General features: G+C 71.5%; 58 protein-coding genes and 1 pseudogene (1 of these 59 cut by a window edge). 35 read left to right on the forward strand and 24 right to left on the reverse strand.

Features of this window, described 5'->3' with window-relative positions; genetic code table 11:
- Positions 1-142 precede the first annotated feature (142 nt).
- Positions 143-469 carry a ferredoxin gene (gene fdxA / locus ABZU46_RS12935; RefSeq protein WP_007464872.1) on the reverse strand — a complete coding sequence of 109 codons (327 nt, stop codon included), beginning with the start codon at positions 467-469 and terminating at the stop codon, positions 143-145.
- A 79-nt stretch (positions 470-548) separates the two neighbouring features.
- On the opposite strand from fdxA, the gene ABZU46_RS12940 reads away from it, so the two are divergent.
- Positions 549-1,526: a GNAT family N-acetyltransferase gene (locus tag ABZU46_RS12940; RefSeq protein WP_354857022.1), complete on the forward strand. Its 978-nt coding sequence runs from the start codon at positions 549-551 to the stop codon at positions 1,524-1,526.
- A 28-nt stretch (positions 1,527-1,554) separates the two neighbouring features.
- Here the strand turns inward: ABZU46_RS12940 and ABZU46_RS12945 are convergent, their stop codons facing one another.
- The 3 genes from ABZU46_RS12945 to mshB form a co-directional block, all read right to left on the reverse strand.
- Positions 1,555-2,019: a hypothetical protein gene (locus ABZU46_RS12945; protein ID WP_354857024.1), complete on the reverse strand. Its 465-nt coding sequence runs from the start codon at positions 2,017-2,019 to the stop codon at positions 1,555-1,557.
- 80 nt (positions 2,020-2,099) lie between these two features.
- Entirely contained in the window at positions 2,100-2,537 is a 438-nt protein-coding gene (locus tag ABZU46_RS12950; RefSeq protein ID WP_354857025.1) for a hypothetical protein, read from the reverse strand.
- Positions 2,538-2,554: 17 nt separating this feature from the next.
- The gene (gene mshB / locus ABZU46_RS12955) at positions 2,555-3,481 is read right to left on the reverse strand and encodes an N-acetyl-1-D-myo-inositol-2-amino-2-deoxy-alpha-D-glucopyranoside deacetylase (protein WP_354857026.1); all 927 of its coding nucleotides are present in this window, start codon (positions 3,479-3,481) and stop codon (positions 2,555-2,557) included.
- A gap of 87 nt (positions 3,482-3,568) precedes the next feature.
- On the opposite strand from mshB, the gene ABZU46_RS12960 reads away from it, so the two are divergent.
- The 4 genes and pseudogenes from ABZU46_RS12960 (at position 3,569) to ABZU46_RS12975 (ending at position 8,232) form a co-directional block, all read left to right on the forward strand.
- On the forward strand, positions 3,569-5,713 hold the full coding sequence (locus ABZU46_RS12960; RefSeq protein ID WP_354857028.1) for a prolyl oligopeptidase family serine peptidase: 2,145 nt from the start codon (positions 3,569-3,571) through the stop codon (positions 5,711-5,713).
- 126 nt (positions 5,714-5,839) lie between these two features.
- A complete protein-coding gene (locus ABZU46_RS12965) occupies positions 5,840-6,760 on the forward strand; it encodes an alpha/beta hydrolase (RefSeq protein WP_354857030.1) in 921 nt (306 codons plus the stop codon).
- 550 nt (positions 6,761-7,310) lie between these two features.
- Positions 7,311-7,763 carry an ATP-binding protein gene (locus tag ABZU46_RS12970; protein ID WP_354857032.1) on the forward strand — a complete coding sequence of 151 codons (453 nt, stop codon included), beginning with the start codon at positions 7,311-7,313 and terminating at the stop codon, positions 7,761-7,763.
- Positions 7,754-8,232 (forward strand): annotated as a pseudogene (locus tag ABZU46_RS12975) (response regulator transcription factor). Before ABZU46_RS12970 ends, ABZU46_RS12975 begins: the two are co-directional and overlap by 10 nt.
- 201 nt (positions 8,233-8,433) lie before the next feature.
- Here ABZU46_RS12975 and ABZU46_RS12980 read toward each other — a convergent pair.
- From ABZU46_RS12980 to ABZU46_RS12995, 4 genes are read right to left on the reverse strand one after another with little or no spacing between them, the layout of a single operon-like run.
- Positions 8,434-8,877, reverse strand: coding sequence for a hypothetical protein (locus ABZU46_RS12980; protein ID WP_354857034.1), 444 nt, complete (start codon positions 8,875-8,877; stop codon positions 8,434-8,436).
- Positions 8,865-9,086: a hypothetical protein gene (locus ABZU46_RS12985; protein WP_354857036.1), complete on the reverse strand. Its 222-nt coding sequence runs from the start codon at positions 9,084-9,086 to the stop codon at positions 8,865-8,867. Before ABZU46_RS12985 ends, ABZU46_RS12980 begins: the two co-directional genes overlap by 13 nt.
- Positions 9,087-9,116: 30 nt before the next feature.
- Positions 9,117-9,500, reverse strand: coding sequence for a helix-turn-helix domain-containing protein (locus ABZU46_RS12990; protein WP_354857037.1), 384 nt, complete (start codon positions 9,498-9,500; stop codon positions 9,117-9,119).
- Complete coding sequence (locus tag ABZU46_RS12995) at positions 9,490-9,654, reverse strand: hypothetical protein (protein ID WP_354857039.1); 165 nt, start codon at positions 9,652-9,654, stop codon at positions 9,490-9,492. Before ABZU46_RS12995 ends, ABZU46_RS12990 begins: the two co-directional genes overlap by 11 nt.
- A gap of 143 nt (positions 9,655-9,797) precedes the next feature.
- On the opposite strand from ABZU46_RS12995, the gene ABZU46_RS13000 reads away from it, so the two are divergent.
- Together ABZU46_RS13000 and ABZU46_RS13005 are read left to right on the forward strand one after the other, a co-directional pair.
- On the forward strand, positions 9,798-10,550 hold the full coding sequence (locus ABZU46_RS13000) for an XRE family transcriptional regulator (RefSeq protein ID WP_354857134.1): 753 nt from the start codon (positions 9,798-9,800) through the stop codon (positions 10,548-10,550).
- A gap of 79 nt (positions 10,551-10,629) precedes the next feature.
- Positions 10,630-11,097, forward strand: a complete 468-nt coding sequence (locus ABZU46_RS13005) for a nuclear transport factor 2 family protein (RefSeq protein WP_354857040.1) — start codon at positions 10,630-10,632, stop codon at positions 11,095-11,097.
- 154 nt (positions 11,098-11,251) lie between these two features.
- Here the strand turns inward: ABZU46_RS13005 and ABZU46_RS13010 are convergent, their stop codons facing one another.
- The 5 genes from ABZU46_RS13010 to ABZU46_RS13030 all read right to left on the reverse strand — a co-directional run bounded on the left by ABZU46_RS13010 (position 11,252) and on the right by ABZU46_RS13030 (position 17,204).
- Positions 11,252-12,994 carry an ABC transporter substrate-binding protein gene (locus ABZU46_RS13010; protein ID WP_354857042.1) on the reverse strand — a complete coding sequence of 581 codons (1,743 nt, stop codon included), beginning with the start codon at positions 12,992-12,994 and terminating at the stop codon, positions 11,252-11,254.
- 146 nt (positions 12,995-13,140) lie between these two features.
- A complete protein-coding gene (locus ABZU46_RS13015; protein ID WP_354857043.1) occupies positions 13,141-14,127 on the reverse strand; it encodes an ABC transporter permease in 987 nt (328 codons plus the stop codon).
- Between the two features lie 10 nt (positions 14,128-14,137).
- Complete coding sequence (locus tag ABZU46_RS13020) at positions 14,138-15,145, reverse strand: ABC transporter permease (RefSeq protein ID WP_354857045.1); 1,008 nt, start codon at positions 15,143-15,145, stop codon at positions 14,138-14,140.
- Positions 15,142-16,152: a dipeptide ABC transporter ATP-binding protein gene (locus ABZU46_RS13025; protein WP_354857048.1), complete on the reverse strand. Its 1,011-nt coding sequence runs from the start codon at positions 16,150-16,152 to the stop codon at positions 15,142-15,144. Before ABZU46_RS13025 ends, ABZU46_RS13020 begins: the two co-directional genes overlap by 4 nt.
- The gene (locus tag ABZU46_RS13030) at positions 16,149-17,204 is read right to left on the reverse strand and encodes an ABC transporter ATP-binding protein (protein WP_354857136.1); all 1,056 of its coding nucleotides are present in this window, start codon (positions 17,202-17,204) and stop codon (positions 16,149-16,151) included. The genes ABZU46_RS13025 and ABZU46_RS13030 overlap by 4 nt, the downstream gene beginning before the upstream one ends.
- Positions 17,205-17,483: 279 nt before the next feature.
- On the opposite strand from ABZU46_RS13030, the gene ABZU46_RS13035 reads away from it, so the two are divergent.
- The 6 genes from ABZU46_RS13035 (at position 17,484) to ABZU46_RS13060 (ending at position 25,006) form a co-directional block, all read left to right on the forward strand.
- On the forward strand, positions 17,484-18,032 hold the full coding sequence (locus ABZU46_RS13035; RefSeq protein WP_354857050.1) for a Uma2 family endonuclease: 549 nt from the start codon (positions 17,484-17,486) through the stop codon (positions 18,030-18,032).
- Positions 18,033-18,064: 32 nt separating this feature from the next.
- Positions 18,065-19,501 (forward strand): TldD/PmbA family protein, encoded by a 1,437-nt coding sequence (locus ABZU46_RS13040; protein ID WP_354857052.1) that lies wholly within the window; start codon positions 18,065-18,067, stop codon positions 19,499-19,501.
- 40 nt (positions 19,502-19,541) lie between these two features.
- Positions 19,542-20,948 carry a metallopeptidase TldD-related protein gene (locus ABZU46_RS13045; protein WP_354857054.1) on the forward strand — a complete coding sequence of 469 codons (1,407 nt, stop codon included), beginning with the start codon at positions 19,542-19,544 and terminating at the stop codon, positions 20,946-20,948.
- A 246-nt stretch (positions 20,949-21,194) separates the two neighbouring features.
- On the forward strand, positions 21,195-22,001 hold the full coding sequence (locus ABZU46_RS13050; protein ID WP_354857056.1) for a hypothetical protein: 807 nt from the start codon (positions 21,195-21,197) through the stop codon (positions 21,999-22,001).
- Positions 22,002-22,013: 12 nt separating this feature from the next.
- On the forward strand, positions 22,014-23,942 hold the full coding sequence (locus ABZU46_RS13055) for a fumarate reductase/succinate dehydrogenase flavoprotein subunit (RefSeq protein ID WP_354857059.1): 1,929 nt from the start codon (positions 22,014-22,016) through the stop codon (positions 23,940-23,942).
- Positions 23,939-25,006, forward strand: a complete 1,068-nt coding sequence (locus ABZU46_RS13060) for a succinate dehydrogenase/fumarate reductase iron-sulfur subunit (RefSeq protein ID WP_354857062.1) — start codon at positions 23,939-23,941, stop codon at positions 25,004-25,006. The genes ABZU46_RS13055 and ABZU46_RS13060 overlap by 4 nt, the downstream gene beginning before the upstream one ends.
- Before the next feature lie 144 nt (positions 25,007-25,150).
- On the opposite strand, the gene ABZU46_RS13065 is transcribed toward ABZU46_RS13060, so the two are convergent.
- On the reverse strand, positions 25,151-25,591 hold the full coding sequence (locus ABZU46_RS13065; RefSeq protein ID WP_354857064.1) for a (deoxy)nucleoside triphosphate pyrophosphohydrolase: 441 nt from the start codon (positions 25,589-25,591) through the stop codon (positions 25,151-25,153).
- A gap of 183 nt (positions 25,592-25,774) precedes the next feature.
- On the opposite strand from ABZU46_RS13065, the gene ABZU46_RS13070 reads away from it, so the two are divergent.
- The 4 genes from ABZU46_RS13070 (at position 25,775) to ABZU46_RS13085 (ending at position 28,945) form a co-directional block, all read left to right on the forward strand.
- Complete coding sequence (locus tag ABZU46_RS13070) at positions 25,775-26,083, forward strand: 4a-hydroxytetrahydrobiopterin dehydratase (RefSeq protein ID WP_354857066.1); 309 nt, start codon at positions 25,775-25,777, stop codon at positions 26,081-26,083.
- Between the two features lie 44 nt (positions 26,084-26,127).
- The gene (locus tag ABZU46_RS13075; protein ID WP_354857068.1) at positions 26,128-26,490 is read left to right on the forward strand and encodes a PH domain-containing protein; all 363 of its coding nucleotides are present in this window, start codon (positions 26,128-26,130) and stop codon (positions 26,488-26,490) included.
- 223 nt (positions 26,491-26,713) lie between these two features.
- Positions 26,714-27,448, forward strand: a complete 735-nt coding sequence (locus ABZU46_RS13080) for a class I SAM-dependent methyltransferase (protein WP_354857070.1) — start codon at positions 26,714-26,716, stop codon at positions 27,446-27,448.
- A gap of 183 nt (positions 27,449-27,631) precedes the next feature.
- Positions 27,632-28,945, forward strand: coding sequence for an MFS transporter (locus tag ABZU46_RS13085; RefSeq protein ID WP_354857072.1), 1,314 nt, complete (start codon positions 27,632-27,634; stop codon positions 28,943-28,945).
- On the opposite strand, the gene ABZU46_RS13090 is transcribed toward ABZU46_RS13085, so the two are convergent.
- Entirely contained in the window at positions 28,875-29,315 is a 441-nt protein-coding gene (locus ABZU46_RS13090) for an SRPBCC domain-containing protein (protein ID WP_354857074.1), read from the reverse strand. The two genes, ABZU46_RS13085 and ABZU46_RS13090, sit on opposite strands and share 71 nt — an antisense overlap.
- Positions 29,316-29,443: 128 nt before the next feature.
- Here ABZU46_RS13090 and ABZU46_RS13095 point away from each other — a divergent pair, with 128 nt between their 5' ends.
- The gene (locus ABZU46_RS13095) at positions 29,444-29,818 is read left to right on the forward strand and encodes a VOC family protein (protein ID WP_354857077.1); all 375 of its coding nucleotides are present in this window, start codon (positions 29,444-29,446) and stop codon (positions 29,816-29,818) included.
- A gap of 93 nt (positions 29,819-29,911) precedes the next feature.
- Here ABZU46_RS13095 and ABZU46_RS13100 read toward each other — a convergent pair whose 3' ends face one another.
- Together ABZU46_RS13100 and ychF are read right to left on the reverse strand one after the other, a co-directional pair.
- Positions 29,912-30,724, reverse strand: a complete 813-nt coding sequence (locus tag ABZU46_RS13100; RefSeq protein ID WP_354857139.1) for a class I SAM-dependent methyltransferase — start codon at positions 30,722-30,724, stop codon at positions 29,912-29,914.
- A gap of 115 nt (positions 30,725-30,839) precedes the next feature.
- Positions 30,840-31,925: a redox-regulated ATPase YchF gene (gene ychF, locus ABZU46_RS13105; protein ID WP_354857078.1), complete on the reverse strand. Its 1,086-nt coding sequence runs from the start codon at positions 31,923-31,925 to the stop codon at positions 30,840-30,842.
- Between the two features lie 161 nt (positions 31,926-32,086).
- Here ychF and ABZU46_RS13110 point away from each other — a divergent pair, with 161 nt between their 5' ends.
- Genes ABZU46_RS13110 through ABZU46_RS13135 form a run of 6 tightly spaced genes read left to right on the forward strand, consistent with a single transcriptional unit; the run spans position 32,087 to position 34,816 of the window.
- Positions 32,087-32,500, forward strand: a complete 414-nt coding sequence (locus ABZU46_RS13110) for a YbaB/EbfC family nucleoid-associated protein (protein WP_354857081.1) — start codon at positions 32,087-32,089, stop codon at positions 32,498-32,500.
- A gap of 4 nt (positions 32,501-32,504) precedes the next feature.
- Positions 32,505-32,822, forward strand: coding sequence for a hypothetical protein (locus ABZU46_RS13115; RefSeq protein ID WP_354857083.1), 318 nt, complete (start codon positions 32,505-32,507; stop codon positions 32,820-32,822).
- An 8-nt stretch (positions 32,823-32,830) separates the two neighbouring features.
- On the forward strand, positions 32,831-33,322 hold the full coding sequence (locus ABZU46_RS13120; protein ID WP_354857085.1) for a hypothetical protein: 492 nt from the start codon (positions 32,831-32,833) through the stop codon (positions 33,320-33,322).
- Positions 33,319-33,888 carry an exonuclease gene (locus tag ABZU46_RS13125; protein WP_354857087.1) on the forward strand — a complete coding sequence of 190 codons (570 nt, stop codon included), beginning with the start codon at positions 33,319-33,321 and terminating at the stop codon, positions 33,886-33,888. Before ABZU46_RS13120 ends, ABZU46_RS13125 begins: the two co-directional genes overlap by 4 nt.
- Positions 33,885-34,439: a nucleotidyltransferase domain-containing protein gene (locus ABZU46_RS13130; protein WP_354857090.1), complete on the forward strand. Its 555-nt coding sequence runs from the start codon at positions 33,885-33,887 to the stop codon at positions 34,437-34,439. The genes ABZU46_RS13125 and ABZU46_RS13130 overlap by 4 nt, the downstream gene beginning before the upstream one ends.
- A 29-nt stretch (positions 34,440-34,468) precedes the next feature.
- Positions 34,469-34,816 (forward strand): hypothetical protein, encoded by a 348-nt coding sequence (locus ABZU46_RS13135; protein ID WP_354857092.1) that lies wholly within the window; start codon positions 34,469-34,471, stop codon positions 34,814-34,816.
- Between the two features lie 7 nt (positions 34,817-34,823).
- Here the strand turns inward: ABZU46_RS13135 and ABZU46_RS13140 are convergent, their stop codons facing one another.
- Entirely contained in the window at positions 34,824-35,558 is a 735-nt protein-coding gene (locus ABZU46_RS13140) for a peptidase E (RefSeq protein ID WP_354857093.1), read from the reverse strand.
- A gap of 60 nt (positions 35,559-35,618) precedes the next feature.
- Positions 35,619-36,125, reverse strand: coding sequence for a hypothetical protein (locus ABZU46_RS13145; RefSeq protein ID WP_354857095.1), 507 nt, complete (start codon positions 36,123-36,125; stop codon positions 35,619-35,621).
- 140 nt (positions 36,126-36,265) lie between these two features.
- Between ABZU46_RS13145 and ABZU46_RS13150 the strand changes: the two genes are divergently transcribed.
- From ABZU46_RS13150 to valS, 8 genes are all read left to right on the forward strand, one after another.
- Positions 36,266-36,775, forward strand: a complete 510-nt coding sequence (locus ABZU46_RS13150) for a SigE family RNA polymerase sigma factor (protein WP_354857097.1) — start codon at positions 36,266-36,268, stop codon at positions 36,773-36,775.
- Entirely contained in the window at positions 36,772-37,281 is a 510-nt protein-coding gene (locus ABZU46_RS13155; RefSeq protein WP_354857099.1) for a hypothetical protein, read from the forward strand. The genes ABZU46_RS13150 and ABZU46_RS13155 overlap by 4 nt, the downstream gene beginning before the upstream one ends.
- 225 nt (positions 37,282-37,506) lie before the next feature.
- Positions 37,507-38,907: an FAD-dependent oxidoreductase gene (locus tag ABZU46_RS13160; RefSeq protein WP_354857100.1), complete on the forward strand. Its 1,401-nt coding sequence runs from the start codon at positions 37,507-37,509 to the stop codon at positions 38,905-38,907.
- A 100-nt stretch (positions 38,908-39,007) separates the two neighbouring features.
- Positions 39,008-40,480, forward strand: coding sequence for an AlkA N-terminal domain-containing protein (locus ABZU46_RS13165; RefSeq protein WP_354857102.1), 1,473 nt, complete (start codon positions 39,008-39,010; stop codon positions 40,478-40,480).
- On the forward strand, positions 40,477-40,986 hold the full coding sequence (locus ABZU46_RS13170) for a methylated-DNA--[protein]-cysteine S-methyltransferase (protein WP_354857103.1): 510 nt from the start codon (positions 40,477-40,479) through the stop codon (positions 40,984-40,986). Before ABZU46_RS13165 ends, ABZU46_RS13170 begins: the two co-directional genes overlap by 4 nt.
- 37 nt (positions 40,987-41,023) lie before the next feature.
- Positions 41,024-42,904: an ABC transporter ATP-binding protein gene (locus ABZU46_RS13175; protein ID WP_354857105.1), complete on the forward strand. Its 1,881-nt coding sequence runs from the start codon at positions 41,024-41,026 to the stop codon at positions 42,902-42,904.
- Positions 42,901-44,781, forward strand: a complete 1,881-nt coding sequence (locus ABZU46_RS13180; protein ID WP_354857108.1) for an ABC transporter ATP-binding protein — start codon at positions 42,901-42,903, stop codon at positions 44,779-44,781. Before ABZU46_RS13175 ends, ABZU46_RS13180 begins: the two co-directional genes overlap by 4 nt.
- A gap of 56 nt (positions 44,782-44,837) precedes the next feature.
- Positions 44,838-47,402 carry a valine--tRNA ligase gene (gene valS, locus ABZU46_RS13185; RefSeq protein ID WP_354857109.1) on the forward strand — a complete coding sequence of 855 codons (2,565 nt, stop codon included), beginning with the start codon at positions 44,838-44,840 and terminating at the stop codon, positions 47,400-47,402.
- Between the two features lie 51 nt (positions 47,403-47,453).
- Here valS and ABZU46_RS13190 read toward each other — a convergent pair whose 3' ends face one another.
- The 5 genes from ABZU46_RS13190 to ABZU46_RS13210 all read right to left on the reverse strand — a co-directional run bounded on the left by ABZU46_RS13190 (position 47,454) and on the right by ABZU46_RS13210 (position 51,630).
- The gene (locus ABZU46_RS13190; RefSeq protein ID WP_354857111.1) at positions 47,454-48,098 is read right to left on the reverse strand and encodes a hypothetical protein; all 645 of its coding nucleotides are present in this window, start codon (positions 48,096-48,098) and stop codon (positions 47,454-47,456) included.
- A gap of 93 nt (positions 48,099-48,191) precedes the next feature.
- Positions 48,192-48,902, reverse strand: a complete 711-nt coding sequence (locus tag ABZU46_RS13195; RefSeq protein ID WP_354857112.1) for an ABC transporter permease subunit — start codon at positions 48,900-48,902, stop codon at positions 48,192-48,194.
- Positions 48,903-48,906: 4 nt separating this feature from the next.
- A complete protein-coding gene (locus tag ABZU46_RS13200; protein ID WP_354857113.1) occupies positions 48,907-49,818 on the reverse strand; it encodes an ABC transporter ATP-binding protein in 912 nt (303 codons plus the stop codon).
- The gene (locus ABZU46_RS13205) at positions 49,818-50,723 is read right to left on the reverse strand and encodes an ABC transporter permease (RefSeq protein WP_354857116.1); all 906 of its coding nucleotides are present in this window, start codon (positions 50,721-50,723) and stop codon (positions 49,818-49,820) included. Before ABZU46_RS13205 ends, ABZU46_RS13200 begins: the two co-directional genes overlap by 1 nt.
- Entirely contained in the window at positions 50,716-51,630 is a 915-nt protein-coding gene (locus ABZU46_RS13210) for an ABC transporter ATP-binding protein (protein WP_354857119.1), read from the reverse strand. Before ABZU46_RS13210 ends, ABZU46_RS13205 begins: the two co-directional genes overlap by 8 nt.
- 237 nt (positions 51,631-51,867) lie before the next feature.
- On the opposite strand from ABZU46_RS13210, the gene ABZU46_RS13215 reads away from it, so the two are divergent.
- From ABZU46_RS13215 to ABZU46_RS13225, 3 genes are all read left to right on the forward strand, one after another.
- Positions 51,868-53,382, forward strand: a complete 1,515-nt coding sequence (locus tag ABZU46_RS13215) for a glycosyltransferase family 2 protein (protein ID WP_354857121.1) — start codon at positions 51,868-51,870, stop codon at positions 53,380-53,382.
- An 88-nt stretch (positions 53,383-53,470) separates the two neighbouring features.
- On the forward strand, positions 53,471-55,000 hold the full coding sequence (gene cysC, locus ABZU46_RS13220; RefSeq protein ID WP_354857122.1) for an adenylyl-sulfate kinase: 1,530 nt from the start codon (positions 53,471-53,473) through the stop codon (positions 54,998-55,000).
- A 112-nt stretch (positions 55,001-55,112) separates the two neighbouring features.
- Positions 55,113-55,138 carry the start of a DeoR/GlpR family DNA-binding transcription regulator gene (locus ABZU46_RS13225; RefSeq protein WP_354857124.1) on the forward strand. It continues 799 nt past the right edge of the window, so the window shows 26 of its 825 coding nt (coding positions 1-26); the start codon lies at positions 55,113-55,115; its stop codon lies beyond the right edge, outside the window.

Genomic DNA, 55,138 nt, shown 5'->3' on the forward strand with positions numbered 1-55,138 from the left:
AACACCGCCGTACCGGGGTCGCCGGGCGTGCCCTGGTTGTGGTTGATCTGGCCCACGGGTGGCGCCGGCCCCAGGGGGCCCGCGGCGTCCAGGGTGTCCCAGGTGAACTCGGGCAGCCGTGCCGAGACCGGCGCGGGCCGGTTCAGTGGCCCTCGCCGCGCGGCGGCTGCGCGGCGACGAAGGTGGCGTCCTTCTCCACCTTGCCGATCTTCGAGGCGCCCCCGGGCGAGCCCAGGTCCTCGAAGAACTCGTAGTTCGCGCCGGTGTAGTCCTTCCACTGCTCCGGGACGTCGTCCTCGTAGAAGATCGCCTCCACCGGGCAGACAGGCTCACAGGCACCACAGTCGACGCACTCGTCGGGGTGGATGTAGAGCATCCGGTTGCCCTCGTAAATGCAGTCGACCGGGCATTCCTCGATGCATGCCTTGTCGAGCACATCCACGCACGGCTCGGCGATGATGTAGGTCACCGGTCTTCTCCTCCGCAAGACGCGCCGCGATCTCCCGCGACGGTAAGAGCCTAGTATCTCGCCGGGGAGGGGGTCGATCGTGCTCCGACAGCAGGATGTGGGACACCGGATCGTGGTCCGCCGGATTGTGGGGATTCGCGAAGGCCGCCCGCTGTTTTCCGATGCCCTCGGCGAGCTGGTGGAGTTGAGCGAGACTCATCTCACCCTCGCCACGGCGCAGGGCCCGCTGCGGGTACCGGTGGCGCAGGTGCACCGGGCCAAGCGGGTGCCGCCGACCCGCCGGCCGACCGCCGCGGCGGTGGTGGCGCTCGAACGGGCCGCCGACGAGGCCTGGCCGGCGCCGACGCGCGGCCGGCTCGGCGACTGGCTGCTGCGCTCGGCCGAGGGTTGGACCGGCCGGGCCAACTCGGCACTGCCGATCGGCGATCCGGACCGACCGCTGGCGGCCGCGGTGGACGCGGTCGAGCGCTGGTACGCCGACCAGGGCCAGCCCGCGATGATCAACACACCGTTGCCGCTCGCCGCGCCGGTCGGCGCCGAGCTCGACGAGCGCGGCTGGGACAGCCGCCCACCGACACTCGTACAGACCGCGCCGCTGCCCCTGGCGACGCCCGCCCACGGCGTCCCGGCCGCCGAGGCCGGCGGGCCACAGGGCGCGGTCATCGAGGTGACGACCGCGCCGAGCGACGAGTGGCTGGCCATCACCGCCGGCCGCAAGGGCGGCCTGCCGGAGGCCGCACGCCACGTGCTCACCGCCGTGGACCAGGTCCGCTTCGTCCACGCGTACGTCGACGGCACGCTGGTGGCGATCGGGCGGGGCGCGGTGACCGGTCCGGGGCGTTGGTTGGGGCTCAGCCTCATCGAGGTGCTGCCGTCGTCACGTCGGCAGGGGCTGGCCCGGCGCGTGATCGACACGCTGGTCGCGTGGGGCGCCGCGACCGGCGCGACACACGCGTTCCTCCAGGTGGAGCAGCACAACGCTGCGGCGGTGGCGCTCTACCGGACGCTCGGCTTCACCACCCACCACACCTACCTGACCCGGGTGGCCCCGCACTGACCCGCGCCGGGCCCGCGGCGCGGTCCGTTCAGCGGCGGACCACGCGGCGGGGCTTGGCCGCCTTGACCTCGGCGTACCGCTTGAGCTGCTGCGAGCGGTGGTCGAGACCGAGGGCGGTCGCCACCAGGTAACCGATCATGGTCCCGAGGCCGGTGGCGAGCAGGTAGAGCCAGATCTGGGCGAAGAACGTGCCCGCGCCGCCGGCGAACGGGTTGTGGCCCACCAGCAGTGGCCCGACCAGCACGGTCAGGGCCATGGCCACCAGCACCACGACCGCCACGTCGCCCGCCCACGCGGCCAGCGGCCGCACGCGTCCCCAGCGGAAGGCGACCACGGCCAGCGTCAACCCGATCACCACGAACATCGCCAGCGACACCCGGTCGGCCGCCGCGTCGTCACCGTCGAAAGCGAACCGGGTGATCAGCCGGGCGACCACGTTGACCGCGAACAGTCCTCCCGCGAGCACCCCGATGGCCCGCCACCGTCTGTCCATCGCACGACCTCCTGCCGTACTGCCCCGTTTGCGGGGCCGCATCCCTGGCAGGAATATCTACCACTCGTACCTGTGTGGCGTCACCAGCGGCCGAGAGTGGGCGGCGGGGCGAGGATCTGCCGGAAACCCATCACGGCGAACGTCATCGCGCCGGCCACGATCATCGCCAGGCCGACCCAGTTGTCGCCGGCCAGCAGCAGGTCGCCCTCGGTGGTGCGGATGGCCGCCACCGCCATCAGGGCGAACCACGGCACCGCCGGCAGCGCCACCGCCCAGCGACGGCCGACCACCTCGTGCGCGAACCAGCTCAGCACGATGTTGGCGCCGACGGCGAGCAGCGCCGAGACCCCGATGAGCTGCCCGCCGACCCGGAGGGTGGCGAGCAGCAGCTCCAGCACACCGGTCACGACCCCCGCCACCATCACGACGACCGCGCCGGTCAGCCGCAGACCCAGGTCCAGCAGTCGCGGCGGTGGCCCCGCCTCGGGCGGGGTGTCCTGGTCGTTCACGACCGACATCGGCGCGGCGGGGAGCGTCACCGGAGACCGGCCGCCGCGACCGGGGACCGGTCCGCGGGGGCCTCTCCGGGCAGCCCGGCGAAGAGGTCGTCCTCCCAGCCGTACGGGCCGACGCCCGGCCCCTTCGCACCGACCGCGAGGGTGAAGAACTCCACGCCCATGAACTCGCCCCCGAAGTTTCCGGCGATCGAGTAGAGCCAGGAGGTGGCCGGGATCTGGGTGGCGTGCGCCCGCATCGCCGCCTCCTTGGCCGCGTGCTGGTCGGTGCCGTCGATCCGGGCGGCGATCTGGTCGTCCGGGGTGCCGAAGGGCAGCTCGGCCAGATCTTGGATGCCAGCGAACGGATTGTCCGAGGACTCGGCGAAGTGCGCCATGCCGGCCTCCAGCACACTGAGCGGCATGGCCGTCCAGTAGACCTTCGCCGGGGCGCAGCCCTCGGCCGCGGCCAACTCGACGGCGCGCATCGCCACCCGGTGCGCCTGGATGTGGTCGGGGTGGCCGTAGAAGCCGTTCGGGTCGTACGTGATCAGCACCTGGGGGCGTACCTCCCGCATGATCTCCACCAGGTGCCCGGCGGCCTCGTCGAGGTCGGCCTGCCAGAAGGCGCGGGGGTGGTCGTTCGTCGCGAGGCCCATCATTCCCGAGTCGCGGTAGCGGCCGGCGCCGCCGAGGAAACGGTGGTCGCTGACGCCGAGCGCGGCGCAGGCGGCGGCCAGCTCGGCGATCCGGTACCCGCCGAGCTGGTCGGCCTCGGCGGCGGCGAGCTGCGCGAGCGCCGGTACGTGGATCTCGCCCTCCTCGCCGAGGGTGCAGGTCACCAGCGTGACGTGTGCGCCGGCGGCGGCGTAGTGGGCCATGGTCGAGCCGGTGCCGATCGACTCGTCGTCGGGGTGCGCGTGGACCAGCAGCAGGCGGCGGTCGGGCAACGTCGTCACGACGGTCACTCTAACCGGCGGTCCTCCCTCGGGGGTCGCCGACGCGTCCGCCCAGGTCGGCCACATCACGCCCGGCGCGGCTCTACGATTTGGCCTGTGGACTTTCCGGAGCTGGCCGCCCGTACCCGCCGGTTCAGCCACGGCGCGCCGCGCGCTGTCTCCGTGGCCGAAGACGGCTCCCGGGTGATCTTCCTGCGCTCAGCGGGCCCGGAAGATCCGGCGGACGCGCTCTGGCTGCTGGACGTGGCGACCGGCGAGGAACGCCTGGTGGCCGATCCGGCGACCCTGCTGGGCACCGAGGGTGACGTGCGGGCGCTCTCCCCGGGCGAGCGGGCGCTGCGTGAACGGCTGCGGCTCACTGCCGCCGGCATCGGCTCGTACGCGCTGGACGCCGCCGGCCGGGTGGCGGTGTTCGCGCTGGCCGGTCGGCTGTTCCGGGCCGATCTGGTGCACGGTGACGTGGTGGAGGTGGCCGCCGTCGGTCCGGTGCTGGATCCTCGACCGGATCCGACCGGGGAACGCCTGGCGTACGTGACCGACGCGGCCGGTGGAGTGCGCCGGGGTGAGCTGCGCGTCATCGAGGCGGATGGCACGGACACCCTGCTGGCTGGCGAGGACGCCGGGGTGAGCTGGGGTCTGGCCGAGCACATCGCGGCCGAGGAGTTCGGCCGGTACCGGGGCTACTGGTGGGCCCCGGACGGGCGGATGGTGCTCGCCGCCCGGGTGGACGAGTCCCGGCTGGACCGCTGGCACCTGCACGACCCGGCCGAGCCGGCCAGCCCGCCGACGGCCGTCGCGTACCCCCGGGCCGGCGGCCCGAACGCCGAGGTCAGCCTGCACCTGCTGGACCTGGACGACGGCTGGGTCGACGTGCACTGGGACCGGGAGACCTACCCGTACCTGACCGGGGTGAGCTGGGGCGAGGCCAGCCCGCTGATCACCGTGCTGCGCCGCTCGCAGCAGCACGGGCTGGTGCTCGCGGTGGACCCGCGCACCGGTGAGACGCAGGTGCACGCCGAGCTGGCCGATCCGCGCTGGGTGGAGCCAATCGCCGGCACGCCGGCACACCTGCCGGACGGCCGGGTGCTGGTCGGCGGCGAGCTGGCCCACGACGGGTACGACGCCCGCTGCCTGTTCGCCGACGGCACCCTGCTCACTCCCCCGTCGCTGTACGTGCGACGGGTGGTGGGTCGACTGCCGGCCGTCAGCGGTCCCGCCGACCTGCTGGTCGAGGCGAGTGACGGGGAGCCGAGCGAACGGCACCTGTTCCGGGTCCGTACGACCATCGGGGGCGGGGTGGACGCCCGGCGGCTCACCACCGACTCGGGCTGGCACACGGCGGCCGTCGGCGGGGACGTCCTGGTGGTGGGAAGCGCCTCGCTGGACCACGCCGGGGTGCGGTGGACGGTGTCGCGCGGCGGGCAGGAGCTGGCCGAGCTGCGGTCACTGGCCGCCAACCCGCCGTACTCTCCGCTGCCCCTGCTGGAGCGGGTGACCGACCGGCGGCTGCCGGCGGCGGTGCTCTACCCCGACAACCATGTGACGGGCCGGCGGCTGCCGGTGCTGCTGGACATCTACGGCGGTCCGGGACACCAGGAGGTGGTGGCGGCCCGGGCCGCGTGGCTGGAGCGGCAGTGGTGGGCCGACGCCGGGTTCGCGGTGGTCACCATCGACAACCGGGGTACGCCGGGCGTGGCGCCATCGTTCGAGAAGGCGATCCATCGGCGGGTCGCCGACGTGATCCTGGCCGACCAGATCGACGCGCTGACCGCGCTCGCCGGCAAGCACCCGGACCTGGACCTGGGTCGGGTGGGGGTGCGCGGTTGGTCATTCGGCGGGTGGCTGGCCGGGTTGGCGGTGTTGCGCCACCCGGAGCTGTTCAAGTGCGGCATCGCGGGCGCCCCGGTGACCGACTGGGCGCTGTACGACACCGCGTACACCGAGCGTTATCTCGGCCTGCCGGAGGACGGCATGGACGTGTACGCGCACCACTCGCTGATCGAGTTGGCCGCGGAGCCGGTCACCGGCCCGGACCAGGCCCGCCCGTTGCTGTTGGTGCACGGTCTGGCCGACGACAACGTGGTGGCCGCGCACACGCTCCGGCTCTCCGCGGCCCTGCTGAGCACCGGCCGCCCGCACGCCGTGCTGCCGCTGACCGGCGCCACCCACATGGCCGCGAACGGCACCGCCGAGCGGCTGCTTCCGTTGGAACTCGACTTCCTCCGCACCCACCTGCGCTGAGCGGCATTCGGTAAGTGATTTCGGCAGGTGGGGTCCCCTGCCGCATGCCATGCTGGCCGAAGCATGAGCCGACCGGGCGATTCCCCGGGGCGGCACCGCTTTCCCTTATGCCGAAAGGACTCCACCATGGTGGGGATTGCGCAGAAACCGTCGACCGCCGCCGTTCAGGAAGGCGAGTTGCCGGTCACGCACTTTCGTACGGCGACGGTGAACGGGATCGACATCTTCTATCGCGAGGCCGGACCGGCCGACGGCCCCGCGGTCCTGCTGCTGCACGGATTTCCCACGTCGTCCTCGCAGTTCCGCCACCTGATCCCGCTGCTCGCGGACCGGTACCGGGTGATCGCGCCGGACTTCCCGGGTTTTGGCCACAGCGCCAGCCCGGACCGGTCGACGTTCGACTACACCTTCGCCAACTTCGCGGATCTGATGGACGGCCTCCTCGGCCAGCTCGGCGTGGATCGCTACGCGCTCTACTGCTTCGACTACGGGGCGCCGACCGGGTTCCGGCTGGCCCTCAAGGGGCCCGAGCGGGTCGGCGCGCTCATCGTGCAGAACGGCAACGCGTACGAGGAGGGCCTGAGCGATTTCTGGGATCCGATCAAGGCCTACTGGGCGGAGAAGATCGACGAGCGCCGCCAGGCCATCGCCTTCATCCTCGACCCCGACACGGTCAAGTTGCAGTACACGCAGGGGGTGCACGACCTCAGCCGACTCGACCCCGACCAGTGGACCCACGACGCCACCCAGCTCGCCCGCCCCGGCAACGCGGACATCCAACTGGATCTGTTCTACGACTACGGCAGCAACGTCACGCTGTATCCGGAATTCCAAGCCTTCTTCCGCGACCATCAGCCACCGACGCTGATCATCTGGGGCCAGAACGACTCGATCTTCCCACCCGAGGGTGCCCACCCCTATCGGCGCGACCTGCCGTCGGCCGAGTTCCACCTGCTCGACACCGGCCACTTCCTGCTGGAAGACAAGCTCGACGTCGCTGCGCCGATGATCCGCGACTTTCTCGACCGATCCATCGGTCGTTCCTGAACGGGAGCAACGGCGTCGTCATCGACCGGCCTGCGCCGCAGGCCCTTGGGGCTGGGGCCTACGCCGCCGCGGGCCGGGTCCGGTGCGCTGGGCCGCCGCGGTGCTGACGGACGCCAGCGCTTGGAAGGCCCTCGCCTACTGCTTCGCCGGCTGCCCCTGATGGCCGCGGCCGCCTACCTCGGCGGAGTCCTCATCGCCGGCGGGCTGCTGGGCATCACCTATCCCGTGTGGATGCACCGGTTTCCGCAAGACCCGCCCTGGGGCGGTCCCTGGGGTCTGGCCGCGCAGGGGTTGGCCGCGCTGCTGGTGTTTCCGTGGTACTTCCGGATCATCGTGTGGCTGGACCGGCGGTTGGTGGGGGCGCTGCTGGAGCCGGGCCCGGAGCGAGCCCGGATAGCGGCGCTGGAGGCCAGCCGGGCCGCGCTGCGGGCGGACGCCGCAGCGCTGCTGCGGCGGGTGGAGCGGGACCTGCACGACGGTACGCAGGCCCGGCTGGTCGCGCTGGGCGTGGCGCTGTCGCGCATCGAGCGGCGAGCCGGAGCTGCGGACGATGGTGGCGCAGGCCCCGGGCGCGGTGGTGGAGGCGCTTTCCGAGCTGCGGGACATCGTGCGGGGCATTCACCCACCCGCGCTGGACGCTGGCCTCAGCACCGCGATCGAGACCCTGGCCGCGCGCAGCGCGGTGCCCGTCGTCGTGCACGTGGACCTGCCCCAGCGGCCACCGCCCGAGACGGAGTCGGCGCTCTACTTCAGCGCCGCCGAACTGCTCACCAACGTGGCGAAGCACGCTGCGGCCAGCCGGATCCGGCTGGACCTTCGCACGCTGGGTGGCATGCTGCGCGTGACTGTCACCGACGACGGGGGCGGTGGGGCGAGGCCCGGGGGCGAGGGTACGGGTCTGGCCGGGCTGATCCGGCGGGCCGAGTCGCTCGACGGCGCGCTGTGGGTAGACAGTCCGTCGGGTGGGCCGACGACCATCACCGTGGAGTTGCCATGCGAGTAGTGATCGCCGAGGACAACCCGTTACTGCGCGACGGGATCAGGTTGCTGCTGACCGATCACGGAATCACCGTCGTGTCGACGGTGGACAACGGCGACGACCTGCGGGCGGCGGTCAGGGAGCACCGGCCGGACACGGCGGTGGTCGACGTGCGGATGCCACCGACCTTCACCGACGAGGGGTTGCGGGCGGCATTGGCGATCCGTACGACCCACCCGGACATCGGCGTGCTGGTCTTCTCACAGTGGCGGTGGACGCGGGCGTCGCCCGCCTCAGCGAGCGGGAACGAGAGGTCCTGGGGATGTTGGCCGAGGGCCGCTCCAACGCTGCCATCTGCGAGTCGCTCCACCTCGCCCCGCGCAGCGTGGAGAAGCATGTGACAACCATCTTCACCAAGCTGGACCTACCCCAGGCGCGGACCGACCACCGGCGGGTACTCGCCGTGTTGCGCTACCTGAACGCGGGGCGCTGAGGCTTCCCGCACTCTGGCTGGCCCGGCCTGCCGATGTGCTGTTGAGCGGTATACCTCAGAGGTATGAATATGACTCTGAGGTATACCGCTCAATAGGGCACCCGACCCGACGGAGGTGACCGACGGTCACCGCCGACGGCTGACACGTGTGCCATGCCGCTGCTCTGGCCGCCACAGCCGGGACGGTATTGGCCGTCATGCTCACAGCACTCCGAGGTTGATGGCGAGCTGGGTAATCGTGGCTGGGGCGGCTGGGTCGTCCGTCTGGAGGTAGGCGCGCGCCGCGTCGATCAGGTGCGCGGCGCGGTGCTCGACCGGCAGCCACCGCCACCCGTCCCTACCGATCGTCTTCTCGTGCCGGGCGACCGCCTCCGGCCCGTCGCCCAACTCCACGGCGGCGGCGACCCGCGCCACCTCGACGGCCGCCGGCCCGAACGCCGTCCGGTAGTGGTCGTGCCCGTCGCCCACCTGGTCGCCCAGCTCGGCAGCCTCGTCCAGCAGGCGTCCGGCCATCCGGTCGTCACCCGCCCTGGCCGCGATCAGGGCGGCCTGCACGAGCAGCGATCCACGCAGCGACAGTTCTTCCGGCGTGCCAGCGGCGATCTGGGAAGCGGCGGCCAGCATCACCGGCCCTACCCGCGCCACCCCCGCAACACCTGGCCGAGCTGCACCGCCGCGCAGGCCAGCAACACCCGATCACCGGCGGCGGCGGACATCGCCCGGTCAGCGGCCAACCAGGCGAGGCTCCCCTCCCCCAGCTTGACCAGCAACGCCGCCGCCACCCGGTACACCTCCACCACCGCTGCCCGCCCGGCCTCCGGGTGCTGACCGTGGGCGCGGTGAACCTCGGTCACCACCGTGGGCAGCAGCTCGATCAGACGTGGTTACCGGGCGTGCTGGTAGGTCGTCCACGCGTGCCGCACCTCCCGAGCCAGCCGATCGGGCGGCATCACCGCGCGGTCCGCCTGACGACCAAAAGCCATTGGGTACGCGGACAGCGCGGCCCGAATCCGCGCGACGCCTTCGCTGCGCTCGGCAACCTCGGCAGGCTGAACATCACGACCAAGCAGCGCTGCGGGATCGACCCTCAGCACTCCCGCGATCTCCCGGATGGTCGACAGTCGCTCCAGGGAGCGGACCCCGCGCTCGACCTTGTCCACCCAGCTCTTCGACTTTCCCAATCGATCCGCGAACGACTGCTGCGACAACCTGCGCCGCACCCGCAGGTAGGCGACGCGTCGGCCGATCGGCAGCGGGTCACGGCTCACCGCGCCACCGCCGATCCGGCACCGCCCGAGTCGTCTCCTGCACCGGTATCCGCTCAGCCTCGGCCCGCGCGAGCAACCGGCGTTTGGCGTCTTCCCGCTCGGCGGCGTCGATCTGCTCGCCCCGGCTGACCGGCTCGTCGTCAGAACTGGGCATCATCACCTCCGCTGCTGGGCGCACCGGCAGGCCCTGCCGTCGCGTGCCATCCACAGTGACGCCTAACTGTCGTCGGACGCGACGGCACAGGATGCGGCATACCGGTCACATTGACGGCGACATTCAGACGACACGGCGGTATTGTGGCGAACATGAATGCCCCGAACACCGCCCTACGCGCGGTCCGCACCGGGATGCGCATGAGCCAAGACGACTTCGCCCGCGCGCTTCAGGCCGCCGGCCGCCGCGTCGGCGAGCCGAACGACGCCAACAAGAGACTCGTCCAGCGCTGGGAGTCCGGCGCGATCGCCGCACCACGGCCCGTCTATGCCCGCGCCCTGGAGGTCGTCACCGGTCTACCGGTCTCGCTGCTCGGCTTCGCTGCGATACCCGACGGCCATGCAGTCGATGACCAACACGGTGGCCACGATCTGGCCTCGCCCATGTCCAAACTGGCCACGCCAACACCCAAGCCACTCGCAGTCCGCCCGTCGTACGAGGGTGTCTGGCTCAGCCGCTACCAGTTCCATTCCAGCGGCCGGGGAGAATCATTCGCCGGGCAGCACTTCGTGGTCGTGCTCCAGCACGGCGACCGACTGACCGTGCGCAGCCTGCCCGGCTCAGCAGCATCGTCGCTGTCAATGGATCTCACCATCGACGGTGCGGTGGTCACCGGCACCTGGGTGGAGCAGACCGATCCCGCCGGCTACTACCGGGGAGCCCGGTACCACGGCGCAATCCAGCTCCTGGTGGAGCCCACCGGCCGACGGATGGCCGGCAAATGGGTCGGGTTCGGCAAGGACATGGACGTCAACACCGGGCCATGGGAGCTGACTTTCCGGGATGCTTCCACGTCGAAGGCAACGCTCGACCAGTACAACACGTCGCCCGAGTAGGCCCGCCGATGGGAATCGGCCGTCCGGTACGGCCCTCGGTGTGCCGACAGTGAGACCGCCGATTCAAAGGAAGCCCCGCATGAGCAACCCCCGCGAAACTTTCCTACGACTGGTGAACGGCGTCTGCGACGGTCCGTACGAGGACTTGGCCGACTTGTATGCCGAGCAGACCCACGTCACGCACCCGTTCCACCCACTCGACCCGCCGCCGCTACGCAGCCGCGGCGAACTGCACGAGCACTTCACCGCGCCGCCACCGGCCGGCCGGACGCTGAACCGCAATCCGGTCGACATCACGATTCATGACACCGCCGACCCGGAGGTGATCGTCGCCGAGTTCGCCTATCAGGGGCGAGTCGAGGAGACAGGCGAGGCGTTCACCGTGCCATGCGTGTTTGTCATGCGCATCCGCGACGGGCTCATCATCGAGTCGCGGGACTACATCGACCACATCGCCAGCGCGCGGGCCTGGGGTCAACTCGACAGCCTGCTAGTCGCACTTCGCCCGCAGGGAAGCACCACCGTTGACGGCGCCACCCGGCCCTGATGCTCATACGACATCACGCGCACTGATCTGCCCCGCACCTACCAATCGCGATCGGGCGCGGCCGGATCGGATCAGTGAGCCGACCGGCGGAAACGGCGAGGGCCCCCACCCGACGACGCTGTCGGGAGGGGACCCTGCCTGCCTGCGATACGACCTACGGCTTGACGTACGCGTTCACGAACGCCGGGTAGCCGAAGACGCTGGAGATGAAGACCCCGCCGGCCTTGGACCCGTGCACGTTGTAGGCCACGTCGACGAAGAGCGGCACCACGGGCGCGTGCTCCTTCATGATCCGCTCGTCGAGCTTGGCCCACTCCGGGCCCTGGTCGGCGGCGGGCATCGCCTGGATGCGGTCCATCTCGGCGTTGATCGCCGGGTCGTTGAAGTAGGACTGGTTGCTGTTGCCCTCGGCCTTGATAGTGCGGCCGTCGTAGAGCACCGGCAGGATCGACGCCCCGCTCGGCCAGTCCGCCGCCCAGTTACCGATGTACAGGTCCCAGGGGTTGTCCTTCTTCTTGACCTCGTCGAGCTTGGCGTCGTCCGAGATGTTCCGCAGCGTGATTTTGAAGCCGGCGCGCTCCAGGTTGGCCTTGAGCTGGGCGCCCTGCTGCTGCTCGGTCGAGTTGTCGGCGACGCCGAGGACCAGCTCCGGCGTCTTGCCGCCGAGCAGTTCCTTGGCCTTGTCGACGTTGCCGTTGGCGCCCGCCGGGTACGCGTCGTACGCCTTGTAGCCGATGGTGGCCGACGGCATCAGCGTGGTCATCGGCGCGGCGACGGTCTGCCCGCCCATCGCCTTGATGAGGCCCTCGCGGTCGATGGCGTAGTTGAGCGCCTGACGGACCTTCAGGTCGGTGACCCGCTGGTTGTTGATGACGAGCTGGTTGGCGCTCGGCGTGGGCGAGAGGATGGTGCGCGACTTGAGCGTGGCGTCCCCGGCCACCTTGGCGACCAGCGAGGCGGGCACGGTGTTGAAGGCGAGCGCGCTCTGGTCGGCGCCGTTGTCGGCGATCACCCGGTTGTTGGCGGCGTCCGCGGTCGGGCCGAAGGTCCACACGAACCGGTCCGGGTACTGGTGGCGGACCGGGTCGGTCTTCGGGTCCCAGTTGGGGTTGCGGTCCAGGGTGATCTGCACGCCGACCTGGTTCTTGGCGACCTTGTACGGGCCGGACGAGAACGGCTGCTTGTCCAGGTCGACGCCGGTGTCCTTGTCCGCGGGCAGCGGCGCGGTGGTCGGCAGCGAGACCGCGAACGGCAGGTCACAGCGGGGTTTGGCGAACTCGAAGCGCAGCGTCTTTGCGTCCGGCGTGGTGAGGCCGGGCGGCAGCGACGTCTTGTTCTTCTTGAAGTCCCACTTGGTGTCGAACTGCGGGGTGTCGGCCAGCCACTCCTGAATGTAGGTGGGGCCGCCGGAGAGGTCCGGGTCGAAGGAGCGGGCGATGCCGTACGCGATCTCCTTGGAGGTGATCGGCCGGCCGTCCTCGAACTTCACCCCGTCCTTGATGGTGAATTCCCAGACCTTGCAGTCGTTGTTGACGTTCTTGCCCGGCGTCTCGGCCAGGTCACCGACGAGGACGAGGCCGCCCTTGCCGTCGTCCTTCCAGGTGGTCAGGTAGCGCGCGAAGAGCGGGTTGGTCATCAGGCCGGCGAACGAGTACGTCCGCTGCGGGTCCAGGTGGGAGATCGGCGACTCCCGGATGATGGTGAAGGTGCCGCCCTTCGCGGCGCCGCTCACCTCGGCCGCCGGGCCCTGCGAATCCTTCGGGTCGGTCGCGATGACCCCGGACTGCTGCCGTTCGGTGTCCACCGTGGTGCCCTCGCCCGTGTTCTTCGAGCACGCACCCAATGCCACCACCAGAGCGATCGCGCCGCCTGCGGCAGCCACCACGCGTGGTCTCATGAAGTACCCCCTTCACCCATGTGCCGTGCGGTTTCGCCGGGGCGAGAACCGCCGACGTCCCGAGGATCGTAAGGAAGAAAACCTACGAGTTGTGTAACAGTTGTTGATAAATTTCGCCACCAGCCGCGCAGTGGCCACCCATCGGGTCAGCGCAGCCGGACCCGGGGGTCGATGGCCGCGTAGAGCAGGTCCACCAGGACATTCGCCAGCACCACGAAGACGGCCGCGATCAGCACGGTGGCCATGATGGTGGGCAGGTCACCCGAGCGCACCGCGTCCACGGCCGTACGCCCCAGCCCCTGGATGCCGAACGTCGTCTCGGTGATCACCGTGCCGCCCAGCGCCCCGCCCACGTCCAGACCGGCGATGGTCACCACCGGGGTGATCGCCGCGCGCAGCGCGTGCCGCCCGTACACCGTCGGTTTGGCCAGGCCCTTGGCCCGCGCGGTCCGGACGAAGTCCTCCGACAGCGTCTCCAGCATCTGCGCCCGCGACAGCCGGGCGTAGATGGCCGAGAAGAGGAAGGCCAGCGCGACCCAGGCGAGCACCAGCCCACTGGCCCACTTGGCCGGATTGTCGAACAGGGACGTGTAGCTGGGCACCGGCAGCAGCCGCAGGTTGTAGACGAACACCAGCAGCAGCACCGCGCCCACGAAGTAGAGCTGCAACGACGCGCCGGTCAGGGAGAAGCCGATGGCCAGGCGGTCCAGCCAGGTGCCCCGGCGCAGCGCCGAGATCATGCCCAGCCCCACCCCGAGCAGCAGCCAGAGGATCGCCGCGGGGATCACGATGCTCAGCGTCACCGGCAGCACCCGGGCGATGGTGTCCGAGACCGCCTCGTTGGAGACGTACGACCAGCCCAGGCAGGGCGCGTCACACCGGCCGCCCTGGGCGCTGCCCAGATCACGACCGGTGACGATGCCCTTCATGTAACCGGCGTACTGGCTGATCAGCGGGTCGTTGAGGCCCAGGTCGTCACGGACCCGCTCCAGCCGCTCCGGGTTGCAGTTCTTCGGGCACATGCCGGTCACCGGGTCGCGCGGTAGGGCGAAGAACATCAGGAAGGTCAGCACGCTCACCGCGAACAGGGTCAGCGTCGCGGAGAACAGCCGCTTGATCAGAAACCGTGACATGAGTCCACCCCTACCGGGACGACTTCGGGTCGAGCGCGTCCCGCAACGCGTCGCCGAAGAGGTTGAAGGCGAACACCAGCGCGAAGATCGTGATGCCCGGGAAGAACACGTACGCCGGGTCGGTCTGGAGGAAGTCCAGACTGCGGTAGATCATCCGGCCGAAGCTCGGCGTCTCGTCGCTGAGGCCGACGCCGATGAACGACAGCGCGGCCTCGCTGGTGATGAACTGCGGCACGGCGAGGGAGAACGACACCAGGATCGGCGCCCAGATGTTCGGCAGCAGTTGCCGGAAGATGATGTGCCCCAGCCCGGCGCCGCTGGCCTTGGCGGCCTCCACGAACTCTCGTTCGCGCAGCGCGATCACCTGCCCGCGCACCAGGCGGGCCGTGCTGGTCCAACCGAAGATGGCGAACACGGCGATCAGCACGCCCACCCCGAAGGCGGACGACACCTGCCCCCGCTCGCCGTAGAAGCGCAGCGTGATGGTGGGGGTGAGCGCCAGCGCGATGATCAGGAACGGCATCGCGAGCGTCAGGTCGGTGATCCAGTTGATCACCGCGTCAAGCCAGCCGCCGAGGTAACCCGCCAGCGCGCCGAGCACGATGCCGATGGTGGCGGTGATCAGCGCGGCGGCGAACGCGATGAACAACGACGTCCGCAGCCCGTAGATCAACCGGATGAAGATGTCCCGGCCCAATCCTGGCTCCAGCCCGAACCAGTGGTCCCCGGTGACACCGCCGACGTAACCCAGCGGCATGCCGAAGCCGTCCAGCAGGTTCTGGAACTGCTCGCGCGGCCCGATCCCGTAGACCATCTCGATCAGCGGGGCGGAGAGCCCCAAGAGCAGGAAGAACACCAGGAGTACGCCGCTGACCACGGCCGTCCGGTCACGACGCAGCCGCAGCCAGGCGAGCTGCCCGGGCGAACGCCCGACGACGCCCTTGGTCTCGGGCCCGCCCGCGTCCGCGCTGGACTCGATCTCGGCGAGCGCCACACCCTCCACCGGAGACAGGCTCACGACGACACCTCCTCGACGACCTGGGTGATCGACCCCGCCCCTTCGGGGAAGTGACACGCGGTGGCCTGCCGACCGCCGTCGCGCGGCCCCAGCGGCGGCTCCTCGGTGGCGCAGATGTCCTGCGCCTTCCAGCACCGGGTGCGGAAACGGCAGCCCGACGGCGGGTCGAGCGGGGTGGGGACGTCGCCGGTCAGCCGGATCCGGCCCACCGGGCCGAGCTGCGTGACGTCCGGGATGGCCGAGAGCAGAGCCCGGGTGTACGGATGCTGCGGGCGCTCGTAGATGTCCGTCCGGTCGCCGATCTCCACGATCCGCCCCAGGTACATGACCGCTACCCGCTGGCAGAAGTGCCGGACCACGGCCAGGTCGTGCGCGATGAACACGAACGCCAGGCCCAGCTCCCGTTGCAGGTCGCGCAGCAGGTTGACGACCTGCGCCTGGATCGAGACGTCCAGGGCGGACACCGGCTCGTCGGCGACGATCAGCTTGGGCCGCAGGGCCAGCGCGCGGGCGATACCGATGCGCTGGCGCTGGCCGCCGGAGAACTCGTGCGGATACCGGTTGTAGTGCTCCGGGTTCAGCCCGACCAGCTCCAGCAGCTCCTGCACCCGCGCCTTGATCCCGCCCGGCGGTTTGATCCCGTTGACCTGCAACGGCATCGCCACGATCCGGCCCACCGTGTGCCGGGGGTTCAGCGACGCGTACGGGTCCTGGAAGATGATCTGAAGTTCCTGTCGCAGCGGGCGCAGCTCCCGGCGGCCGGCGTGGGTGATGTCCCGCCCGTCGAACTCGATGGTGCCGGCCGTCGGCTCCAGCAGCCGCACCAGCATCCGGCCGGTGGTCGTCTTGCCGCAGCCGGACTCCCCCACCAGGCCGAGCGTCTCGCCGGGGCGTACGTCGAAGTCGAGACCGTCGACCGCCCGCACCAGGCCGGTGCCGCGCAACCCCTGGCGGACCGGGAAGTGCTTGGTCAGTCCGCGCACGCGCAGCAGTGGTTCGTCGGTCATCGGGCCACTCCCACGGATGCCACGTTCTCGGCGTAGATCGCGGCGCGTTCCTCGGCGCTCAGGTGGCAGGCCACCAGGTGACCGTCGGCCCCGGCCGGGCGCAGCTCGGGCACCTCGGTGCGGGACCGGTCGCCGACGCGGTCGTCGTAGCGGCAGCGTGGGTGGAAGGCGCAGCCGGTCGGCAGGTTGATCAGGCTGGGCGGGTTGCCGGGAATGGGCACCAGGTCCGCGTCCGCGTCGCCGTGCAGCGACGGCACGCTGGAGAGCAACCCCCAGGTGTACGGATGCTGCGGCGAGCGGAGCACCTGCTCGACGCTGCCGTGCTCGACGGCCCGCCCGCCGTACATCACCAGCACCTCGTCGGCGACCTGGCCGACGACGCCGAGGTCGTGGGTGATCAGGATGATCGCGGAGTGGAACTCGGCCTGGAGGTCGGCGAGCAGGTCCAGGATCTGCGCCTGCACGGTGACGTCCAGCGCGGTGGTCGGCTCGTCGGCGATCAGCAGCGCGGGGTCGTTGACCAGGGACATCGCGATCATCGCCCGTTGGCGCATCCCGCCGGAGAACTCGTGCGGGTACTGGTCGAAGCGGCGTGCCGGCTGCGGGATGCCGACCCGGTCCAGCATGTCCACCGCGCGCTGGCGGGCCTCGCGCCGGTTGGCCTTCGGGTGGTGCACCCGGTACGCCTCGGCGATCTGCCGACCGACGCTGTAGTACGGGTGCAGCGCGGACAGCGGATCCTGGAAGATCATCGCCATGTCCCGGCCGCGCAGCCGGCGTACCTCCTCGTCGGGCAGGCCGACCAGCTGCCGGCCGCCGACGGAGATCTCGCCGGTGATGGTGGCCCGCTTGGGGTCGTGCAGGCCGAGGATGGCCAGCGACGTGACGCTCTTGCCGGAGCCGGACTCGCCGACGATGCCGAGAGTGCGGCCCCGCTCGACGGCGAACGACACCCCGTCGACCGCGCGCACCACGCCGTCGGAGGTGTCGAACCGGACCCGCAGGTCACTCACCCGCAGGTAGGCGTCCTGGTCGGAGCGCTGTGCCGGCACGGCGGGACGGTCGTCCGGGTCCCCGGACGACGACGGTTCCGAGCTGTCCACGGCCACCTCCCTCAGTGACGAAGAGAACTTACAACAAAGTCCCGAGGGTGAAAATAAGCTACAAAGTCGGCACGTGTCAGCGGGCCCGAGCGTAACGAGTCCGCATCGGCCCCGCATCCCCTGTCACCTCGCCATCCACGCCCGTTCATGGCTCTGATCGCACGTCAAGTGCGATCATTGGGCGAGCAGCCAGCAGAGGATGTCCGTGGCACGAGGTGGAGGTGACCCATGACCGCGGCGGTGTTCGATCACGAAGGTCCGTGGACCGAAGAGGAGTTCCTCGCCCTCGGCGAGACGCAGGATCGCGTCGAACTCTTCGACTGGAGCCTCCACGTGACCCCAGGACCCACCCCACGGCATCAACGAATCTCCCGCAAGCTCGGCAATATCCTGGAAGCAGCCGCGGAGGCAGCCGACCTTGAGCTGTTGGAGGCGGTGAACGTCCGGCTCCGACCAGGTCGAATACCGATTCCTGATCTCGTCGTCACCAACGCAGTCGATCTCGACGAGCCCAACATCGAGTCAGCTGATGTGCGACTGGTCTGCGAGATCATCTCGCCGAGCAACGCCTCCACCGACAAGGTCCTCAAGATGCATTACTACGCCGCAGCGGGCATTGAGTGGTATCTGCTGGTGGAGCAGGGGACGGGTGCCATGCGCCTTTACCAGCGGCAGGGTGGCCACTACGTGGAGAGGGCAACGACGAAGCGCGGCGAGGTTCTGGAACTGACCGAGCCAGTGCGGGCCACTATCCGGCCAGAGGATCTCGTCCCCTGACGGGTGTCGGTCGGCTGGCCTAGGGTCGGTCCATGACCGAGTTCGACGCGGCCACCGCCGCCGTCCAGGCCGCCCTCGACGCGGGAGCGCGGTACGCCGACGCGCGGGTGATGCACCGCCGCTACGAGTCGATGACCGCGCGCAACGGCGACGTGGAGGAGCTGACCCAGGACGAGAGCATCGGGCTGGGCGTCCGGGCGCTGGTCGGCGCGAGTTGGGGCTTTCACGCCGTACCCGATCTGTCCGACGCCGCCGCCCGCGACGCCGGCCGGCGCGCGACCCGGACCGCGATGGCGAGCGCGCGGGTGCCCGGCCCGCCGGTCGACCTGGTCGCGGTCGAGGCGGTCGCGGCGAGCTGGGCCTCGGACTGCCGGATCGACCCGCTCGGGGTGCCCCTGTCGGACAAGGGCGACCTGCTGGTCGGCGCGACCCGCACGATGGCCGAGCACGGCGCGGACCTGGCCGAGGGGCTGTACCAGATCTGGGACACCGCGAAGTGGTTCGTCTCCAGCGAGGGCCACCGGATCGACCAGCGGATCCGCGAGTGCGGCGGCGGCATCTCGGCCACCTCGATCGGTGACGGCGAGACACAGCGGCGCTCCTGGCCCAGCTACCGCGGGCAGTACGGCACCACCGGCTGGGAACTGGTCGAGTCGCTCGACCTGGCCGCACACGCCGCGCAGATCGCCGAGGAGTCCCGGGCGCTGCTGACCGCGCCGCCCTGCCCGGCCGGCGAGACGGATCTGATCCTCGGCGGCGAGCAGTTGGCCCTGCAGATCCACGAGTCGGTCGGGCACGCCATCGAACTGGACCGGATCCTCGGCTGGGAGGCCGCGTTCGCCGGCACGTCCTGGCTGGACCTGGCCCAGCTCGGCTCGCTGCGCTACGGCTCCGAGCTGATGAACATCACGATCGACCCGACGATCCCCGGCGCGCTGGGCAGCTTCGGCTTCGACGACGAGGGCTCACCGGCGGTCAAGCGGGACGCGGTGCGCGACGGTCGCTGGGTGGGAGTGCTCGCCGGCCGGGACTCGGCGGCCATGGCGGGCCTCGACTACGGCGGCAGCGTCCGCGCCGACGGATGGGCCCGGCTGCCGATGGTGCGGATGACCAACGTCGGCCTGGAACCCGGCCCGCACACCCTGGAGGAGATCATCGGGGCCACCGACGACGGCGTGCTGATGGACCTCAACCGGTCCTGGTCGATCGACGACAAGCGGCTCAACTTCCAGTTCGGCTGCGAGGTCGGCTGGGAGATCAAGAAGGGTCGCCGGGGGCGGATGCTGCGCAATCCCACGTATACCGGGATCGGCCCGCTCTTCTGGCGCTCGATGGACATGCTCTCCGGCGAGACGGTGCCCTGGGGGACGCCCAACTGCGGGAAGGGCCAGCCGGGCCAGATCGGGCACACCGGCCATCCGGCCGCGCCGGCCCGCTTCCGCAACGTCCGCGTGGGGGTGTCGGCGTGAACGCCGTGCGAGCCGCGCAGTCGCGACTGAAGGAGCTGCCGTGAGTGGTTCGACGGAGTTGGAGCTGGCCGGGCAGGTCATCGAGCTGGTTCGGCGTCTCGGCGGGCCGGCCGCGCAGGCCGAGGCGGTGGTGACCCGGGCGGACCTGGCGCTGACCCGGTTCGCCAACTCGGCCATCCATCAGAACGTCGCCGAGTCCACCGTCGGCGTCCGGCTGCGGGTGCACGTCGACGGACGGACCGCCGCCGGCAGCGGCAGCGTGGTCACCACCGACGGGTTGGGCGCGCTGGTCGAGCGCACCCTGGCGGCGGCGCGGCTCTGCCCGCCCGACCCGGGTTGGCCGGGGCTGGCCCCGCCGACGCCCACACCGGACGCCCCGCCCGTCGACGAGGCCACCGCCCACGCCGAGCCGGACCAGCGGGCCGACCGGGTCGGCGCGTTCGTGGCCGCCGCCGGGAGCCTCATCACGGCCGGATACTGCCGCACCGCGCACCGCTCGTCGGCGTTCGCCAACTCGGCCGGGCACACCGCGTACGGTCGCTCGGCGGAGGCGGCGATGGACGGCATCGCCCGGCGCGACGGCGCGGACGGGGTGGCCCGACGCTGCGTCGACCGGCTGTCCGACCTCGACGGTGCGGAGCTGGGCGCGCACGCCGCCGCGAAGGCGCAGGCGGCGGCCGACCCGGTCGAGCTGCCGCCGGGGCGCTACGAGGTGGTGTTCGAGCCGGCCGCCGTGGCGGACCTGTTGCAGAACCTCTCCTGGTTCGGCTTCAACGGCAAGCGGTACGCGGAGCGGCAGTCCTTCGCCGAGCCGGGCGCGGCCCAGTTCGACCGACAGGTGACCCTGGTGGATGACCCGCTGGGCGCGTCGGGTCTGCCGTTCGACGCCGAGGGCACCGGCCGGCGGGCGGTGACCCTGGTCGAGGCGGGCACCACGCGGGCGGTCGCGCACGACCGGCGGACGGCCGCCGAGGCGGGCGCGGAGTCCACCGGGCACGCGATCGCGGGCGGCGCCACCTGGGGCCCGATGGCCCGCAACCTGCGGCTCTCTCCCGCGGCGGTGGGCCCGGCCAGCGCGGTGGGCCGGAGCACCACGGGCACGGCGGCCGGCGCGGTGGTGGACACGGACACCGCGGCGCTGGTCGCCGGGGTGCGGCGCGGGCTGCTGGTCTCCGATCTGTGGTACACGCGGGTGCTCGACCCGAAGAGCCTCGTCGTCACCGGGTTGACCCGCAACGGGGTCTGGCTGATCGAGGACGGCACGGTCGTCCGGGCGGTCCGCGACCTGCGGTTCACCGAGTCGTACCCTCGGGCGCTCGGGCCGGGCGCGGTGCTCGGGCTGGGCTCGCGGGCGGTGCGTCAACCGGACCGGGTGGACGGTGCCTGGTGGGCGGCGCCGTCGGTGCGGCTCGCGTCCTGGCACTTCACCGGCGGCGCCTCCGGCTGACGTTTCTCGACGACGCGCCGCAAACCCGCGCGCTGAGGGCTTTTCCGCAGGCCAGACACACGGGACACTCCCTTGCGCGGACGGCTCGCAGAGATCGGCGTAACGTGTGTCACTTAGCTGCGTCGGTCGATCCGGCGTGGTCGTTGGTGTGCGCATGACGTGGCAGCGGGTGCGGGTTCGCCGGTCCGCGTGCCGACCGGAGAGAGACCAGCCCGCCCGTACGGGCCCGTCGAGGAGACGACTCGAATGACTTCAACGGCAACGAGGCCGAGGGGGGCGCGGGCGCGCGCCGCCATCGCGGCGAAGACGTTGCGTACCGACCGATGGTGGTTCGCCCCGCTGATCACCGTGATCGGGCTCAGCGCCTGGGTCGCCTACGCGACGGTCCGGGTCTTCATGCACAAGTGGTACTGGGTGGACCAGTTCCACTACCTGACCCCGTTCTACTCCCCGTGCGTGACGGACCGGTGCGTCGAGGAGGCCTCACACTTCGGCCGGTTCCTGCCCGGCTGGTGGATCATCCCGGACGCGGCGCTGACCCTGCCGTTCCTGCTGCTGTTCCGGCTCACCTGCTACTACTACCGCAAGGCGTACTACCGGTCGTTCTGGCTGTCGCCGCCGGCCTGCGCCGTTCCCGACGGCCACAAGGAGTACGCCGGGGAGACCCGTTTCCCGCTGCTCGGCCAGAACCTGCACCGCTACTTCTTCTACGCCGCCGCGATCATCTCGCTGATCAACACGTGGGACGCGATCCTCGCCTTCCACTCGCCGAAGGGTTTCGGCTTCGGCCTGGGCAACCTCGTCCTGCTGCTCAACGTGGTGATGCTCTGGGCGTACACCATCTCCTGCCACTCCTGCCGGCACATCATCGGCGGGCGGCTCAAGCACTTCTCCAAGCACCCGGTGCGCTACCGGGCCTGGACCTTCGTCTCGGCGTTGAACGTCCGGCACATGCAGCTCGCCTGGATCACCCTCGGCACCCTCGCGCTTACCGACTTCTACGTCATGGCGCTCGCGGCCGGCTGGTTCAACGACCTGCGGTTCATCAACTAAAGGGCCCCTGACATGACCACTACCACTCGCATCGAACGACACCACTACGACGTCGTCGTCATCGGGGCCGGCGGCGCCGGCCTGCGCGCCGCCATCGAGGCCCGGCTCGCCGGCAAGAAGACCGCGATCATCTCCAAGTCGCTGTTCGGCAAGGCGCACACGGTGATGGCCGAGGGCGGCGCCGCCGCCGCGATGGGCAACGTGAACAGCCGGGACAGCTGGCAGGTGCACTTCCGCGACACCATGCGCGGCGGCAAGTTCCTCAACAACTTCCGGATGGCCGAGCTGCACGCGAAGGAGTCGCCGCAGCGGATCTGGGAGCTGGAGACGTACGGCGCGCTCTTCGACCGCACCAAGGACGGCAAGATCTCCCAGCGTAACTTCGGCGGACACGAGTACCCCCGACTGGCGCACGTGGGCGACCGGACGGGCCTGGAGCTGATCCGCACCCTCCAGCAGAAGATCGTCTCGCTCCAGCAGGAGGACAAGCGCGAGTTCGGCTCGTACGACGCCCGGATCAGGGTGTTCTCCGAGACGACCATCACCGAGCTGCTGCTCGACGGCGACCGGGTCGCGGGCGCCTTCGGCTACTACCGCGAGTCCGGCGAGTTCATCCTCTTCGAGGCGCCGGCCGTGGTGCTGGCCACCGGCGGTGTCGGGCGCTCCTACAAGGTCACGTCGAACTCCTGGGAGTACACCGGGGACGGGCACGCCCTGGCGCTGCGCGCCGGGGCGACGCTGATCAACATGGAGTTCCTCCAGTTCCACCCGACCGGCATGGTCTGGCCGCCCTCGGTGAAGGGCATCCTGGTCACCGAGTCGGTCCGCGGCGACGGCGGCGTGCTGAAGAACTCCGAGGGCAAGCGGTTCATGTTCGACTACGTCCCCGACGTCTTCCGCAAGCAGTACGCGGAGACCGAGGAGGAGGCGGACCGCTGGTACACCGACCCGGACAACAACCGGCGCCCGCCGGAGCTGCTGCCCCGCGACGAGGTGGCCCGCGCGATCAACAGTGAGGTCAAGGCCGGTCGGGGCTCCCCCGCCGGCGGTGTCTTCCTGGACATCGCGAGCCGGCGCTCGGCCGACGAGATCCGCCGCCGGCTGCCCTCGATGTACCACCAGTTCAAGGAGCTGGCCGACGTCGACATCACGGCCGAGCCGATGGAGGTCGGGCCGACCTGCCACTACGTGATGGGTGGCGTGGAGGTGGACCCGGACTCGGGCGCCGCCTTCGGCCACGTACGCGGGCTGTTCGCCGCCGGTGAGGTCTCCGGCGGTATGCACGGCTCCAACCGGCTGGGCGGCAACTCCCTGTCCGACCTGCTGGTCTTCGGCAAGCGGGCGGGCGGGCACGCGGCCAGCTACGCCGACGGGCTGGCCGCCCGGCCGAAGGTGGCCGTGGACGCGGTCGAGGCGGCGGTGGAGACCGCCCTGGCGCCGCTGCAACGGGACACCGGCGAGAGCCCGTACACCCTCCAGCAGGACCTCCAGGCGGTCATGGGGGATCTCGTCGGAATCATCCGGCGCGAAGGCGAGCTGGCCGACGCCCTGGTGCGGCTGGCCGAGCTGCGCGAGCGGGTCGCCAAGGTGAGCGCCGCCGGCGGCCGGCGCTACAACCCGGGCTGGCACCTGGCCCTGGACCTGCGCAACATGCTGGTGGTCTCGGAGTGCACCGCGAAGGCGGCGCTGGAGCGGCAGGAGTCGCGCGGCGGGCACACCCGGGAGGACTATCCGGCGATGGAGCCGAAGTGGCGGCAGGTCAACCTGGTCTGCTCGCTGGACGGCGACAGCGTACGGCTGACCCGTAAGCCGCTGCCGACGATGCGGCCGGAGCTGATCAGCCTCTTCGACCGGGCCGAGCTGGCCAAGTACCTCACCGACGAGGAGCTCGCCGACTTCGACGCTTCCGTCGCCGACGCTGGAGAGGCGGACAACCGATGAGCGCGAAGCGTCAGTTCCGGATCTGGCGGGGCGACGAGACCGGCGGCGACCTGCAGGATTACATGGTCGAGGTGAACGAGGGCGAGGTCGTCCTCGACGTCATCCACCGCCTGCAGGCCACCGACGCGCCCGACCTGGCCTGCCGGTGGAACTGCAAGGCCGGCAAGTGCGGCTCCTGCTCGATGGAGATCAACGGCAAGCCGCGACTGGGCTGCATGACCCGGATGTCGACCTTCGGCGACGAGGAGACGGTCACCGTCACGCCGCTGCGGACCTTCCCCGTCATCCGGGACCTGGTCACCGACGTCTCGTTCAACTACGAGAAGGCGCGGGAGACCCCGGCGTTCGCCCCTCCGGCGGACGTCGCCCCGGGCGACTACCGGATGCAGCAGGTCGACGTCGAGCGCTCGCAGGAGTTCCGCAAGTGCATCGAGTGCTTCCTGTGCCAGAACGTCTGCCACGTGATCCGCGACCACGAGGAGAACAAGCAGGCGTTCTCCGGCCCGCGGTACTTCATCCGGGCGGCCGAGCTGGACATGCACCCGCTGGACGCCCGGACCGACCGCAGGGAGTACGCGCAGGCCGAACAGGGCCTCGGTTTCTGCAACATCACCAAGTGCTGCACCGAGGTCTGCCCCGAGCACATCAAGATCACCGACAACGGGATCATCCCCATGAAGGAACGCGTCGTCGACCGCAGGTACGATCCCCTTGTGTGGCTTGGTAGCAAGATCTTCCGTCGGGGCGAGACGCCCCAGACCAGCGTGACCACCGCCCGTCCGGGCTCGGCGAGCCTGCCGGGAACGAGCCGGGGCGGGGGGCACTCGCACGCGGGTGGCTCGCACGACCCGCAGGCTGAGGCGCAGGCGCAGAGCGGCGTCAACTGGCACCGGGAGGTGCCCCACCCCACCGCGCCTGCGGTCGACGACCGGGGCCGGCTGCCGCTGACCGAGCTCACCTTCGACCGGGCCGCCGCGCCGTCGCCGTTCGGCGACGACGTGACCTTCCCGATGCCTCCGGAGCACCTCAACTTCGCGCACCCCGACCAGGACGACAAGCACTGAGCACGACCACCCGAACGGGGGCCCCGGCAATAGCCGGGGCCCCCGTCACATCCCCCCACCCCTAACCCACCCCACCCCGGCCCACCCCGTTGATCATGAAGTTATTGCCCTGCCGACCGGCGTGTCGCGGCAATAACTTCATGATCAACGAGCGAGGAGGCGGGGGCGCAGGGCGGCGACGATCGGTGCGTCGGCGGGGAGCCAGGTGACCGAGTCCAGCTCGTCGGCGGCGAGCCAGCGCAGCGCCTGGTGCTCCAACGCCAGCGGCTCGTCGCCGTGCAGGAGGCGGGCCGCGTACACCTTGAGCACCGAGCGGCCGTGGGCCATCCGGACGTTGCGGCCGACCCGGTCACCGATCTCCACGCGTACGGCCAACTCCTCGGCGCACTCCCGGATCAGCGCCTCGGTCTCCCCCTCCCCCGGCTCGACCTTCCCGCCGGGGAACTCCCACATGCCGGCCACCTCGGGCGGGGCGGAGCGCGCACACGCGAGCACCCGTCCGTCCCGGATGATCGCCGCCCCCACGATCACCTTCAGGTCCCGTCGTTCGGCCTGCCCGCCGCCATTAGCCCGTTCGGTCTGCACGGGCGTCCAGGGTGCCAGATCAATCGGCGGTTTGGGTACCGACGCCGTCCGCTAGTCCAACAGAACACGGAAGTGTGGGCGTGGACACCCTTACCGAGCGACGACAGACTAGAAGGCACCGACAAGACACGGGATGGCGACGATTTGGCCACAAGCCGGCAACGGCGCTTGGGGGGTGCGGTGATGCGCGTGCTGTTCAACAGCCGAGCCAAGCACGACTACCTGTCCGACGCGTTGACCTTGCTAACCGGTTGGACGCGGGAGGGTGAACAGATCCGGCGGACGCTCGTGATCGACGATACCCAACACGCGGCGCTAACTGAACGGGTCAAGGTCGTCGCCGACGCTCTGCACCTGCGTCCCGAGATCAGCCGCCGGTCCGACAGCACCCAGATCCGGGTCGGGCACGGCAACGACGAGCCGCTGACCGAGGGCGAGGTTCTGCTGGCCGCCCGCATCGAGGACGCGTACCGCGCGGTCACCGAGGCCTGACGACCCACCCGACCCACTGGCACCGGTTGCCTAACCTGGGTCGCATGGCGAACATCGCGTACGACCGCAAGGAGCAGGTCCAGCAGATCGAGAGTGGCCTCCTCGACGGCGAGCAGATCATCGCCGTCTACGACGCTGTCGGCACCGGCACCGGGTTCATCGGGCTGACCGACCGCCGCGTGATCATCCAGGACCGCTCGTTCGTCGGGAAGCGGTTCGCGATCACCAGCATCCCGTACTCGAAGATCACCAGCGTGAGCGTGGTCAGCAACAAGTCGTGGGGTGGTTCGTTCTTCTCCACCGGCGCCATCGCCATCCACGTCGGCACGCACACCTACGAGGTGGAGTTCCGTGGCGCGCAGAAGTGCCACCACGTACACAACGTGATCCTGCACCACATCTCCTGACCGCACGTCCCGTCGCGGGCCCGGCTGGCGTAATTGCCTTGCCGGGCCCGCGGCGTCTCTGGTGTCCTCGGTCGACAGCCGCGCGAAAGGAGCAGCCGACATGCCCCACTCGACGAAGTCCCTCCGACCCGACGTCATCCGATCCGAGGAATCGAGACTTCGTGAGCAGGACCGTTCCCCTGGCGCTGCTGGGCGCCACTGATCCCAACCCCGGAGGCCGCTGATGTCGGTCTTCGACGATCCCGGCCTCTTCGGCCGGCTCTGGGCGGCCGGATACGACGACGGCGGCACCAACCCCGACCCGGCCCCCGCCGTGGATTTCCTGGCCGATCTGGCCGACGGCGGCCCGGTCCTCGAACTGGCGATCGGCACCGGCCGCGTCGCGCTGCCCCTTGCCGAACGTGGCCTCAGCGTGCACGGCATCGAGGCGTCCGAGGAGATGCTGGCCCAGATGCGGGCCAAGCCCGGCGGCGACCAGATCCCCGCGGTCGTCGGCGACATGGCCGACGTGGGTGTGCAGGGCCCGTTCCGCCTGGCCTACCTGGTCTTCAACACCCTGTTCAACCTGGTGGACGCCGAGCGGCAGGCGGACTGCTTCCGCAACGTCGCCCGGGTGCTGTCGCCGGGCGGAGCGTTCGTCATCGAGACGTTCGTACCCGACCCGCGCAGCTTCGACGCCGATGAGCAGGTGCAGGTGCGGGAGGTCACCGAGGACTCGGCGACGATCCGACTGCACCGGTACGACCGGCCCGCGCAGCGGTTCATCCGGCAGACCATCACCTTCGACGGTGACGGTGTGCACCTGAAACCGTTCGCCATGCGCTACGCCTGGCCGCACCAGATCGACGAGATGGCGCGGCAGGCGGGGCTCCGGCTCACCGAGCGGTACGCCGACTGGCACCGGCGGCCGTTCAGCGCCGACAGCCCGTTCCACATCTCCGTCTACCGGGCGGAGTAGCGGCAGTTGATCGACTCGGGTTCCGGAATTCCGGGGTGTGCAGGTACGCCTGCCACCCCAACGTCCCGGAGCCCGAGTCGATCACCGTCAGCCACGGACGAGGGCGGGTCGTTCGCTCCGGGCTGATTCTGCTGTCGGCAGTCGTTGCTGGCCGATCCGGCCCACGGCGGGTCGACTGTCTCCATGCCTCGATTCCCGCGTACCTCGCCCTACTGGCCGGTGGTCAGTCATCCCCTGCTGCGGCGCGTGCTGCCCGGGCTGGCCGTGTCCGCCCTCGGCGACGGCATGGCGGTGGTCGCGGTGACCTGGCTCGCCATCCAGCTCGCGCCGCAGGGCCAGCGCGGCCTGTGGATCGCGGTCGCGGTGGCCGCGTACACCCTGCCCAGCGCGGCCGGGACGGTCATCTTCGGTCGGTTGCTGCGCGGGCGCAGCGGCGCTCAGCTCGCCGGCTGGGACGCGATCCTGCGAGCCGCCGCGCTCGCGGCGATCCCGATCGCCCACCTCGCCGGCATGCTCACCATCGGGCTGTACGTCGTCCTGCTCGCCGCTTCCGCGCTGCTGCACTCGTGGGGCTCCGCCGGGCGGTTCACCCTGATCGCCGAGCTGCTGCCGCAGCGCCACCACCTGCCGGCCAACGCGGTGCTCACCACCATCTCCGGGTTCGCCACCATCGTCGGTCCGCCGCTGGCGGGCATCCTGATCGGCTGGGCGGGCCCGGTCTGGGTCATCGCCGTCGACGCCGCGACGTTCGCCGTGCTGGCGCTCACCTATCGCCTCGCCCTTCCCGCCACCGACATGATTCATCGGTACGAGCGCGGCGCCTCTCGTACCGCGGGCTTCGCGGTCATCCGCCGTCAGCCCGCGCTGCTCGGCCTGCTGATGCTGAGCGTCGCGTTCTTCTTCCTCTTCGGCCCGGTGTACGTCGCCATGCCGCTGCACGTCACCGACGACCTGCACGCGTCCGCGACGCTGCTCGGCGCGTACTACACCGCCTTTGGCGTCGGCGGCCTCGTCGGCGGTGTGGTGGCCGGGCACCTTCGCCACTGGCCGCTGCGTGCCACCACGATCGGCATCGTCATCGGGTTCGGCGTCGCCATGCTGCCCCTCGGCCTGGGCGCCCCTATCGGCCTGTCCCTGCCGGCGTTCGCCCTGGCAGGCCTGATCTGGGCGCCGTACATGTCCACGTCGATGGCATTGTTCCAGCGCAGCGCGTCCACCGAGCAGCTCCCCGCGGTGCTCGCCGCGAACGGCGCCGTCCTTGTGCTCGCGGTGCCGCTCGGCACCATGCTGGGCGGGCCCCTGGTGGGGGTTTTCGGCGCGCGCCCGACGCTGCTGCTCTGCGCCGTGGCGATCGTGATCCTCGGCCTGCTGGCTGCCGGGTTCCAGATGGCGCGGCGGGACGGGGCGGGTTCCGTCGCCACCGAGGTCAGTGCCCGTCGCCGATCTGGACGTCCTCCGGCGCCGGCCGGCCGCGCCCCGTCTCCACCAGCTCCTTGAGACTCATCAGGAAGATCGCCCACTTGGTGCTGCACTCGTGCATGAGTTCGGTCGGCTCGCGCCAACCCGCGTGCGTGAAATCAACGATCGTGTACTTCCCACGCTGGCCGAAGCGCCAGTTGACCTCGGTGCCGATCCACTCGTCGGGGCCACCGACGACCCGCCACCGCACCCGTCCGGCCGGGTCCAGCTCGATGATCTCCAGATCGAACCCACCGTCGGCACCGAACCGGACGGTCAACTGCCCGCCGACCTCGCCCTTTCCGGTCGTGTCGATCGACCACCAGCCCGCGACGCCCTCGGGAGTCGCCACCGCTCGGTAGACGTCGCCGAGCGGGGCGACGACGCCGACCTGATGCAGAATGTCCACCACTTCAGACTCCTTCGTCTCAACGATCCGCAACCTTTGGTTGCGTAACCGTACGACGATTGCCGCCCGTCGCGCAACCTTTAGTTGCGCTTCACGATCCGTCGTACCCGAGGCACACAATGCGGTGCATGTCTGAGTCAGCTCCCCAGCGGCACCACACCATCGACTACATCGAGCTCACCGTGACCGACCTCGCCGAGGGCAAGCGCTTCTATGCCGACGCGTTCGGCTGGCAGTTCACCGACTACGGCCCGGGGTACGCGGGCATCCGCAGCCCGCGCGGTGACGCCGCGCCCGAGGTGGGTGGTCTCCGCCTGGACGAGGAGGTGCGGGCGGGCGGCCCGCTGGTACTGCTCTACTCGAGTGACCTGGACCGGTCCGTGCAGGCGGTGAAGGAGGCCGGGGGCCAGCTGGTCAACGGGCCGTACGAGTTCCCCGGAGGCCGCCGGTTCCACTTCACCGACCCGAGCGGCAATGAGTTGGGCGTCTGGGCCGAGCAGTAGCGCGTGCGAGGCCGCCGGTGACTTCGACGGCTTCTCGGTAGCCGAGCAGTCGCGCTGGAGAGCTGACTACTACCGCACATGACCTGCTGACCGTCACCGCCGGCGGGCGCGCAGCACCCCGGTCAGCATCGGCAGGTTGAACTCACCCTCGGCGGTTTCGGGCCTACTGGCGAGGAAGTCGCGGATCCGGCCGAGCGTGGTCTCCCGGTCCGGTTCCGGCATGACCAGCATCCCGGCCCGGGTTGCGAGTGTCGCGGTGAGGGAGTCCGCGGTTCGGCGCTGACCGTGCGGAAACTCGGCCTGCTCCGACGAACCGAACCGGGAGTCCAGCCTGGTGCTCGGAACGACCATGGCAGCGGTCGCCGCGCGCCAACTGGTGAGCGTGTCACGCGGGCCGATCGCCGCACTCCCGCTGACACGTTCGAGCTCGGCGACCCAGTCGATCCGGTCGTCCATGATGTTCCACAGGCCCGCCAGGACGCCCCCGGGTGCGAGGACCCGGGCGATCTCCGGCCCCGCGACGGCCATGTCGAACCAGTGCAGGGCGTTGCCGGCCAGCACGGCGTCGACGGACGCGCCCGGCAACGGGATCGCCTCGGCGCTACCCGGCAGGGCACGAACGGTTGGCCTGGCACGGCGCAGCTCGGTGAGCATCGCCGGGTCGGGTTCGACCGCGACGACGTCCGCGCCAACGGCGACCAACGTGTGGGTCAGCTTGCCGGTGCCGGCACCAAGGTCGAGCACTCGCGGGCCGGGCGCGAACTCAAGCGCCCACCGCACCGCGGCCTGCGCGTAATCCGGGCGATGCTCGGCGTACGCGGACGCGGCCGAGCCGAACGACGAACTGAGCAACGTCCGTTCCCCCACAAGGCACCGTCCCTCTGCCTGTCCGTGCCGGACCCGCATCATCCCTCGGATTTCTGGATGTCGGGGTGTTCCAGCCGTCCGGATACCCCGCTTTCCAGGAATCCGAGTCGATCAGGGCCGCCGTCGACCGCGTCCGCGGAAGGGAGAGCTGGATTCAGACGTTGAAGCGGAACTCCACCACGTCGCCGTCCTGCATGACGTACTCCTTGCCCTCAATGCGGACCTTGCCCGCCGCCTTGGCCGCCGCCATCGATCCGTACTCGACCAGGTCGTGGTAGGAGACCACCTCGGCCTTGATGAAGCCGCGCTGGAAGTCCGAGTGGATGACACCCGCGGCCTCCGGCGCGGTGGCGCCGACCGGGACGGTCCAGGCGCGCGCTTCCTTGGGGCCGGCCGTGAGGTACGTCTGGAGCCCGAGCGTACGGAAGCCGACGCGGACGAGCTGGTTGAGGCCGGGCTCGTTCTGCCCGATCGACTCCAGCAGCTCGCGGGCCTCCTCCTCGGGCAGGTCCACCAGCTCGGATTCGATCTTGGCGTCCATGAAGACGGCCTCGGCGGGGGCGACCAGGGCACGCAGTTCGTCGAGGAACGTCTCGTTGGCCAGCTCGGCCTCGTCGACGTTGAAGACGTACAGGAAGGGCTTGGTGGTGAGCAGGTGCAGCTCGCGCAGGTGCTCCAGCTCGATCTTGGCTGCGCCGGCCCCGGAGTAGAGCGTGGTGCCGCCGTCGAGCACCTCGATCGCGGCCTTCGCGGCGGCGACCGCGGCGGACCGGTCCTTGCGGAGCTTGGCCTCCTTCTCCAACCGGGGCAGCGCCTTGTCCAGGGTCTGCAGGTCGGCGAGGATCAGCTCGGTGTTGATCGTCTCGATGTCGTCGGCCGGGGAGATCTTGCCGTCGACGTGCACCACGTTCGGGTCGGAGAACGCCCGGACCACCTGGCAGATCGCCGAGGCGTCGCGGATGTTGGCCAGGAAGGCGTTGCCCCGGCCCTGCCCCTTGGACGCGCCACGGACCAGGCCGGCGATGTCGACGAACGACACCGGGGCCGGCAGCACCTTCTGCGAGGAGAAGATCTCCGCCAGCTTGCCCAGCCGCTCGTCGGGCAGCCCGACCACGCCGACGTTGGGCTCGATGGTGGCGAACGGGTAGTTCGCCGCCAGCACGTCGTTCTTGGTCAACGCGTTGAAAAGCGTGCTCTTGCCGACGTTGGGCAGGCCGACGATGCCGATGGTGAGACTCACGACGGGCCAGCTTACGCCGGTGCCGGACGCGCCGGTCCAGGCGGCTCCGATTCCACCGGGCCGGACGCTGCCCCGGGTCGCGCATCGGCGGGTACGGCAGGTGGCGTCCCGTTGCTACCCTCTCGATGTCGCGTGCGACGTGAGGGGGCGTTGTGGACCAGGTGACGGAATTCGACCGACTGTTCCAGCAAACCCGACAGGCACTGGCGTCGATGCGTTCGACCGGGCAGGTCCCCGACGATCTGGAGGTCGAGCCGGCACGGGGCACCGGGTCTGCGGCGGGCGGTCAGGTCGAGGTCGTGGCGGTCGGCCAGCATGTCGAGTCGGTGACGGTGGACCCGCGCGCGCTCCGGATGGGCGCCGAGATGCTCGGCGAGCAGATCACCATGGCGGTCAACGCCGCGCTGGACGACCTGCGCCTTGCGGCCGGCGAGGCCGCGGACGCGCCCGCGGTCGACCCGGTGGCGCTGGGCCAGCAGCTCGACGAGTTGCAGAACGAGTCGGTGCGCAGCATGGCGGCGATGACCGATGCGCTCACCGACGCGGTGCGGCGCATCCAGCAGGCAGCGAGGTGATGTCATGCGCGAGGACCTACAGGTGCACCCGCCCGCGCTGCGGCAGGGCGGCGGCCACCTGACGACGGTGGCCGAGCAGCTCGCCGCGCAGTGGGAGGTGCTGCTCGCGCGGACGGCCTCGATGGGCGACATCTTCGGCGACGACGACGTGGGCGGCCTGATCGGCATGTCGTACCAGGTGGCCGAGGAGATCGCGGCGGAGTGCCTCGGGTCGGTCGTCGACGGGCTGCGCGGCTTCGGTGCCGGGTTGGGCCTGATGGCCGACCAGTACGACTCGGTCGAGCAGGACAACGACGCCCAGTTCACGACGATGAGCTGGTAGGCGGGCCGATGGGGATCATGCTGCCCGGCGAGCTCGCCGGCCTGTTGAACGAGCTGGGTTACACCTGGCCCAAGTCGGACGAGACGAAGATGTTCGAGCTGGGCCAGATGTGGATGGAGATGGCCGACTCGCTGCACAACGCGGCGGCGGAGGGTACGGCGGCCGCGCAGCGGGTGCTGACCGGCAACCAGGGCGATGCGTTGACCGCGTTCCAGGAGCGCTGGGAGGCCGACGGTTCGGCGATGTCGGTGCTGCGGGACGGCGGCACCGGCGCACAGATGGTGGCGGCGACGCTGTTCGTGTGCGCGCTGATCGTCCTCGCCCTGAAGATCAACGTGATCGTCCAGCTGATCATCCTGCTGGTGCAGATCATCCAGGCGATCGCGACGGCCGCTCCGACGTTCGGCGCCTCGCTGCTGGAGATCCCCGTCTTCAAGAAGCTCACCGACATCGTCCTGAACATGCTGATCGACCAGGCCATCGGGGTGGTGCTGGGATGACCTCTCCGCTGCCCGAGCTGTACGTCGGCGTCGACGTGGAGGCGGACGGGCCGATCCCCGGGCCGAACAGCATGATCTCGTTGGGCATGGCCGTGGCCGGTCGCCCGGATCTGACGTTCTACACCGAACTGCGTCCCATCTCCGACGAGTTCGTGCCGGCCGCGCTGGCCGTGTCGGGTCTGGACCGGGACCGTCTGCTCCGCGAGGCGCCCACCGCGCCGGAGGCGATGGCAGCGGCGGCGGCCTGGGTCAACGGACTGCGCCGGATCGGCCGCCCGGTCTTCCTCGCCGCTCCCGCTGTCTGGGACGGCATGTTCGTGCACTGGTACTTCGTGCGCTTCGTCGGCCACAGCCCGTTCGGCGCCACCGGTTCCGGCGTCGACCTCCGCAGCTACTGGATGGGGCTGACCGGCAGCGAGTGGGTCCAGACCCGCAAGGGCAAGATCAAGCACGAGCTGGGTCTGCACGACGTACCGCACACCCACCACGCCGGCGAGGACGCCGCCGAACTGGCGCAGGTCTTCGACGCCGTGCTGCGCCGCCGCCAGTCGGGCGGGCTGGAATGACCGGCCGTCGACGGGATCTGCCGGACGGCGCCACGACGGCCGCCCGGGGCATCGTGGCGCAGGCCGCCCGGAGCATGATGCGACGGGCCGACGACGTGGCGGGCGAGACAGCCGAGGCGGCGACCACCCGGGCCGCCCGGCAGATCCCGCAGGGCTTCACCGAACGGCAGTGGACCCGGTTCGCCCGGGGCGCCCGGCAGACCCAACGGCAGGCCGGGCTGCCCGACGGGGACCTGGTCGCCCACGGCAGCCGGGTGAAGGGCACCGCCCGCCCGGACTCCGACATCGACGTGGCGCTCATCGTCGACGACAAGACCTTCTTCGACCTGGCCGAACGCTCCCTGTCCCGGGCTCCGGACGGGACCCGGCTGCGCAAGACGATGCTGCGCCGGATCAACGAGAACGGTCAGCTCGCCAGCTTCGATCTGGGCACCGACTTCACCCACCTGCGTCGTGAGCTCATGGACACGCACGTGCCGCACAAGGTGCAGTTCTCCGTGCTGCGCCGGGGCGGCAAGTTCGACAACGGCCCGTTCCTCCCGCTCGATTGAGCGGTTCCGCATCTGGCAAGGTGGCAGACGTGCAGACGACGTTGCAGTTCCTCATCATGGTCGACGGCCCGCTGACGGCGGCGGAGCTGCTCGACCTGATCCGAACCCGGCTGCCCGACGCGGTGCCCTACCGCCGGGACTCGGTGGACGTCCGGGGCAACCTGCTGGAGATCAACCCCAACGAGGACGCCGACCCGCGGCTCGCCGCCACCGACGAGGACGACTACCTCTACTTCCGGTGGCGGGTGGAGCTGACCCCGATGGACCGGTCAGTCGACGAGTCGCACCAGATCGCCCTCGCCCGGGAGCTGCTGCGATCGATCAAGGGGCCGCAGGTGCGGGCGACCGTGTGCGCCGCGTTCGAGGATCGGGTCTGACCGGCGCTCAACCAAGCAGGCGGGGAGCGATGACCGCCTCCCGCACACTGCCGTCCGCGTTGCGGCTCACCTCGTACGCCGAGACGCCCTCGCGGTCGGCGACCGCCTCGACCAGCCCGGTCCCCCGGTAGACCAGGCCGACGCCGTCGTCAGTGCAGTGGCTGGTCGGCAACGTGCCGTCGCCGACCAGCTCGTGCATCAGCGGTCGGCGCTGGGCCTCGCTGTCGTAGTGCACGCCGTTGCCGTACGGCAGCCAGCCCAACGCCTCGGTGAACCCGCGCAGGCGGGGCCCGAAGCTGTCGGTGGCGCCGCCCACGTGCCAGCAGATCGAGCCGGCCGAGACGCCGGCCAGCACCACGCCGGCCTGCCAGCACTCGTGCAGGATCTCGTCGAGCCGGTGCACCCGCCAGACCGCGACGAGGTTGGCGACGCTGCCGCCGCCGACCCAGATCACGTCCTGGGCGAGCAGGTGGGCGCGGACGTCGTCGACGTTCGGCATCGGGAACAGCGCGAGGTGCGACAGGCGGAACCGGGTCTCGGCGAACGCGCCGTAGACGGCGGCGAACGAGGTGGGCTGGTCACCGACGGCCTGCCCGAGGTAGCAGATCCGCGGCTGCGGACCAGCCTCGGCCAGCTCGGCGGCCAGCTCGAAGACCGGGCTGGGGCGCATGTCGTACGGCCCTCGGTCGCCCCGGGAGAAGCCCATGCTGGTGGCGATGATGGTCGGCTCGCTGGCGGGCATCGGGCGTCCTTCCGTCGGGGCGGTGCGGCGTCCATCCTGCCGCAGCCACGAAGCGGCCGGTCACGCGCCCACGTGCCGGCCGCTGCGCTGGCGGGGCACCTCGACCTCGGGCCAGTGGTCCGCGGGCGGCCGGTCGGCCGGGGGCAGTTGCGCCGCGGCGGCACGGGGCAGGGTGAACCGGTCGGCGGCGGCCGGGCCGGCCGAGAACGACTCGCGCAGCATCCAGCGCACCTCGTCGGCCGTCCAGCCCAACTCGGCCCGCGCGGCGATCTCGCGCACCAACCGCCGACCGACGCGGGTGTCGTCGTCGTAGAAGCGCATGCACCAGTGGTGGGTCCACATCCCGAGTGCGCGCAGGCCCGCATCGTCGAGTGAGCCGACCAACCGGCCACAGGCGGTGTCGGCGAAGACCTGCTCCGCCTCGGCCGCCCGGTCCCGTTCGATGGCGCCGACGGCGGCCGGCGCGACGGCCCGCATCCGGCGGTAGAAGGACTGTGCCACCGCGCGGGGCAGCGGCGGGAACGCGCCCGGTGTCGACGCCGCCGCCCAACCCGCCACGCTCGTCATGTCCCGCATCCCTTCTTCAGTTGGTGGCCGGACGGTACCCGTCACGACCGACACTTCCGGGCCGGAAAAACACAGCGGATCGCGGATAGCGACGATGACCTGGGGCGTCTGTACGGGTGACAACGAAACGGGGGTGGTGGGTGGACGAGGACGAACGCGCTCGGCTGGCCGAGTTCGTCGGCAGCCGGACACCGGCGCTGATGCGGGTCGCGTACCTGCTGACCGGGGACCGCAACGCCGCCGAGGACCTGTTCCAGTCGGCGTTGGTGCGAACCATCCCGAAGTGGGAGACCATCCGGCACGCCGATCCCGAGGGATATCTCCGCGTGGTGATGTACCGCGAGCAGATCAGCTGGTGGCGGCGACTTCGCCGACGGCGGGAGACGCCGCTCAACCCGGCCGACGAGCCGGTCGGCGCCGACCCGAGCGGCGGCTCCGACGTACGGCTGGCGATGCGTGCCGCGCTGCGCCAGCTGCCACCGGCACAGCGGACGGTGGTGGTCCTGCGCTACTACGAGGACCTGCCCGAAGGCCGGGTGGCCGAGCTGCTCGGCTGCTCGGTGGGCACCGTCCGCAGTCGTACGCACCGGGCGGTCCAGCGTCTGCGCGACCTGCTGCCGGAGATCGAGCTGCTGGAGGTACGGCGATGACCGATCCCTTCGAGAGCCTCATCCGATCCACCCTCACCGACCTGGCCGAGGAGGCACCGATCGTGCATGACCAGTTGAACCGAGCGGAACGGCGGTTCCGCAACAGACGCCGCGCCACGGTGACGATGGGGGCGGTGGGGACTCTCGCGGCGATCCTGATCGCGGCTCCGATCGCCCTGGCCGCGAGCGGCTCGGACGGGCCTCCGCCAGCCGTGCCGAGCCCAGCGGGCCCGGCGGCCGTACCCGACCCGTCCGGGGCGCCGCCCGGCGTGCCGAGCCGGCCCGGCCTACCGGCTCCGGTGCCGTCGCCGGCCACCTCCGACGAGCCGGGAGACCCCGGCGTGCCGGGCAGGCCGGACGAGCCCGGCCCCCCGGGTGTGCCGGGTAGGCCGGACGAGCCGGGGCCGACCACGGGTGGTGCGCCGGGCGTTCCGGGGCGACCGGGCTCCCCGACGATCAAGCCGAGCCCGTCCGGGCCGAGCACGGGGCCCAGCCCCGCGAGGTGATCGGGCCCGGTCCGACCGAGGTGATCTCCACGCCTCGGTCGGACCGGCCCGGACGCCCACGTCGGCGGAGATTCCGGTCACTACGACCGAACGCGTGTCACCGCTCCGCGCTCATTGACCACCTACCAATGGTTGGTGGCCGACCCGGGGTTTGCCAACGCCGTCGCCACCGCCCCACTCTTGGGCCATGACCGAGCACGACGGCCGAGCGGCCCAGGGCCAGCGATGACCACCGCCATGGCCCGGGTGCCCGACTCCCTGCGGGGGCAGATCGTCACGCCCGGCGACCGCCGGTACGCGCAGCTTCGCTCGACGTACACGACGACTGCCTCGCCGGCCGCCGTGCTGCTGCCGAAGACCACCGCGCAGGTGATCGACGCGATCCGGTACGCCCGGGAGCAGCGACTGCCGATCGCCGTGCGCAGCGGCGGGCACGGCCTGTCCGGAGCCTCCTCCAACAACGGCGGCGTCGTGATCGACCTGTCCATGCTCAACCGGGTGCGGGTGCTCGACGAACGGGCCGGACTGGTCCGGGTCGAGGCCGGCGCCCGCTGGGCGAACGTCGCGACGGCGCTTGCCCCGTACGGCCTGGTGGTCAGCTCGGGCGACTACGGCGGTGTCGGCGTCGGCGGGCTGGCCACCGGCGGCGGCGTCGGCTGGCTGGTACGCGCCCACGGCCTCACCATCGATCGCGTCCGCGCGGTGGAGGTCGTGCTCGCGGACGGGACGCTGGTACGCGCCGACGCGGCGCACGAACCGGAGCTGTTCTGGCTGGTCCGGGGCGCCGGCGCGGGGGCCGGTGTCGTGGTGGCGTTCGAGATCGAGGCCGCCGAGCAGCGCAACGTGGGCGTGGCGCAGCTGGTCGTCGAGGCGCACCCGGACGGCCGTACCGTCCGCGAGTGGGCGAGCTTTCTGGCGCAGGCCCCCCGGGAGCTGTCCGCCGCCGCCGTGCTGTTCGCCGAGGGCCGCTCGACGCTCATGTCCGTCACCGCAGTGGTGGCCGCGGAGAGCCTGCGCCGCGTCCGGCCCGTCGTGGAGCCGCTGCTGGCCATCGGGAAGGTGCTCGAACACCGCAGCGACCTGCTGCCCTACCCGACGCTGGTGCCGACCGCGCACCTGCACCCGAACGTCGGGCAGCAACGGGGTACGACCACCAACGGCCTGTTCGCCGAGCTGGACCCGGGCGTCGCGCGAGCGGTCACGCGGGCGACCACCGGTCCGGGCCGGGCGGTGATCCAACTGCGCTCGGTCGGCGGGGCGGTCAACGATGTCGCCGCCGCCGCGACGGCCTACCCGCACCGGCACCAGAACACCCTGGTCATCGCCTCGACGTTCCCACCGCTGGGCGGCGCGGCGTTGGACACCGCCTGGCGGGCCGTCGGCGCGCGAGCCGACGGCGAGTACGTCAACTTCGAGAGCCGACCAGGCCCGGCCGCGTTCGCCCGGATCTACCCGGGCGAGACCGGCGCCCGGGTGCGCCGGCTGTGGAAGCGGTACGACCCGGACGGCGTGTTCCGCTCGCCCCTGCTGGCCGGGCAGTCCACGCGGTCGGGGCAGTCGAACCGGTCCGGCCAACCCGCCCGGTCCGGGCAGCGGTCCGGCCAGCCGCACCGTCGCCGCCGCTGAGCGGTGCCCGGGCCGGCAGTGCGCGGCCGGCCCGCCGCGCACACGCCCAGGTCCGATTCCCGCCAGCCGAGGGCCCGACCAGCGGGGCACCATAGGTGACGTGGAGATGGACTTCGAACGGTGCTACCGCGCGGTGGACAGCCGGGACCAGCGGTTCGACGGCTGGTTCTACACCGGCGTGACGTCGACCGGGATCTACTGCCGGCCGTCCTGCCCGGCGACCACCCCCAAGCGGCAGAACGTCCGGTTCTTTCCGTCGGCCGCGGCCGCGCAGGGCGCCGGGTTGCGCGCCTGCCGCCGCTGCCGGCCGGATGCCGCACCCGGCTCGCCACAGTGGGACGTCCGCGCCGACGTGGTCGGCCGGGCGATGCGACTGATCGCCGACGGGGTGGTCGACCGGGACGGCGTGCCGGGGCTGGCCGCCCGCCTCGGCTACACCGAACGGCACCTGCACCGGATGTTGCGCGCCGAGATGGGTGCCGGGCCGCTCGCGCTGGCCCGGGCCCAGCGGGCGCAGACCGCCCGGATCCTGATCGAGACGACCGGCCTCGGCATGGCCGAGATCGCGTTCGCCGCCGGGTTCGGCAGCGTGCGGCAGTTCAACGACACGGTCCGCGAGGTGTACGCGAGCGCACCGTCCGAGCTGCGGACGGCCCGTGGTCGGCACCTGGCGGCGGTCGGGGCGGGAACCATCACGCTCCGGCTGGCGTACCGTCCGCCGCTGCACGCCCGAGCGCTGCTGGACTTCCTCGCGCTGCGCGCGCTGCCCGGGGTGGAGGAGGTGCGCGACGGGACGTACCACCGGGGGTTGCGATTGCCGCACGGCGCCGGCCAGGTGGCGCTGACCCCGGCGGACGGGCACGTGGCGGCGACGCTGCGCCTGGCCGACCTGCGCGACCTCGCGCCGGCGGTAGCCCGCTGCCGACGCCTGCTCGATCTGGACGCGGACCCGGTCGCGGTCGACGCCACGCTCGCGGCGGACCCGGCGCTGGCCCCGGTGGTGGCCGCCGAGCCCGGCATCCGCGTCCCCCGCGCGGTCGACGGCTTCGAGATGGCCGTTCGCGCGATCATCGGCCAGCAGGTCTCGGTGACGTCCGCGCGAACAACCCTCACCCGCCTCCTGACCGCCCGCGTTGATCATGAAGTTGTTGCCCCCGACGACGGCGTGTCGCGACAACAACTTCATGATCAACGGACTGACCTGCGGGGGTTTCTCAGCCCTGAGGAGGTTCTGGCCCTTCCGGATGCCGCCTTTGGGATGCCTCTTCGGCGGCGGGAGACCATTCGTGGGCTCGCCCTCGCCGTGGCGGACGGGACCGTGGACCTGGCGCCGGGTGGGGACCGGGAGGAGACCGTACGGCGGCTGCTCGCGCTGCCCGGCATCGGCCCGTGGACCGCCAGTTACCTCGCCCTGCGCGCCCTCGGCGACCCGGACGTCCTCCTCGACACCGACCTCGCGATCCGCCGCGGCGCAGCAGCGCTCGGCCTGCCCGACACGACCCTCACGGCGCACGCCGAACGGTGGCGCCCCTGGCGGTCCTACGCCACGATCAGACTCTGGAGAGCGGCATGAGCATCGACAGCACCGTGCTGACCACCCCGACCGGGCCGCTGAGCATCCTCGCCGGCAGCGACGGCGAGGTCCTGGCGGCCGGTTTCACCCCCGACCCGGCGGCGCTGCTGCCCCTGATCCACCCGACCCTGCGGGCGCCGCTGCGGCAACGCGCCGACCTCGGGCCGGCGACCGTGGCCGTCCGGTCCTACCTGGACGGCGACCTCGCGGCCATCGACTCGGTGCCGGTACGGCAGCACACCGGCGGCGAGTTCATGGCGCACGCCTGGCGGGTGCTGCGGGAGGTTCCGCCGGGCACCCCGGTCACCTACACCGGGTACGCGGCGCTGGCCGGCCGGCCACCGGCGGTGCGCGCCGCGGCGGCGGCCTGTGCCCGCAACGCGGCGGCGCTCTTCGTACCCTGCCACCGGGTGCTGCGCACCGACGGCACGCTCGGCGGCTACCGCTGGGGGCTGGACGTGAAGAAGTGGCTTCTCGGTCATGAGCGGCGGTTGACGGCAAGCTGACAGCAGCATCGACACCTATTGACGCTACCGTCGGGTAGTGCCTGTGGAGAGCGACGGCGACCGGGCCGCCCCGGTCGCCGCGGGCCGCCACCCCGTGCACAACCTCTGGCGGCTGCGCCGCTACCTGCGCCCGTACGCCGCCGAGTTCGCCTGGTTGCTGGTCGCGGGCCTTGCCGGCACGGCCGCCGGGATCGCCGTACCGCTGGTGGTGCAGCGGGTGGTGGACGGGCCGGTGGCCCGGCACGAGCCCGCCGGCCTGCTCCAGCTCGGTGGCCTGGCGCTGCTGCTCGGCGTGATCGAGGCGGTGCTCATCTTCATCCGGCGGTGGGTGCAGTCCTCCTCGGCGGTGGGCATGGAGGCGGCGCTGCGCGCCGACGTGTACGCGCACCTGCAACGGCTGCCGGCCAGCTTCCACGACCGCTGGCAGTCCGGCCAACTGCTCTCCCGGATCACCAGCGACCTGTCCGTGATCCGCCGTTTCCTCTCGTTCGGTGTCTTCTTCCTGGTGCTCAACCTGACCACCTACGTGGTGGTGGTCCTGCTGCTGATCCATCTGCACACGGCGCTCGGGCTGCTGGTCGCCGCCAGCGCCGTGCCACTGCTGCTGATCACCCGCCGCTTCGGCCGGCATTACCACACCGCGTCCCGCCAAATGCAGGACCAGCAGGGCGACGTGGCGACGCTTGTCGAGGAGACCGCGCAGGGCCTGCGCACCATGAAGGCGTACGGCCGGGGGCCCGAGTTGGCGGCCCGCTTCGCCGCGGGGACCCGGACGCTGCACGACACCGGTGTGGGCAAGGGCCGGCTGCTGGCGAACACCGCGGCGCTGCTCGACCTGGTGCCCAACGTGACCCTGGGCGTGGTGCTGGTGGCCGGGGCTGCCGCCGCCGCGCAGGGCGTGCTCACCATCGGCGAACTGGTGGCGTTCGCCAGCCTCCAACTGATGCTCATCTGGCCGGTGCAGTCGCTGGGCTGGATCATCGCCAACGGTCAGGAGGCGGCCACCGCCGCGGACCGCATCCAGGAGGTGCTGGACACTCCGCCGCAGATCGTGGACGCTCCGGACGCGCGCACGCTGGCCCGCGAGGCGATCCACGGCCGACTCCGCTTCGAACGGGTCGACTTCCGCTACCCGGGCGCCACCACCGCCGTACTGCACGGAATCGACCTGACCATCGAGCCGGGCGAGACGGTGGCCCTGGTCGGGGCCACCGGCTGCGGCAAGAGCACGCTGCTCTCCCTGGTGCCCCGGCTGCACGAGGTGACCGGCGGCCGGATCACCCTGGACGGGCACGACCTGCGCGAGCTGCGGCTGGCCTCGCTGCGCCGACTGGTCGGGGTGGCGTTCGAGGAGCCCACGCTCTTCTCCATGTCGGTGTGGGAGAACCTCACCCTGGGTCGCCCGGACGCCGACGACGACGAGGTCCGGGCCGCCCTCGCGCTGGCCCAGGCCGATTTCGCGTACGACCTGCCGTGGGGTCTGGCCACCCGGGTGGGTGAGCAGGGGTTGTCCCTCTCCGGCGGCCAGCGGCAGCGGTTGGCGCTGGCGCGGGCGGTGCTCGGCCGACCGGCGCTGCTGGTGCTCGACGACCCCCTGTCCGCCCTCGACGTGCACACCGAGGCGCTGGTGGAGGCGGCGCTGCGGCAGGTCCTGCGGGCCAGCACCGCGCTTTTGGTGGTGCACCGGCCGTCGACTATCGCGCTGGCCGACCGCGTCGCCCTGCTCGACGGTGGACGGATCTCCGCGATCGGCCGGCACTCCGAACTGCTGGCCAGCGTGCCCGCCTACCGGGCGTTGCTCGCCGCCGAGCCGCCGCCCGCGCAGCCGGCCGGCGCCACCAACCCGGAACTGGGGCACACCCGGGCGGCGGGGCCCGGCGCGTCCACCCCGGACGGCTGGGGGCTGGTGCGCTCGTGAACTCCCCGCAGCAGGTCGACCCGCCTCCCGCCGAGGAGCCGGAGCTGACCCGCTGGCGGGGAACGGCCACCGACCCGGAGGCCGACCGGAGTCGGGCCGAGGAGACCACCCCGGAGGCGGTGGCCCGGCTGCGCCGGCACAGTCGAGCCCTGCTGGCCCATCTGCTCCGCCCGCACCGGAGAGGGCTCGCCGCGGCGGTCGGCCTGCTGCTGGCGCAGAACGCTGCCGCGATGGCCGGTCCGTACCTGGTCATGGTCGGCATCGACCGGGCCATCGCGCCGCTGCGCGCCGGGAACGCGGTCCCGCTGGCCGCCGTCGGCGGCGCGTTCGCCGTCGCCGCCGTGACCGAGTACGCGGCCCGCCGCGGTTTCCTCACCCTCAGCGCCCGGATCGGCCAGGCGGTCCTCCTCGACCTGCGGCAGCGGGTGTTCGGGCACTTCCTGCGACTGTCGGTGGGCTTTCACGAGCGGTACACGTCGGGCCGGATGGTGTCCCGACTCACCAGTGACCTGGATTCGATCGCCGAACTGGTCGACGGCGGGATCGACAGCCTGGTGCTGGCCGCGTTGTCGATCCTGTCGGTGGCCGCCATCCTGCTCTGGCTGGACCTGCCGCTGGCCGCGGTGACGCTGTTCGCGTTCCCGTTCCTGTTCTACCTCTCCCGCTGGTTCGCGCGGGCCTCGGCCGGCGCGTACCGGCGGACCCGGGAGGCCGTGGCGCTGGTCATCGTGCACTTCGTCGAGTCGATGCGGGGTATCCGCGCGGTGCAGACGTTCCGCCGGGAGCCCCGCAACCAGCGGATCTTCGTGGCGCTCGGGGACGACTACCGGCGCACCAGCCTGCACGCGTTCCGGCTGATCGCCACGTACTCGCCGGCGATCAAGCTGATCGGCAACGTCACGGTCGCGGTCGTGCTCTGCTACGGCGGATGGCGGGTGCTCGGCGGGCGGACAGAGGTCGGTGTGCTCGCCGCGTTCCTGCTCTACCTGCGCCGCTTCTTCGAGCCGATGCAGGAGCTGAGCCAGTTCTACAACTCGTTGCAGTCGGCGACGGCGGCGCTGGAGAAGCTGGCCGGGGTGCTCGACGAGCGGCCTGCCGTGGCCGAACCCGCCCGGCCGGTGTCGCTGCCGACCGGCCCCGGTCACGGTGAGCTGACCTTCCGGGGCGTCTCCTTCGGCTACCGCGCCGGCACGCCCATCCTCGCCGGGCTGGACCTGACCGTGCCGGCCGGGCAGACGGTGGCGCTGATCGGGCCGACCGGCGCGGGCAAGTCGACCATCGCCAAGCTGGTCGCCCGGTTCCACGACCCGGACGCCGGCGCGGTCCTGCTGGACGGGATCGACCTGCGCGAGGCGGCCGACGCCGACCTGCGCCGCGCGGTGGTGCTGGTGACCCAGGAGAACCACCTGTTCAGCGGCACCGTCGCGGAGAACATCCGGTTCGGCCGGCCGGACGCCGACGACGCCGCCGTGCGGGCCGCCGCCGAGGCGATCGGCGCGCACGACTTCATCGCCGCGCTGCCCGACGGGTACGCGACGCAGGTGCACCGGCGCGGCGGGCGGCTCTCCGCCGGGCAGCGGCAGCTGGTCGCGTTCGCCCGGGCGTTCCTGGCCGACCCGACCGTGCTGATCCTCGACGAGGCGACGTCGTCACTGGACGTGCCGACCGAACGGCTCGTGCAGCGGGCGCTCGGCACCATCCTGCGGGACCGCACCGCGCTGGTGATCGCGCACCGGCTCTCCACTGTGGAGACCGCGGACCGGGTGCTCGTCCTCGACGGCGGGCAGGTCGTCGAGGACGGCCCACCGGCCGTGCTGGCCGCCACCGACGGTCGCTACGCGGCGCTGCACCGGCAGTGGCGCGACTCGCTCGTGTAGAGCCGGCGATGCGCAAGTCCGTGGCTCGACACCCTGCTGATGCCTACGATCGGCAGATGACCGATACGGCGAGGACGGCCCGCGCCGGCGTTCCCGAGCGTCCGAGTCTGGACGGGCTCGAGGAGCGCTGGGCGCACCGCTGGCAGGAGGAGGGCACGTACGCGTTCGACCGCTCGAAGAAGCGTGTTGACGTGTACGCCATCGACACCCCGCCGCCGACCGTATCGGGCGAGCTGCACATGGGGCACGTCTACTCGTACACGCACACCGACACCGTCGCCCGCTACCAGCGGATGCGCGGCAAAGCCGTGTTCTACCCGATGGGCTGGGACGACAACGGCCTGCCCACCGAACGTCGGGTGCAGAACGTCTACGGGGTGCGCTGCGACCCCGCCCTGCCGTACGACCCGGTGTGGCGGCCCCCGGCCACCCCGATCGACGAGGCCGCGCGCCGCGACCCCACCCCGATCTCGCGGCGCAACTTCATCGAGCTGTGCGAGCGACTGACGGTCGCCGACGAGCAGGTCTTCGAGGCCCTCTGGCGGCGACTCGGGCTCTCGGTGGACTGGTCGCTGACGTACACGACGATCGGTCGGGTGGCCCGCGCCACCAGCCAGCGGGCGTTCGTGCGCAACCTGCTGCGGGGTGAGGCGTACCAGGCGGAGGCGCCGACGCTGTGGGACGTCGGCTTCGCCACCGCGGTCGCCCAGGCCGAGCTGGAGGACCGGGGGCGCCCCGGCGCCTACCACCGGCTGCGGTTCACCGGGCCGGGCGGGCGCGAGGTGCTCGTCGACACCACCCGGCCGGAGCTGTTGCCGGCCTGCGTCGCGCTGGTCTGCCACCCCGACGACGAGCGGTACGCCGACCTGGTGGGTCAGACGGTGCGCAGCCCGCTGTTCGACGTCGAGGTGCCGGTGTACGCCCATCCGCTCGCCGACCCCGCCAAGGGCACCGGCATCGCCATGGTCTGCACGTTCGGCGACCTGAGCGACGTCACCTGGTGGCGGGATCTCGACCTCGACACCCGGGTGGTCATCGGCCGCGACGGTCGGCTGCTTCCGGAGCCGCCGGCCGGGGTGCCCGCGGCGCCGTACGCGGCGCTGGCCGGGCGTACCGTCAACGGCGCCCGCCGGGAGATCGTCGGGATGCTCGCCGACGCCGGTGACCTGATCGGCGAGCCACGCCCGATCACCCACCCGGTCAAGTTCTACGAACGCGGCGACCGGCCACTGGAGATCGTCTCGACCCGCCAGTGGTATCTGCGCAACGGCGGGCGGGACGCCGACCTGCGGGCGACGCTGCTGGCCCGGGGCGCGGAGCTGCACTGGGTGCCGGCGCACATGAAGCACCGCTACGACAACTGGGTGAGCGGCCTGACCGGGGACTGGCTGGTCAGTCGGCAGCGCTTCTTCGGCGTGCCGGTGCCGGTGTGGTACCGGCTCGACGACGCTGGCGAGCCGGACTGGTCCCACCCTCTCACGCCCGACGAGTCCGCGCTGCCAGTCGACCCGTCCAGTGATCCGGCGCCCGGCTACGACGAGTCGCAGCGCGGCCAACCGGACGGTTTCCTCGGCGACCCGGACGTGCTGGACACCTGGGCCACGTCGTCGCTGACCCCGCAGATCGTCGGTGGCTGGGAGACCGACCCGGCCCTGTTCGCGCAGGTCTTTCCGATGGACCTGCGCCCGCAGGGTCAGGAGATCATCCGGACCTGGCTGTTCGACACCGTGGTCCGATCGCACTTCGAGCACGGGGTGCTGCCCTGGCGGGACACCGTGCTGTCGGGCTGGATCCTCGACCCGGACCACAAGAAGATGGCCAAGTCCAAGGGCAACGTGGTCACCCCGCTGGCGCTGCTGGAGCAGCACGGCTCGGACGCGGTGCGCTACTGGGCGGCCAGCGGCAAGCCCGGCATGGACCTGGCCTTCGACCCGGCGCAGATCAAGGTCGGCCGGCGGCTGGCCACCAAGCTGCTCAACGCGTCGAAGTTCGCGCTCGGCCTGGGCGCCGGGGACGCGTTGCGCGCACCGGCGACCGCCCCGCTGGACCGGGCCATGCTCGCCGAACTGGCCACCGTGGTCAGCGCCGCGGGCACCGCCTTCGACTCCTACGACCACACGGCCGCGTTGCAGGCCACCGAGTCGTTCTTCTGGCGCTTCTGCGACGACTACATCGAGTTGGTCAAGGAGCGGGCGTACGGCACCGGAGCGGCTGCCGACTCGGCGCGGGCCGCGCTGGCCTGCGCGCTGTCGGTGCAGCTACGGCTGTTCGCCCCGGTGCTGCCGTACGTCACCGAGGAGATCTGGTCGTGGTGGCGGTACGGGTCGGTGCACCGCGCGCCCTGGCCCACCACCTACGAGGTGGCCCGGACGATCGAGGGGACGGGAGAGCCGGCGCTGCTGCGGCTCGCCGGTGACGCGTTGGGCCAGGTGCGGCGGGCCAAGTCGGAGCGGAAGCTGTCCATGAAGGCGGAGGTGCCGTTGGCCGAGGCACTGGGCCCGGCGGCGCTGCTGGAGCAGCTCACCCTGGTCGCCGACGACCTGCGCGCGGCCGGTCGGATCGGCAAGCTCGACCTGCTGCCCGACCGCACCCCGGAACTCGTCATCGCCTGCGCCTTCTGACCGAAGTCCGCCGCCGCCCGCACCGACCGGCGGCGGCGGCGGACCGGTCGTTCACCAGCCGCGCAGGAAGCGCAGGCCGAGCAGGATGGCCGCCACGGCGGGGCCGACCAGCAGGGTGATCGCCTGGAGCCGGTACGGCATCCGATGCCGGGTCAGCTCGCCCGCGTTGCCCAGCACGATCGCCCCGGCCAGCATCAGGAACACGCCCCACCAGCCCGTCTCCAGGTGGATGAGACGGATGTGGATCAGTTGCAGGGTCACACCGAGCAGCGCGCCGGTGAGCGCGAGCAGCGCCACCGCGCGGTGCAGGCCACGGGCCAGGGGGTGGGCGGCCCGCCAGCCGTACGTGCCGGCGACCGCCAGGCAGGGCAGCACCACCAGCAGCGGCCAGCCCTGCCCCATCGCCCCGAACATCAGCAACGCACCCACCACGAACACCAGCGTGCCGACGCAGGCGATGACGTACCCGGCGAAGGCCCGACCGCCGCCGCGGGCCAGCAACGGCCCGCCGCTGGCCGCGATCAGCGCGGCCGGGATCAGGATGAAGCCGGCCCACCAGTGGAACCGGCCGCTGCCCTGGGCGGCCGTCGCGACCGTCGCGCACGCCAGCCCGGCGACCGCCAGGCTGGTGAGCCACGGCCGGCTGCTCCGCGAGTACGGCTCAGCCAACGATGTCCACTCCGCTTCGACGCTCACACCAGTCAGCCTGGGCCCCGGCACCCCGGCCGGTCCATCCGGCCAGCCCTACCCGTTGCGGGAGGCTGGCCGGAACCGTACCCCGCATGTGCCTCAGCTCGTCTCGCCGGCCACGCTGAACGAGCGCAGGCGGTCGATCGCCAGCACGGTGAAGCCGACACTGACCAACGCGGTCATCACGGAGGCGACCGGCACCGACACGGTGGTCTCCAGCAGCCCGCTGGGGGCGAGCCGGTCGGCGAGGGCGATCACGTACTGCTGGATGGAGAGCACCTTCGTGCCGCTGACGAAGTTGCCCAGCAGCCCCTCCCAGATGAGCACGTAGACGAGGCCGAGCAGCACCGGACGCCGGGTGACGAGGCTGAGCGCGAGGAACAGCGCCGAGTACGCCAGCGCGCCGAGCGCCGCCGCGAACGCCAGGGCCAGACCGAGGCGTACCGAATCGGCCAGCACGCCCGCGACGTAGAGCGGCACCGCGACGGTGGCCGCGGTGACCCCGGCGGCGACCGCGAGCTTCGGCAGCACGATCTGCCAGCGCGGCAGCGGCTTGGTCAGGATGTGCACGACGGTGCCGTCGTCGATCTCCGCGCCCAGCACGCCGGTGCCGATGATCAACGCAACCACCGGCAGCACCACCGCCAGGCCGAGGCCGACCAGCACCGGCGGCCCCCACTCGCCCGGGTCCACGCCCAGCGACCGGCAGAGGATGGCCAGCCCGAGCAGCACCAACGGCAGCGGGAGCAGCAGCAGGAACCGGCGCCGGCCGAACAGCCCGCGCGCGGTGATCCAGGTAATGGTCGACATGTTCTCAGGCCTCCACCAGGTAGGAGAAGACGCTCTCCAGGGACTCGTCGGACGGCACCAGCTGGCGCACCCGGATGCCCTTGTTCAGGGCGATCCGGGGCAACGCCCGGGTGAAGGCGCCGTAGTCGCCGGCGCGTACGGTCAGGCCGGTGCGGTCCAGCTCGACGCCACTCACCGACGCCTCGGCGATCAGGGCCACGGCCAGCGCCCGATCGTCGGTGGAGCGCACCGCGAAGACGTGCGGGCGGTTGGTCATCAGCCGACGGATGGTCCGAAAGTCACCGGAGGCCGCCAGTCGACCGGCCACCATCACCTGCACCGTCCCGGAGACCTGCTCGACCTCCTCCAGGATGTGCGAGCTGAACAGGATCGTCCGGCCGGCGTCGCCGAGGGTGTGCAGCAGATCCATCATGTGCAGCCGCTGACGCGGGTCCATGCCGTTGAACGGCTCGTCGAGCAGCAGCACCTGCGGGTCGTGCACCAGCGCCGCGGCCACCCGGGCTCGCTGCCGCATGCCCTTGGAGTACGTGCCGATCCGGCGGTCCTGCGCCGACTCCAGCTCCACCAGGTCGATGGCCCGTCGCGCCGCCGCCGCCGGGTCGGCCAACCGGTGCAGCTTCGCGCTGGCGAGCACGAACTCGTACGCGGTCAGGAAACTCTGCACCGCCTCCCGCTCGCTGACCAGCCCCAGCCGGCGGTAGACGTCGGGGTTGCGCCAGGTCGGCTCGTCGTCGAGGGTCACCGTGCCGCGCGACGGGGCGAGGAACCCGGCCATCATGTGCAGCAGCGTGGTCTTGCCGGCGCCGTTCGGACCGAGCAGACCGGTCACGCCCGGCCCGAGGGCCATGCTGATGTCGTTGACGGCCACCACGTTGCCGTACCACCGGGACACCCCGGTCAGGCTCAGCGTGCTCATCAGGAGGCGACCTTCCGGTAGCGGGCCAGCAGGAGGGCGGTCGCGCCGGCGACCAGCAGCACCGCGACCAGGGCGTAGACCGGGCCGAAGTCGCCGATCATCATCTCGCCCGGATCGCCCTCGACCAGCAGGTCACCCAGCGACCAGATGCCCACCCCCTGCACGAGGGTGGAGGGCGAGGCCAGGCCGGCCAGTTCGTTGGCCGTGTTCGACGGCAGGATGCTCAGCACGCCCACGATCGGCGTGGTCATCAAAAAGACCGCGACCACCCCGCCCGCGGCGAAGGCGCGCTTGCCGGTCAGCGAGGCGACCAGCAGCCCGACCGAGGCGAAGACCACCGCCCACAGGCCGGCGTAGAGCAGGCCGGGAAGCAGGTCGAGCAGTTCGTTCCAGACCCCGCGCATGCCCTGCTTGGTGGTGAACGCGGCACCCAGGAACATCACCAGCTGCGGCCCGCCGAGCAGCAGCCAGAGGCCGGTGACCAGCGCCAGCAACTTGGCGAGCGCGTAGTCGGCGCGCGGCAGCGGCCGGGAGAAGTACAGCGGCAGCACACCGCTGCGCAGGTCCCGGGAGACCAGCTCCGGCGCGGCCACCGCGACGAAGAACAGGACCAGCCAGCTCATCGCGTCGGCGAACTGGGCGTACGTGGCGACCGGCTCGCCGAGCTGGCTGCGGACGGCGGCCAGGGCCACCGCGACCAGGGTGACGATGCCGACCACCAGCCACGGGAAGATCTTGGCCTTGGCGCTGCGCCCGAACCCGAAGATGGTGCGCAGCCCGTGCAGGTAGAGCGCGCCGAAGACGTGCCGACGGCCCAGCCGTGGGCCCTCGTAGCGCTGATAGCCGATGTCGTGGATGACGCCGGTCGGTGTGGGCCGCACGGCGGCGGATGACAGCTCAGGCATGGGTGAGCTCCCTCGTGGCGAAGAGTTCGGCCACCCGGTGCCGGCGCTGGTCCAGCCGGTGCAGCGGCAGGTCCAGTTCGGCGACCGCGCCGAGGATCAGGTCGTAGGTGCTGTCGTCGGCGAGCGGTACGAGCAGCAACCGGCCGTCCCGCGCCACCGGCAGGTCGAGCGCCGCGAGCCGGGCGGCCAACTCCTCGGTGCCCTCGCTGACCTCGACGGCCAGCACGTCGGTGGCCGAGGTCATCGCGGAGATGTGATCCGCACGCAGCAGCCGGCCACCGTCGATGGCGATCAGCGTGTCGCAGATCCGCTCGACCTCGCCGAGCAGGTGTGAGCACACCAGCACGGAGATGCCGAACTCGGTGCCGATCCGGTGCACCAGCGCCAGCATCGCGTCCCGACCGGCCGGGTCCAGCCCGTTGGTCGGCTCGTCGAGCAGCAGCAGGTCCGGGTCGTGCACCAGCGCCTGGGCCAGCTTGACCCGCTGCTTCATGCCGGTGGAGTAGCCGCCGACCGGGCGGTAGCGCTCCTCGTAGAGCCCGACGTGGCGCAGCGCCTCCGAGGCGCGCTCGCGGGCCGCGGTGCGCGGCAGGCCACTCATCCGGCCGAGGTGGGTCACCAGCTCGGCGGCGGACAGGTCCGGTGGGAGGCAGTCGTGCTCGGGCATGTAGCCGACGCGGGCACGGACCGCCGCCGGTTCGGTGGTCGGGTCGATGTCGAGCACCGAGACCTGACCGCTGGTCGGGGCGATCAGGCCGAGCAGAATCTTGATCAAGGTGGATTTGCCGGCGCCGTTCGCGCCCACCAGGCCGATGATCCCGGGCTCGACGGCGACGGTGAGGTCGGTGAGCGCGGTGACCCGACCTCCGTACGTCTTGGTGAGCGACTGGGTCGCGATCAGTGTCACGACGCCAGCGTAGGGAGTCGATGCCCCGCACCGACACCGGCGCGCCCCCGGTGCTCCCCTGATCCTCGCGGCGACCCACCCCTAAGGTCCGCCGACGGCGACGATGAACGTTTGCGCCGGTCGTGCGTTCGGCCAGACCCCGCTGCCGGAAAGTCCCCTGCCGGGTGGCACGATTCACTTCCCGTTCACCGGGCAGTGTTCCGGGGGATATTCGACCGCCAAAGCGGAAGGATCGTGATGGTCGAGGTTGGCGTCCCCAAGGTGAGTGTCGTGGTGCCCGCGTACAACTGCGGCCCCCACATCGAGAAGCTGGTGGCGTCGCTGCTGCGCCAGTCGCTACCGGCCGACGAGTTCGAGGCGATCTTCGTCGATGACGGATCGACCGACGACACGGGCAAGCGGCTGGACCGGCTGGCGGCCGAGCACCCGCACATCCACGTGGTGCACATCGAGAACTCGGGCTGGCCGTCGCGCCCGCGCAACCTCGGCATCGAGCGGGCCCGCGGCGAGTACGTCTTCTTCGCCGACGACGACGACTGGTTCGCCGACCAGGCGCTGGAACGGCTCTACGACTGCGCGAAGACGTACGACGCGGATGTGGTGATCGGCAAGATGGCCGGGCACGGGCGCGGCGTGCCCCGGGAGCTGTTCCGCAAGAACCGCTTCGACGCCACCCTGGCGAACGCCCCGCTGATCGACAGCCTGACCTGCCACAAGCTGTTCCGCCGCTCCTTCCTCGACGAGCACGGGCTGCGGTTCCCGGAGGGCGGCAAGCGGCGGCTCGAGGACCACTCCCTGGTCGTACGGGCCTACTTCCTGTCCCGCCGCACCTGCGTGCTGTCCGACTACACCTGCTACCACCACGCGCAGCGGGGCGACGCCCGCAACGTCACCGCGGCGCGGCTGGAGCCGTCGAGCTACTTCGCGAGCGTGCGCGACGCGCTGGACATCGTCGACGCCCACACCGAACCGGGACCGCTGCGCGACCGGCTGCACCGGCGGTGGCTGCGCAACGAGATGATCAACCGGCTGCGCGGCAAGCGACTGCTGGAGGCTCCCCACGACTGGGTGGACCAGGTCGCCGCCGAGGTCCAGAAGATCATCCAGGAGCGCTTCGCTCCCGGGGTAGCCGGCGGCCTGCCGCCGCTGCAACGGGCCGTGGCGTACCTGACCGAGCGGGGCCGGGTCGAGGACCTGCGGCGGCTGGCCCGGTGGGAGGCGGGCATCGCCGGGCACGGCCGGATCGACGAGCTCCAGCCGGACGAGCACGCCGTCACGGTCACCGTTGCCGCCGAGCTGCGCTCCGCGGACCAGCCGATCGGGTTCCGCGCCGACGACGGGCGCGACGTGCTGGTGCTTCCGGTCGGTGAGATCTCCCCCGACGTGCTCGACTCCACCGCGCAGGTCCGCAAGGCCCGCCTCGACGTGGTCGCCCGCCGCCGGGAGACCGGCGACGAGATCTTCCTGCCGGTGCAGTTCCAGACCGAGCGGGTCGCCGGTCCCGGCGGCGCGGAGACCGTCCACCTGGTGCACCGCGCCACCACCACGATCGACTTCCGCGCCCTCAACGGCGGTCGTACGCGGGGCAGTTGGCTCCTCAAGGCACGGATCACCAACGCCGGATGGACCGAGGACGCGCGGCTGCCGCTGCTCTTCATCTGCCCGGCCGACGGCGCGCCCCCGCGGATCCGCGACGAGCGAAAGGTCTGGAACTGGCTGCGGTCCGCGGTGGGTCGCCGGGTCCGTCGCTGACCCGACCGTCCGGGTCGTGGAGTGGCGGCCTCGACCGATCGGCGGTCGGCTGCGAAACTGTGTGCCGGTCAGCGAGTGGGGGGTGTGGATGAGCAACGGCTGGGTGCTGCCCGACGAGGTGCTCCGGGACGCGCCGGCGTACACGCCGCGTCCCGGTGAGCTCGCGGATCTGGAGCTGCTGCTGACCGGCGCGTACGCCCCCCTGACCGGCTTCATGACCCGCGCCGACCTGGTGTCGGTGAGCCGACGCGGCCGGCTGGCCGACGGCACGCCGTGGCAGGTTCCGGTGACCCTGCAGGTGCCGGCCGCGCTGGCGCAGGGCTTCGACCCGCGCGATGAGGCCCGCCGGGCCCTGGTGCTGACCGACGGCGAGGGGGCGCCGGTCGCCGCCCTGGACGTCGCGGACGTCTGGCCGGTACGCGAGGGCGTGGCGGGCCTGGGTGGCCAGCTCCGCCGGCTCGGCGAGGGCGGTCACGGCCCGTTCCAGCGGTTGCGGCGCAGCCCGGAGGAGGTCCGCGCGCTGCTGCCTCCGGGTCGGGTGCTCGGGGTCATCGCCGACCGTCCGCTGCACCGGCCGCAGCTCGCCCAGATCGCGCACGCGGCCCGCACCCTGGCCGCGCACCTGCTGGTGATGATCCCGGTCGGCGAGGGCGGTGTCGGCGGGCTCGCACCGGAGGCGCTGGTGCGTACGATCTTCGCCGCCCGGGACCGGATGCCCCCGGCCACCCTGGTGGCCGTGCCGCTGTCGCATCGGCGGGAGGAGATCAGCGACGCGCTGCTGCGTGCGCGCGTCTCCGCCGCGTACGGGGTCACCCACCTGCTCTCGACCGGGGACATGCTCTCCGGCGCCGGGCTGCGGGTGCTGGTGCCGCGCGAGCTGGCGTACGACAACCGGGACGGGCAGTGGCGCTGGCGGGAGGACATCCCGCCGCGCAACCGCCGCCTCGCGCTCACCCAGGACGAGATCGACGACCTGCTCGACCGGGGCTTCCCGCTGCCGGAGTGGCACACGCCTCCGGCGGTGGCGAAGGAGTTGGCTCGGGCCCGGCCGCCGCGCCGGCACCGGGGGCTGGTGGTCTTCCTGACCGGCCTCTCCGGCTCCGGCAAGTCCACCATCGCCCGGGGGCTGGCGGACGCGTTGCGGGAGAACGGCGACCGGACGGTGACCCTGCTCGACGGGGACGTGGTACGTCGGGAGCTCTCCGCCGGGCTGGGCTTCAGCAAGGCCGACCGGGATCTCAACGTCCGGCGGATCGGCTGGGTGGCGGCCGAGATCGCCCGGCACCACGGGGTGAGCATCTGTTGCCCGATCGCCCCGTACGCGGCCGCCCGCGCGACGGCGCGGGAGATGGCCCTGTCCGCCGGGGCGGGCTTCGTGCTGGTGCACGTCGCGACGCCGCTGGAGGTGTGCGAGCAGCGGGACCGCAAGGGCCTGTACGCGCGGGCCCGCGCCGGTCTGCTCACCGGCATGACCGGCATCGACGACCCGTACGAGGAGCCGACGGACGCGGACCTGGTGCTCGACACCACCCACCTGAGCGTCGCGGACGCGGTGCAGGCCGTGCTGCACCACCTGACCGAGAGCGGCTGGGTGGAGTTGAAGATCCAGTCGGCCTGAGGCGTCGTCCCACCCCTTTCCTTCCGCCGGTTCCGGGCACGCGCTAGTGTTCATCTTTGTTGGAACACGTTCGACCGCGTGAGAGTACGTGGACCCCTGGGAGGCACGGCTGATGCTCGCTCAGCAGCGGCAGTCGGC

The organism is Micromonospora sp. NPDC005197, assembly GCF_040608295.1.
Lineage (GTDB): Bacteria > Actinomycetota > Actinomycetes > Mycobacteriales > Micromonosporaceae > Micromonospora.

What these genes read in the sequence shown, in the direction of transcription:
- ABZU46_RS12945 (WP_354857024.1), bottom strand. Translation starts at nt 2,019, where the DNA reads ATGGACAGACGGTGGCGGGCCATCGGGGTGCTCGCGGGAGGACTGTTC.
- ABZU46_RS12950 (WP_354857025.1), bottom strand. Translation starts at nt 2,537, where the DNA reads ATGTCGGTCGTGAACGACCAGGACACCCCGCCCGAGGCGGGGCCACCG.
- ABZU46_RS12965 (WP_354857030.1), top strand. Translation starts at nt 5,840, where the DNA reads ATGGTGGGGATTGCGCAGAAACCGTCGACCGCCGCCGTTCAGGAAGGC.
- ABZU46_RS12970 (WP_354857032.1), top strand. Translation starts at nt 7,311, where the DNA reads ATGGTGGCGCAGGCCCCGGGCGCGGTGGTGGAGGCGCTTTCCGAGCTG.
- ABZU46_RS12995 (WP_354857039.1), bottom strand. Translation starts at nt 9,654, where the DNA reads ATGCCCAGTTCTGACGACGAGCCGGTCAGCCGGGGCGAGCAGATCGAC.
- ABZU46_RS13005 (WP_354857040.1), top strand. Translation starts at nt 10,630, where the DNA reads ATGAGCAACCCCCGCGAAACTTTCCTACGACTGGTGAACGGCGTCTGC.
- ABZU46_RS13010 (WP_354857042.1), bottom strand. Translation starts at nt 12,994, where the DNA reads ATGAGACCACGCGTGGTGGCTGCCGCAGGCGGCGCGATCGCTCTGGTG.
- ABZU46_RS13015 (WP_354857043.1), bottom strand. Translation starts at nt 14,127, where the DNA reads ATGTCACGGTTTCTGATCAAGCGGCTGTTCTCCGCGACGCTGACCCTG.
- ABZU46_RS13025 (WP_354857048.1), bottom strand. Translation starts at nt 16,152, where the DNA reads ATGACCGACGAACCACTGCTGCGCGTGCGCGGACTGACCAAGCACTTC.
- ABZU46_RS13035 (WP_354857050.1), top strand. Translation starts at nt 17,484, where the DNA reads ATGACCGCGGCGGTGTTCGATCACGAAGGTCCGTGGACCGAAGAGGAG.
- ABZU46_RS13040 (WP_354857052.1), top strand. Translation starts at nt 18,065, where the DNA reads ATGACCGAGTTCGACGCGGCCACCGCCGCCGTCCAGGCCGCCCTCGAC.
- ABZU46_RS13050 (WP_354857056.1), top strand. Translation starts at nt 21,195, where the DNA reads ATGACTTCAACGGCAACGAGGCCGAGGGGGGCGCGGGCGCGCGCCGCC.
- ABZU46_RS13055 (WP_354857059.1), top strand. Translation starts at nt 22,014, where the DNA reads ATGACCACTACCACTCGCATCGAACGACACCACTACGACGTCGTCGTC.
- ABZU46_RS13060 (WP_354857062.1), top strand. Translation starts at nt 23,939, where the DNA reads ATGAGCGCGAAGCGTCAGTTCCGGATCTGGCGGGGCGACGAGACCGGC.
- ABZU46_RS13070 (WP_354857066.1), top strand. Translation starts at nt 25,775, where the DNA reads ATGCGCGTGCTGTTCAACAGCCGAGCCAAGCACGACTACCTGTCCGAC.
- ABZU46_RS13075 (WP_354857068.1), top strand. Translation starts at nt 26,128, where the DNA reads ATGGCGAACATCGCGTACGACCGCAAGGAGCAGGTCCAGCAGATCGAG.
- ABZU46_RS13080 (WP_354857070.1), top strand. Translation starts at nt 26,714, where the DNA reads ATGTCGGTCTTCGACGATCCCGGCCTCTTCGGCCGGCTCTGGGCGGCC.
- ABZU46_RS13085 (WP_354857072.1), top strand. Translation starts at nt 27,632, where the DNA reads ATGCCTCGATTCCCGCGTACCTCGCCCTACTGGCCGGTGGTCAGTCAT.
- ABZU46_RS13095 (WP_354857077.1), top strand. Translation starts at nt 29,444, where the DNA reads ATGTCTGAGTCAGCTCCCCAGCGGCACCACACCATCGACTACATCGAG.
- ABZU46_RS13100 (WP_354857139.1), bottom strand. Translation starts at nt 30,724, where the DNA reads ATGCGGGTCCGGCACGGACAGGCAGAGGGACGGTGCCTTGTGGGGGAA.
- ABZU46_RS13115 (WP_354857083.1), top strand. Translation starts at nt 32,505, where the DNA reads ATGCGCGAGGACCTACAGGTGCACCCGCCCGCGCTGCGGCAGGGCGGC.
- ABZU46_RS13120 (WP_354857085.1), top strand. Translation starts at nt 32,831, where the DNA reads ATGGGGATCATGCTGCCCGGCGAGCTCGCCGGCCTGTTGAACGAGCTG.
- ABZU46_RS13125 (WP_354857087.1), top strand. Translation starts at nt 33,319, where the DNA reads ATGACCTCTCCGCTGCCCGAGCTGTACGTCGGCGTCGACGTGGAGGCG.
- ABZU46_RS13130 (WP_354857090.1), top strand. Translation starts at nt 33,885, where the DNA reads ATGACCGGCCGTCGACGGGATCTGCCGGACGGCGCCACGACGGCCGCC.
- ABZU46_RS13140 (WP_354857093.1), bottom strand. Translation starts at nt 35,558, where the DNA reads ATGCCCGCCAGCGAGCCGACCATCATCGCCACCAGCATGGGCTTCTCC.
- ABZU46_RS13145 (WP_354857095.1), bottom strand. Translation starts at nt 36,125, where the DNA reads ATGACGAGCGTGGCGGGTTGGGCGGCGGCGTCGACACCGGGCGCGTTC.
- ABZU46_RS13155 (WP_354857099.1), top strand. Translation starts at nt 36,772, where the DNA reads ATGACCGATCCCTTCGAGAGCCTCATCCGATCCACCCTCACCGACCTG.
- ABZU46_RS13160 (WP_354857100.1), top strand. Translation starts at nt 37,507, where the DNA reads ATGACCACCGCCATGGCCCGGGTGCCCGACTCCCTGCGGGGGCAGATC.
- ABZU46_RS13170 (WP_354857103.1), top strand. Translation starts at nt 40,477, where the DNA reads ATGAGCATCGACAGCACCGTGCTGACCACCCCGACCGGGCCGCTGAGC.
- valS (WP_354857109.1), top strand. Translation starts at nt 44,838, where the DNA reads ATGACCGATACGGCGAGGACGGCCCGCGCCGGCGTTCCCGAGCGTCCG.
- ABZU46_RS13195 (WP_354857112.1), bottom strand. Translation starts at nt 48,902, where the DNA reads ATGTCGACCATTACCTGGATCACCGCGCGCGGGCTGTTCGGCCGGCGC.
- ABZU46_RS13200 (WP_354857113.1), bottom strand. Translation starts at nt 49,818, where the DNA reads ATGAGCACGCTGAGCCTGACCGGGGTGTCCCGGTGGTACGGCAACGTG.
- ABZU46_RS13205 (WP_354857116.1), bottom strand. Translation starts at nt 50,723, where the DNA reads ATGCCTGAGCTGTCATCCGCCGCCGTGCGGCCCACACCGACCGGCGTC.
- ABZU46_RS13215 (WP_354857121.1), top strand. Translation starts at nt 51,868, where the DNA reads ATGGTCGAGGTTGGCGTCCCCAAGGTGAGTGTCGTGGTGCCCGCGTAC.
- cysC (WP_354857122.1), top strand. Translation starts at nt 53,471, where the DNA reads ATGAGCAACGGCTGGGTGCTGCCCGACGAGGTGCTCCGGGACGCGCCG.